Source organism: Enterobacter cloacae complex sp. HYC074_NIDB (assembly GCF_056673345.1).
Window position 1 is genome coordinate 1,601,301 of record NZ_CP114214.1, and the last position, 57,671, is coordinate 1,658,971.

The 57,671-nt window shown below is 56.2% G+C and carries 54 protein-coding genes (1 of these 54 only partly in view); 33 read left to right on the plus strand and 21 right to left on the minus strand.

Annotated elements, in window-relative coordinates; genetic code table 11:
- Positions 1 to 43 precede the first annotated feature (43 nt).
- The 9 genes from O1724_RS07860 (at position 44) to O1724_RS07900 (ending at position 9,055) form a co-directional block, all read left to right on the plus strand.
- Positions 44 to 520 (plus strand): YbjN domain-containing protein, encoded by a 477-nt coding sequence (locus O1724_RS07860; RefSeq protein ID WP_003858385.1) that lies wholly within the window; start codon positions 44 to 46, stop codon positions 518 to 520.
- A gap of 350 nt (positions 521 to 870) precedes the next feature.
- Positions 871 to 1,983 (plus strand): spermidine/putrescine ABC transporter substrate-binding protein PotF, encoded by a 1,113-nt coding sequence (gene potF / locus O1724_RS07865; RefSeq protein WP_479983953.1) that lies wholly within the window; start codon positions 871 to 873, stop codon positions 1,981 to 1,983.
- Positions 1,984 to 2,126: 143 nt separating this feature from the next.
- On the plus strand, positions 2,127 to 3,260 hold the full coding sequence (gene potG / locus O1724_RS07870) for a putrescine ABC transporter ATP-binding subunit PotG (protein ID WP_045332571.1): 1,134 nt from the start codon (positions 2,127 to 2,129) through the stop codon (positions 3,258 to 3,260).
- Between the two features lie 9 nt (positions 3,261 to 3,269).
- Complete coding sequence (gene potH / locus O1724_RS07875) at positions 3,270 to 4,223, plus strand: putrescine ABC transporter permease PotH (RefSeq protein WP_003858381.1); 954 nt, start codon at positions 3,270 to 3,272, stop codon at positions 4,221 to 4,223.
- Positions 4,220 to 5,065 (plus strand): putrescine ABC transporter permease PotI, encoded by an 846-nt coding sequence (potI, locus tag O1724_RS07880; RefSeq protein WP_003858378.1) that lies wholly within the window; start codon positions 4,220 to 4,222, stop codon positions 5,063 to 5,065. The genes potH and potI overlap by 4 nt, the downstream gene beginning before the upstream one ends.
- Positions 5,066 to 5,107: 42 nt before the next feature.
- Positions 5,108 to 5,605, plus strand: a complete 498-nt coding sequence (locus O1724_RS07885) for a YbjO family protein (RefSeq protein ID WP_086598616.1) — start codon at positions 5,108 to 5,110, stop codon at positions 5,603 to 5,605.
- Between the two features lie 40 nt (positions 5,606 to 5,645).
- Complete coding sequence (gene rlmC / locus O1724_RS07890; protein WP_003858373.1) at positions 5,646 to 6,773, plus strand: 23S rRNA (uracil(747)-C(5))-methyltransferase RlmC; 1,128 nt, start codon at positions 5,646 to 5,648, stop codon at positions 6,771 to 6,773.
- A gap of 121 nt (positions 6,774 to 6,894) precedes the next feature.
- Entirely contained in the window at positions 6,895 to 7,602 is a 708-nt protein-coding gene (locus O1724_RS07895) for a response regulator transcription factor (RefSeq protein WP_022650690.1), read from the plus strand.
- Positions 7,586 to 9,055, plus strand: coding sequence for a sensor histidine kinase (locus tag O1724_RS07900; protein ID WP_022650691.1), 1,470 nt, complete (start codon positions 7,586 to 7,588; stop codon positions 9,053 to 9,055). The genes O1724_RS07895 and O1724_RS07900 overlap by 17 nt, the downstream gene beginning before the upstream one ends.
- A 75-nt stretch (positions 9,056 to 9,130) precedes the next feature.
- Here O1724_RS07900 and artJ read toward each other — a convergent pair whose 3' ends face one another.
- From artJ to O1724_RS07930, 6 genes are all read right to left on the minus strand, one after another.
- Complete coding sequence (gene artJ / locus O1724_RS07905; protein WP_015571008.1) at positions 9,131 to 9,862, minus strand: arginine ABC transporter substrate-binding protein ArtJ; 732 nt, start codon at positions 9,860 to 9,862, stop codon at positions 9,131 to 9,133.
- Between the two features lie 173 nt (positions 9,863 to 10,035).
- Entirely contained in the window at positions 10,036 to 10,704 is a 669-nt protein-coding gene (gene artM / locus O1724_RS07910; RefSeq protein ID WP_003858369.1) for an arginine ABC transporter permease ArtM, read from the minus strand.
- Positions 10,704 to 11,420, minus strand: a complete 717-nt coding sequence (artQ, locus tag O1724_RS07915; protein WP_003858367.1) for an arginine ABC transporter permease ArtQ — start codon at positions 11,418 to 11,420, stop codon at positions 10,704 to 10,706. Before artQ ends, artM begins: the two co-directional genes overlap by 1 nt.
- 6 nt (positions 11,421 to 11,426) lie before the next feature.
- Positions 11,427 to 12,158, minus strand: a complete 732-nt coding sequence (gene artI / locus O1724_RS07920; protein ID WP_006174322.1) for an arginine ABC transporter substrate-binding protein ArtI — start codon at positions 12,156 to 12,158, stop codon at positions 11,427 to 11,429.
- An 18-nt stretch (positions 12,159 to 12,176) separates the two neighbouring features.
- Positions 12,177 to 12,905 carry an arginine ABC transporter ATP-binding protein ArtP gene (gene artP, locus O1724_RS07925; RefSeq protein ID WP_126297337.1) on the minus strand — a complete coding sequence of 243 codons (729 nt, stop codon included), beginning with the start codon at positions 12,903 to 12,905 and terminating at the stop codon, positions 12,177 to 12,179.
- Between the two features lie 226 nt (positions 12,906 to 13,131).
- Positions 13,132 to 13,650, minus strand: coding sequence for a lipoprotein (locus tag O1724_RS07930; protein ID WP_479983954.1), 519 nt, complete (start codon positions 13,648 to 13,650; stop codon positions 13,132 to 13,134).
- A gap of 97 nt (positions 13,651 to 13,747) precedes the next feature.
- Here O1724_RS07930 and O1724_RS07935 point away from each other — a divergent pair, with 97 nt between their 5' ends.
- The 3 genes from O1724_RS07935 (at position 13,748) to O1724_RS07945 (ending at position 15,792) form a co-directional block, all read left to right on the plus strand.
- A complete protein-coding gene (locus O1724_RS07935) occupies positions 13,748 to 14,071 on the plus strand; it encodes a heavy metal-binding domain-containing protein (RefSeq protein WP_126297336.1) in 324 nt (107 codons plus the stop codon).
- Positions 14,068 to 14,898, plus strand: a complete 831-nt coding sequence (locus O1724_RS07940) for an N-acetylmuramoyl-L-alanine amidase (protein ID WP_032608935.1) — start codon at positions 14,068 to 14,070, stop codon at positions 14,896 to 14,898. Before O1724_RS07935 ends, O1724_RS07940 begins: the two co-directional genes overlap by 4 nt.
- 270 nt (positions 14,899 to 15,168) lie before the next feature.
- Positions 15,169 to 15,792, plus strand: a complete 624-nt coding sequence (locus O1724_RS07945) for a helix-turn-helix domain-containing protein (RefSeq protein WP_058648679.1) — start codon at positions 15,169 to 15,171, stop codon at positions 15,790 to 15,792.
- Positions 15,793 to 15,795: 3 nt separating this feature from the next.
- On the opposite strand, the gene O1724_RS07950 is transcribed toward O1724_RS07945, so the two are convergent.
- Together O1724_RS07950 and O1724_RS07955 are read right to left on the minus strand one after the other, a co-directional pair.
- Positions 15,796 to 16,428: a hypothetical protein gene (locus O1724_RS07950; RefSeq protein ID WP_022650696.1), complete on the minus strand. Its 633-nt coding sequence runs from the start codon at positions 16,426 to 16,428 to the stop codon at positions 15,796 to 15,798.
- A complete protein-coding gene (locus O1724_RS07955) occupies positions 16,428 to 17,990 on the minus strand; it encodes an ExeA family protein (protein WP_126297334.1) in 1,563 nt (520 codons plus the stop codon). Before O1724_RS07955 ends, O1724_RS07950 begins: the two co-directional genes overlap by 1 nt.
- A gap of 300 nt (positions 17,991 to 18,290) precedes the next feature.
- On the opposite strand from O1724_RS07955, the gene gspC reads away from it, so the two are divergent.
- The 15 genes from gspC to O1724_RS08030 all read left to right on the plus strand — a co-directional run bounded on the left by gspC (position 18,291) and on the right by O1724_RS08030 (position 34,513).
- Positions 18,291 to 19,022, plus strand: a complete 732-nt coding sequence (gene gspC / locus O1724_RS07960; protein ID WP_045347118.1) for a type II secretion system protein GspC — start codon at positions 18,291 to 18,293, stop codon at positions 19,020 to 19,022.
- Positions 19,023 to 19,035: 13 nt separating this feature from the next.
- Positions 19,036 to 20,958: a type II secretion system secretin GspD gene (gspD, locus tag O1724_RS07965; protein ID WP_126297333.1), complete on the plus strand. Its 1,923-nt coding sequence runs from the start codon at positions 19,036 to 19,038 to the stop codon at positions 20,956 to 20,958.
- A 16-nt stretch (positions 20,959 to 20,974) separates the two neighbouring features.
- The gene (gspE, locus tag O1724_RS07970; RefSeq protein ID WP_022650700.1) at positions 20,975 to 22,453 is read left to right on the plus strand and encodes a type II secretion system ATPase GspE; all 1,479 of its coding nucleotides are present in this window, start codon (positions 20,975 to 20,977) and stop codon (positions 22,451 to 22,453) included.
- Positions 22,453 to 23,661, plus strand: coding sequence for a type II secretion system inner membrane protein GspF (gene gspF / locus O1724_RS07975; RefSeq protein ID WP_126297332.1), 1,209 nt, complete (start codon positions 22,453 to 22,455; stop codon positions 23,659 to 23,661). The genes gspE and gspF overlap by 1 nt, the downstream gene beginning before the upstream one ends.
- Before the next feature lie 3 nt (positions 23,662 to 23,664).
- Positions 23,665 to 24,114, plus strand: coding sequence for a type II secretion system major pseudopilin GspG (gspG, locus tag O1724_RS07980; RefSeq protein ID WP_003858352.1), 450 nt, complete (start codon positions 23,665 to 23,667; stop codon positions 24,112 to 24,114).
- Positions 24,114 to 24,599, plus strand: coding sequence for a type II secretion system minor pseudopilin GspH (gene gspH / locus O1724_RS07985; protein WP_126297331.1), 486 nt, complete (start codon positions 24,114 to 24,116; stop codon positions 24,597 to 24,599). Before gspG ends, gspH begins: the two co-directional genes overlap by 1 nt.
- Positions 24,592 to 24,972 carry a type II secretion system minor pseudopilin GspI gene (gene gspI, locus O1724_RS07990; protein WP_003858348.1) on the plus strand — a complete coding sequence of 127 codons (381 nt, stop codon included), beginning with the start codon at positions 24,592 to 24,594 and terminating at the stop codon, positions 24,970 to 24,972. Before gspH ends, gspI begins: the two co-directional genes overlap by 8 nt.
- The gene (gene gspJ, locus O1724_RS07995; protein ID WP_045895452.1) at positions 24,969 to 25,628 is read left to right on the plus strand and encodes a type II secretion system minor pseudopilin GspJ; all 660 of its coding nucleotides are present in this window, start codon (positions 24,969 to 24,971) and stop codon (positions 25,626 to 25,628) included. Before gspI ends, gspJ begins: the two co-directional genes overlap by 4 nt.
- Complete coding sequence (gspK, locus tag O1724_RS08000) at positions 25,625 to 26,635, plus strand: type II secretion system minor pseudopilin GspK (protein WP_048241088.1); 1,011 nt, start codon at positions 25,625 to 25,627, stop codon at positions 26,633 to 26,635. Before gspJ ends, gspK begins: the two co-directional genes overlap by 4 nt.
- A 15-nt stretch (positions 26,636 to 26,650) precedes the next feature.
- Positions 26,651 to 27,784, plus strand: coding sequence for a type II secretion system protein GspL (gene gspL / locus O1724_RS08005; RefSeq protein ID WP_126297330.1), 1,134 nt, complete (start codon positions 26,651 to 26,653; stop codon positions 27,782 to 27,784).
- Positions 27,781 to 28,266, plus strand: a complete 486-nt coding sequence (gene gspM / locus O1724_RS08010) for a type II secretion system protein GspM (RefSeq protein WP_022650705.1) — start codon at positions 27,781 to 27,783, stop codon at positions 28,264 to 28,266. The genes gspL and gspM overlap by 4 nt, the downstream gene beginning before the upstream one ends.
- Entirely contained in the window at positions 28,263 to 29,060 is a 798-nt protein-coding gene (locus tag O1724_RS08015) for a prepilin peptidase (protein WP_023315730.1), read from the plus strand. The genes gspM and O1724_RS08015 overlap by 4 nt, the downstream gene beginning before the upstream one ends.
- 253 nt (positions 29,061 to 29,313) lie before the next feature.
- Positions 29,314 to 32,016, plus strand: coding sequence for a glycosyl hydrolase family 18 protein (locus tag O1724_RS08020; protein WP_126297329.1), 2,703 nt, complete (start codon positions 29,314 to 29,316; stop codon positions 32,014 to 32,016).
- 101 nt (positions 32,017 to 32,117) lie between these two features.
- Complete coding sequence (iagB, locus tag O1724_RS08025) at positions 32,118 to 32,558, plus strand: type III secretion system invasion protein IagB (RefSeq protein ID WP_022650708.1); 441 nt, start codon at positions 32,118 to 32,120, stop codon at positions 32,556 to 32,558.
- 134 nt (positions 32,559 to 32,692) lie between these two features.
- Positions 32,693 to 34,513, plus strand: a complete 1,821-nt coding sequence (locus O1724_RS08030; RefSeq protein ID WP_022650709.1) for a chitinase — start codon at positions 32,693 to 32,695, stop codon at positions 34,511 to 34,513.
- Positions 34,514 to 34,658: 145 nt separating this feature from the next.
- Here the strand turns inward: O1724_RS08030 and O1724_RS08035 are convergent, their stop codons facing one another.
- The 8 genes from O1724_RS08035 to aqpZ all read right to left on the minus strand — a co-directional run bounded on the left by O1724_RS08035 (position 34,659) and on the right by aqpZ (position 44,761).
- A complete protein-coding gene (locus O1724_RS08035; protein ID WP_032661724.1) occupies positions 34,659 to 35,672 on the minus strand; it encodes an NAD-dependent epimerase/dehydratase family protein in 1,014 nt (337 codons plus the stop codon).
- Between the two features lie 92 nt (positions 35,673 to 35,764).
- On the minus strand, positions 35,765 to 37,201 hold the full coding sequence (locus O1724_RS08040; protein WP_045332338.1) for an SDR family oxidoreductase: 1,437 nt from the start codon (positions 37,199 to 37,201) through the stop codon (positions 35,765 to 35,767).
- Positions 37,202 to 37,211: 10 nt separating this feature from the next.
- Positions 37,212 to 38,213 (minus strand): low-specificity L-threonine aldolase, encoded by a 1,002-nt coding sequence (ltaE, locus tag O1724_RS08045; RefSeq protein ID WP_022650711.1) that lies wholly within the window; start codon positions 38,211 to 38,213, stop codon positions 37,212 to 37,214.
- A gap of 38 nt (positions 38,214 to 38,251) precedes the next feature.
- Positions 38,252 to 39,970, minus strand: coding sequence for a ubiquinone-dependent pyruvate dehydrogenase (gene poxB / locus O1724_RS08050; protein ID WP_126297328.1), 1,719 nt, complete (start codon positions 39,968 to 39,970; stop codon positions 38,252 to 38,254).
- Between the two features lie 239 nt (positions 39,971 to 40,209).
- Complete coding sequence (hcr, locus tag O1724_RS08055; protein WP_126297327.1) at positions 40,210 to 41,178, minus strand: NADH oxidoreductase; 969 nt, start codon at positions 41,176 to 41,178, stop codon at positions 40,210 to 40,212.
- A 10-nt stretch (positions 41,179 to 41,188) separates the two neighbouring features.
- Positions 41,189 to 42,841, minus strand: coding sequence for a hydroxylamine reductase (gene hcp / locus O1724_RS08060; protein WP_126297326.1), 1,653 nt, complete (start codon positions 42,839 to 42,841; stop codon positions 41,189 to 41,191).
- Between the two features lie 144 nt (positions 42,842 to 42,985).
- Positions 42,986 to 43,885 (minus strand): LysO family transporter, encoded by a 900-nt coding sequence (locus O1724_RS08065; RefSeq protein WP_032657914.1) that lies wholly within the window; start codon positions 43,883 to 43,885, stop codon positions 42,986 to 42,988.
- A gap of 180 nt (positions 43,886 to 44,065) precedes the next feature.
- A complete protein-coding gene (aqpZ, locus tag O1724_RS08070) occupies positions 44,066 to 44,761 on the minus strand; it encodes an aquaporin Z (protein ID WP_026080729.1) in 696 nt (231 codons plus the stop codon).
- Positions 44,762 to 45,052: 291 nt separating this feature from the next.
- On the opposite strand from aqpZ, the gene O1724_RS08075 reads away from it, so the two are divergent.
- Positions 45,053 to 46,711, plus strand: a complete 1,659-nt coding sequence (locus O1724_RS08075; RefSeq protein WP_023324396.1) for an ATP-dependent endonuclease — start codon at positions 45,053 to 45,055, stop codon at positions 46,709 to 46,711.
- On the opposite strand, the gene O1724_RS08080 is transcribed toward O1724_RS08075, so the two are convergent.
- Positions 46,708 to 47,664, minus strand: a complete 957-nt coding sequence (locus O1724_RS08080) for a VirK/YbjX family protein (protein WP_045897769.1) — start codon at positions 47,662 to 47,664, stop codon at positions 46,708 to 46,710. The genes O1724_RS08075 and O1724_RS08080 overlap by 4 nt on opposite strands.
- Positions 47,665 to 47,823: 159 nt before the next feature.
- Between O1724_RS08080 and macA the strand changes: the two genes are divergently transcribed.
- Together macA and macB are read left to right on the plus strand one after the other, a co-directional pair.
- Entirely contained in the window at positions 47,824 to 48,939 is a 1,116-nt protein-coding gene (gene macA, locus O1724_RS08085; RefSeq protein WP_017384842.1) for a macrolide transporter subunit MacA, read from the plus strand.
- Positions 48,936 to 50,876 (plus strand): macrolide ABC transporter ATP-binding protein/permease MacB, encoded by a 1,941-nt coding sequence (gene macB, locus O1724_RS08090; RefSeq protein ID WP_022650715.1) that lies wholly within the window; start codon positions 48,936 to 48,938, stop codon positions 50,874 to 50,876. The genes macA and macB overlap by 4 nt, the downstream gene beginning before the upstream one ends.
- 70 nt (positions 50,877 to 50,946) lie before the next feature.
- On the opposite strand, the gene cspD is transcribed toward macB, so the two are convergent.
- Positions 50,947 to 51,168: a cold shock-like protein CspD gene (gene cspD, locus O1724_RS08095; protein WP_006809408.1), complete on the minus strand. Its 222-nt coding sequence runs from the start codon at positions 51,166 to 51,168 to the stop codon at positions 50,947 to 50,949.
- A 267-nt stretch (positions 51,169 to 51,435) separates the two neighbouring features.
- Between cspD and clpS the strand changes: the two genes are divergently transcribed.
- From clpS to O1724_RS08110, 3 genes are all read left to right on the plus strand, one after another.
- Positions 51,436 to 51,756: an ATP-dependent Clp protease adapter ClpS gene (gene clpS / locus O1724_RS08100; protein ID WP_006174393.1), complete on the plus strand. Its 321-nt coding sequence runs from the start codon at positions 51,436 to 51,438 to the stop codon at positions 51,754 to 51,756.
- 27 nt (positions 51,757 to 51,783) lie between these two features.
- Positions 51,784 to 54,063, plus strand: a complete 2,280-nt coding sequence (clpA, locus tag O1724_RS08105; protein ID WP_006809407.1) for an ATP-dependent Clp protease ATP-binding subunit ClpA — start codon at positions 51,784 to 51,786, stop codon at positions 54,061 to 54,063.
- A 475-nt stretch (positions 54,064 to 54,538) separates the two neighbouring features.
- Complete coding sequence (locus O1724_RS08110; RefSeq protein ID WP_176691021.1) at positions 54,539 to 54,991, plus strand: hypothetical protein; 453 nt, start codon at positions 54,539 to 54,541, stop codon at positions 54,989 to 54,991.
- A gap of 71 nt (positions 54,992 to 55,062) precedes the next feature.
- Here the strand turns inward: O1724_RS08110 and infA are convergent, their stop codons facing one another.
- From infA to cydC, 3 genes are all read right to left on the minus strand, one after another.
- The gene (gene infA / locus O1724_RS08115; protein ID WP_002211347.1) at positions 55,063 to 55,281 is read right to left on the minus strand and encodes a translation initiation factor IF-1; all 219 of its coding nucleotides are present in this window, start codon (positions 55,279 to 55,281) and stop codon (positions 55,063 to 55,065) included.
- 284 nt (positions 55,282 to 55,565) lie between these two features.
- Entirely contained in the window at positions 55,566 to 56,270 is a 705-nt protein-coding gene (aat, locus tag O1724_RS08120) for a leucyl/phenylalanyl-tRNA--protein transferase (RefSeq protein ID WP_479983955.1), read from the minus strand.
- Positions 56,271 to 56,315: 45 nt separating this feature from the next.
- A protein-coding gene (gene cydC / locus O1724_RS08125) for a heme ABC transporter ATP-binding protein/permease CydC (protein WP_463726350.1) crosses the window boundary here: on the minus strand, positions 56,316 to 57,671 show its 3' portion. The gene runs 366 nt beyond the window's last position; only the last 1,356 of its 1,722 coding nucleotides appear in the window; its start codon lies off the right edge, out of view — the gene reads right to left on this strand; its stop codon occupies positions 56,316 to 56,318.

Here is a 57,671-nt window from a genome sequence, read left to right on the forward strand (position 1 = left end):
TGCGTAATCTGGACAACGTTTTTATTTAAGAGGCTGCACTGCGATGGATTTACAGGTCGTACCTACACTGGATACGTTACGTCAATGGCTCGATGATGCCGGTATTACTTTCTTCGAATGCGACTCCTGCCAGGCGCTGCATCTGCCTCACATGCAAAATTTCGACGGCATTTTTGATGCCAAAATCGATCTGATTAACGACGTGATCCTGTTCTCGGCGCTGGCTGAAGTAAAGCCGTCCGCGCTGCTGGCGCTGGCATCCGATCTGTCAGCGATCAACGCCAGTTCTTTGACGGTGAAAGCGTTTCTCGACATACAGGATGATAATCTGCCAAAGCTGGTGGTTTGCCAGTCTTTATTCTCCGGCGCGGGGCTCTCCTTCAAGCAGTTCGCCTGGTTTATGCGCCTGAGCGAAGAGCAAATTTCCATGGTCATGATGGAAGCCAACGCACATCACCTGCTGTATAGCGCGGAAGATGACGCCGAGAATAATGATGCATCTCCCAATTTTCTCCACTAAGCCTGTCTGACTTTTGCGCAGTCGCTGCCAGAGCGGCTGCATAACACCGTTTTTTCTGCTGCTTTTAACCTTTCTTTAAAGAGTTTTTCACCTCCTCTGCGGCCGTTTCGGCTTATCACGTAGACATAATCTGCATAAAAAATTGATAAAAGGCGTTTTTTCGTCTGGGCTATAGCCGGAGACACGGGCTACAGTTATTCTTGCGGTGCTTAAAAAAGCGAGCGGAACCTGCCGGAATGAGGGGGGTATTTTATTTCGGGCAGAGCGACAAACTATGCATGATTATTGCATATCTTCAGGCTGCACAGTTTTGGTTCGTTTGTTAACGAACTTTCAGAAGGAATAACAATATGATCGCCTTGAATAAAAAATGGTTATCGGGTCTGGTTGCGGGTGCTCTGATGGCCGTCTCTGCCGGCACGCTCGCTGCGGAACAAAAAACGCTGCACGTCTATAACTGGTCTGACTATATTGCGCCGGACACCGTCGCGAATTTTGAAAAAGAGACCGGCATTAAGGTTGTCTACGACGTATTCGATTCCAACGAAGTGCTGGAAGGCAAACTGATGGCGGGCAGCACCGGTTTCGATCTGGTGGTGCCGTCGGCAAGCTTCCTAGAGCGTCAGCTGACCGCCGGTGTCTTCCAGCCGCTGGACAAGAGCAAAGTACCAAACTGGAAAAACCTCGATCCGGACGTGCTGAAGCTGGTGGCGAAGTACGATCCGGAGAATAAATACGCGATGCCTTACCTGTGGGCGACCACCGGTATTGGCTATAACGTGGATAAAGTCAAAGCGGCGCTGGGCCCGGATGTCAAGCTGGACAGCTGGGACGTGGTGCTGAAGCCGGAAAACCTCGAGAAGCTGAAAAGCTGCGGCGTCTCTTTCCTCGATGCGCCGGAAGAGATTTTCGCCACCGTGCTTAACTATCTTGGCAAAGATCCAAACAGCAGCAAGGCCGACGACTACACCGGTCCGGCGACCGACCTGCTCCTGAAGCTGCGTCCGAATATTCGTTACTTCCACTCCTCTCAGTACATCAATGACCTGGCTAACGGGGATATCTGCGTGGCCATCGGCTGGGCGGGCGACGTCTGGCAGGCGGCGAACCGCGCGAAAGAGGCGAAAAACGGCGTGAATGTTTCCTACTTCATTCCGAAGGAGGGGGCGCTGGCGTTCTTCGACGTCTTCGCGATGCCGGCTGATGCGAAAAATACAGAGGAAGCGTATCAGTTCCTCAACTACCTGATGCGTCCGGACGTGATTGCCCACATCAGCGACCATGTCTACTACGCCAACGGTAACAAGGCCTCCGTGCCGCTGGTGAGCGAAGAAATCCGCAATAATCCGGCGATCTACCCGCCAGCCGATGTGTTTGCCAAGCTCTTCACCCTGAAAGTGCAGGAACCAAAAATTGACCGTGTGCGTACCCGCGCGTGGACCAAGGTGAAAAGCGGTAAGTAACGGCGTTTGATATCGTTGCCCGGTGGCGCTGTCGCTTACCGGGCCGACAAATCCCGTAGGCCGGGCAAGCGTTCGCGCCGCCCGGCGATGCGCACCCTGACGGTGCGTTTGCACCAGTGTTGATCTATGCCGGAGAGCACCCCGTGAATGACGCGATCCCCCGCCCGCAGGCGAAAGTCCGTAAAGCGCTGACCCCGCTTCTTGAAATTCGTAACCTCACCAAATCCTTCGACGGCCAGCATGCCGTGGACGATGTCAGCCTGACGATCTACAAAGGTGAAATTTTTGCTTTGCTCGGCGCATCCGGCTGCGGTAAATCGACCCTGCTGCGCATGCTGGCCGGGTTTGAACAGCCCACCGCCGGGCAGATCGTGCTGGATGGGGTAGACCTCTCCAGCGTGCCGCCGTACCAGCGGCCCATCAACATGATGTTCCAGTCCTATGCCCTGTTCCCGCACATGACCGTTGAGCAGAACATCGCCTTCGGCCTGAAGCAGGACAAACTGCCGAAAGCCGAAATCGCCGCGCGCGTGGCGGAGATGCTGAGCCTGGTGCATATGCAGGAGTTTGCGAAGCGTAAGCCGCATCAGCTTTCCGGCGGCCAGCGTCAGCGCGTGGCGCTGGCAAGAAGTCTGGCGAAGCGTCCAAAATTATTACTGCTCGACGAGCCGATGGGCGCGCTGGATAAAAAGCTGCGCGACCGGATGCAGCTGGAAGTGGTGGATATCCTCGAGCGCGTGGGGGTGACCTGCGTGATGGTGACTCACGACCAGGAAGAGGCGATGACCATGGCCGGGCGCATTGCGATCATGAATCGCGGTAAGTTCGTGCAGATCGGCGAGCCGGAAGAGATTTACGAACACCCGACAACCCGCTACAGCGCGGAGTTCATCGGCTCGGTGAACGTCTTCGAAGGGCTGCTGAAGGAACGCCAGGACGACGGTCTGGTGATTGAATCGCCGGGGCTGGTGCACCCGCTGAAGGTTGATTCTGATAACTCCGTGGTGGACAACGTGCCGGTTTACGTTGCCCTGCGCCCGGAAAAAATCATGCTATGCGATGAGCCACCCGCCGATGGCTATAACTTTGCCGTGGGCGAAGTGGTGCACATTGCCTATCTCGGCGATCTGTCGATTTACCATGTGCGCCTGAAAAGCGGCCAGATGCTCAGCGCCCAGTTACAGAACGAACACCGGTATCGCAAGGGACAGCCAACCTGGGGCGACGAAGTGAGCCTCTGCTGGGATGCGGACAGTTGCGTAGTCCTGACGGTATAAGGAGCGGTCATGAGTACACTTGAACCTCCAGCCCGCGTCAAAAAACCGGGCGGTTTCGCGCTCTGGCTGGCGCGCATACAGATGGCGCATGGCCGCAAGCTGGTCATCGCCATGCCCTATATCTGGCTGATCCTGCTGTTTCTGCTGCCGTTCCTGATCGTCTTTAAGATCAGCCTGGCGGAGATGGCGCGGGCGATCCCACCGTATACCGATCTGTGGGAGTGGGCCGACGGGCAGCTGACGCTGACCGTAAACCTCGGTAATTTCCTGCAACTGACCGACGATCCGCTCTATTTCGAAGCCTATTTGCAGTCGTTACAGGTTGCGGCTATTTCTACGATCTGCTGCTTGTTGATGGGCTACCCGCTGGCGTGGGCAGTGGCGCACAGCAAGCCGTCGACGCGAAATATTTTACTGCTATTGGTCATTTTACCGTCGTGGACGTCGTTCCTGATCCGCGTGTACGCGTGGATGGGGATCCTGAAGAATAACGGCATACTGAATAACTTCCTGCTGTGGCTTGGGGTGATCGACCAGCCGCTGACGATCCTGCATACCAACCTTGCGGTGTATATCGGGATTGTCTATGCCTATCTGCCGTTTATGGTGCTGCCGATCTATACGGCGCTGACGCGTATTGATTACTCGCTGGTGGAAGCCTCGCTGGATCTCGGCGCACGCCCATTGAAGACTTTCTTCAGCGTCATTGTCCCTCTCACCAAAGGCGGAATCATCGCCGGATCGATGCTGGTGTTTATCCCGGCTGTTGGGGAGTTTGTGATCCCGGAACTGCTCGGCGGCCCGGACAGCATCATGATTGGCCGCGTGCTGTGGCAGGAGTTCTTCAATAACCGCGACTGGCCGGTGGCCTCGGCGGTGGCGATCGTCATGTTACTGCTGCTGATCGTGCCGATCATGTGGTTCCACAAACATCAGCAGAAACAGATGGGAGACCACGGATGAACAACTTACCGGTAGTACGCTCCCCGTGGCGAATTGCGATCCTGATTATCGGCTTTACCTTCCTGTATGCGCCGATGCTGATGCTGGTGATCTACTCGTTCAACAGCTCTAAGCTGGTCACCGTCTGGGCGGGCTGGTCGACGCGCTGGTACAGCGAACTGTTCCACGATGATGCGATGATGAGCGCGGTGGGGCTGAGCCTGACCATTGCGGCGCTGGCGGCGACGATGGCCTGCGTGCTGGGCACGATTGCCGCGCTGGTGATGGTGCGCTTTGGCCGTTTCCGCGGGGCAAATGGTTTCGCGTTTATGATCACCGCCCCGCTAGTCATGCCGGACGTGATCACCGGCCTGTCGCTGCTGCTGTTGTTTGTCGCGCTGGCGCACGCTATTGGCTGGCCAGCGGATCGCGGGATGCTCACCATCTGGCTGGCGCACGTCACCTTCTGTACGGCGTATGTGGCGGTGGTCATTTCCTCGCGGCTGCGCGAGCTGGATCGCTCCATTGAAGAGGCGGCGATGGATCTCGGCGCAACGCCGCTGAAGGTCTTTTTCATCATCACGCTGCCGATGATTATGCCAGCGGTGATCTCCGGCTGGCTGCTGGCGTTCACGCTCTCGCTCGACGATCTGGTTATCGCCAGCTTTGTGTCGGGACCGGGCGCGACGACGCTGCCGATGCTGGTCTTCTCCAGCGTGCGGATGGGGGTGAATCCGGAGATTAACGCCCTGGCGTCCATCATCCTTGGCGTGGTCGGAATTGTCGGATTTATCGCCTGGTATTTGATGGCGCGCGCGGAAAAACAGCGTGTGCGCGATATCCAGCGTGCAAGACGCGGCTGAAGGAATTACTATTTCCAGTGATGTGCCGCGTATGACGCGGCACTGTTTTTCAGGGAAGTAAAAACATTGGGATTCTTACAAAAAACACGTCATTCGCACGCTCGTCCGAACGTCCCTGCACTGGTGCAGGTGGCGGCGCTCGCCATTATTATGATCCGCTGCCTGGATGTGCTGATGATAATGAACACGCTGGGTCCGCGCGGAATGGGGGAATTTATTCACCGCAGCGCGCAGACGTGGAATCTGACGCTGGTGTTTCTCAGCAGCCTGATGCTGGTGTTTATTGAGATCTACTGTGCGTTCTCGCTGGTGAAAGGCCGCAACTGGGCGCGCTGGGTGTATCTGCTGACGCAGATCACCGCCGCCAGCTACCTGTGGGCCGCCTCGCTGGGCTATGGCTATCCGGAGCTGTTCAGCATACCCGGTGAGTCACGACGTGAGATTTTCCATTCACTGGTGATGCAAAAACTGCCGGATATGCTGGTGCTCTGCCTGCTTTATCTCCCGGCTTCCAGTCGGCGGTTCTTCCGCCTGCAATAATGTGTATAATCGCAGCCCTCGTGTTTCTTAAGGTTTTCATATGCAGTGCGCACTCTACGACGCCGGACGCTGCCGCTCCTGTCAGTGGATAGAACAGCCGGTCTCTCAACAACTCACCGCCAAAATGGCCAACCTGCAACAGCTGCTGGCAGCACACGCGGTGGGCGAGTGGTGCGCACCCGTCAGCGGCCCGGAGCAGGGCTTTCGCAATAAAGCCAAAATGGTGGTCAGCGGCAGCGTTGAAAAGCCGCTGCTGGGGATGCTGCACCGCGACGGTACGCCGGAAGATTTAACCGACTGCCCGCTGTATCCCGCCTCGTTTGAGCCGGTGTTTAGCGCTCTGAAACCGTTTATCGCCCGGGCGGGGTTAACGCCCTATAACGTTGCCCGCAGGCGCGGCGAGCTGAAATACCTTCTGCTGACCGAAAGCCAGATCGACGGCGGGATGATGCTGCGCTTTGTGCTGCGTTCGGAAACCAAACTAGAGCAGCTGCGCGCGGCACTTCCGGGATTGCAGCAACAGCTTCCGCAGCTCAAGGTTATCACCGCAAATATTCAGCCGGTGCATATGGCGATCATGGAAGGGGAGAAAGAGATCTTCTTCACCGAACAGCATGCGCTGGAGGAGCGTTTTAACGGCGTGCCGCTGTGGATCCGTCCGCAAAGCTTCTTTCAGACTAACCCCACCGTCGCCAGCGCGCTGTACATCACCGCGCGCGACTGGGTGCGTGCGTTACAGGTTCATCACATGTGGGATCTGTTCTGCGGCGTCGGCGGCTTTGGCCTGCACTGTGCCACGCCAGACATGCAGCTCACCGGCATTGAGATCTCCGCCGAAGCGATTGCCTGCGCGAAGCAGTCCGCCGCGGAGCTGGGGCTGACGAATCTGCACTTCCAGGCGCTGGACTCCACGCAGTTCGCGACCGGGCAGGGCAACGTGCCGGAGCTGGTGCTGGTGAACCCGCCGCGCCGGGGCATCGGCCAGGCGCTCTGCGACTACCTGAGCCAGATGGCGCCGGAGTACATCGTCTACTCCAGCTGTAACGCGCAGACCATGGCGAAGGATATCGCCAGCCTGCCGGGCTACCGCATCGCGCGCGTTCAGCTTTTCGATATGTTCCCCCATACCGCCCATTATGAAGTGTTGACGTTGTTAACCAAAGCGTAGGCCGGGTAAGGCGAAGCCGCCCCCCGGCATAAACCCCACACAATGTTCAACAAAATGTGAACTCTTCCCCCGCTCGAAATCAGGTAAGCTTACGACATAACAAATGATTGAAGGCTTACCCATGAAGCAGATCCTGCTGGTAGAAGATGACCACGATATCGCGGCACTCCTGCGTCTTAACCTGGAAGATGAAGGCTACGCCATTACCCACGAGCCCGACGGGGGCAACGCCTTACAGCGTCTTGAAACACAGCCGTGGGACGCGGTGATCCTCGATCTGATGCTGCCGAATGTCGATGGTCTGGAGATTTGCCGCCGTATCCGCCAGATGACCCGTTACCTGCCCATTATCATCATTAGCGCCCGCAGCAGTGAAACTGACCGTATTACCGGCCTGGAAACCGGGGCGGATGATTATCTGGCAAAACCTTTCTCGGTGCAGGAGCTGATTGCCCGCATTAAGGCGCTGTTCCGCCGACAGCAGGCGATGGGCCAGGCGCAGACGGACGGCATTATTCAGGCGCACGGTCTGACTATCGATCCGCTGGCGCGCACCGTGCGTCTTAACGGTCAACACGTCGATCTCACTCCGCGTGAATTTGAACTGCTCTATTTTTTTGCTCGCCATCCTGGAGAGGTCTTTTCACGGCTGGCATTGCTGGAGCAGGTGTGGGGGTATCAGCACGAAGGCTACGAACACACCGTCAACACCCATATTAACCGCCTGCGCATCAAAATAGAAAAAGATGCCGCCGAGCCGGAGATCGTTCGCACCGTCTGGGGCAAAGGCTACAAATTTGCGGAGCAGAATCATGATGCGTCGCTTTAGCCTGAGCCAGCGCCTGACGCTGCTGTTTACGGTGTTACTGCTGCTCTGCGCCACCGTCGCCTGTGCGGTGCAGCTCTACAGTAGCATGCAGTACGGCAACGCGATGGTGCAGCGGCTCTCCGGCGGGCTGGCGCAGCAGATTGTGCAGCGGGAAGCGATTCTGGATTCGCAGGGCAGGGTGGATCGCAGCGCCTTAAAACCGCTGTTCGACCGGCTGATGACCTTTAATCCGAGCGTCGAGCTGTATGTTGTCTCGCCTGATGGCGATATCCTGGCCGATGCCGCCCCGCCGGGGCACATTCAGCGGCAAAAAATTGACCTCGCGCCGATACAGAATTTCCTGAGCGGGACGGTGATGCCGGTGTTTGGCGACGATCCCCGAAGCCAGAATAAGAAAGTCTTCAGCGCCACCCCGCTGCGGCAGGACGGCGAGCTGAAGGGGTATCTGTACATTATTTTGCAGGGGGAAGAGTCCAACGCGCTGGCGGAGATGGCCTGGCACAAAGCGCTCTGGAGTACGGCGCTGTGGTCGATGCTGCTGGTGGCGCTGTTTGGTCTGCTGGCGGGGGTGCTGCTCTGGTACTGGGTGACGCGCCCGGTTAAAGAGCTCACGCTGGACGTGGCCGGGCTGGAGCAGGACAGCATCAGCGCGATTAAGCAGCTGGCGGCCCAGCCGCTTGAGCCTGCCGGCCAGGATGAAGTGGCGATCCTGCGCAATACCTTTATCGAGCTGGCGCGCAAAATCACCTCTCAGTGGGATCGGCTGGCCGACAGCGACCGCCAGCGCCGGGAGTTTATCGCCAACATTTCGCACGACTTACGCACCCCGCTGACGTCGCTGCTGGGTTATCTGGAAACGCTGTCGCTCAAATCCGCCACGCTGTCGCCGCAGGAGCATCAGCAGTACCTCGCTACCGCGCTGCGTCAGGGGCAAAAGGTACGCCATCTGTCGCAGCAGCTGTTCGAGCTGGCGCGTCTTGAGCACGGCGGCATCAAGCCCCAGCGCGAGCGTTTTGCCATGGCTGAACTGATTTCCGACGTGGCGCAGAAGTTTGAGCTTACCGCCCGCACGCGCGAGGTGAACCTGCGTATTGATGTGCCGGGGCGATTGCCGCTGGTGAATGCCGACGTGTCGATGATCGAGCGCGTGGTCACTAACCTTCTGGATAACGCCATCCGTCATACGCCGAGCGGCGGAGAAATTCGTCTGGCGGTCTGGCAGGAGAATGAACGACTTCAGGTCGAAGTGGCAGACAATGGTACGGGCGTAGATGCCTCGCTGCGCGACGATTTGTTCCAGCGGCCTTCAGCGTTAAATCCTCAGGCGTCGCGGGAGAACCGTGGGGGATTAGGGCTGTTAATCGTGAAGAGAATGCTGGAGCTGCACGGCGGTGGGATCAGGCTGATGGAGTCCGTGAGCGGGGCGCGGTTCAGGTTCTTTGTACCGCTATGAGAAATTGCCGGGTGGCGCTGCGCTTATCCGGCCTACAGACCCCCCCCGCAGGCCAGACCACCCGGCAAAAAGAGTTTACTGAGGGAACCACTGCTCGCTGATTTTCTGGTACGTACCGTCAGCTTTGATCGCTTTCAGCGCGCCGTTCAGTTTCTCAAGCAGAGCCTTGTTATCCGGACGCACGGCAATACCGAGGCCAGTGCCGAAATACTGCGGATCGGTCACTTTCTCCGTCGCTGTACCCAGCTGCGGGTTGGTTTTCAGCCACTCATTCACGACTGCGGTGTCGCCAAATACGCCATCGATACGGCCATTTTTCAGGTCGATAATGGCATTCTGGTAGCTGTCGTAGGCCACGGTTTTCACTTCAGGATGCTTGTCCTGGAGGTATTTCTGGTGCGTGGTGCCGTTCTCCATGCCGATGCGCTTGCCTTTCAGCTCGTCGAAAGATTTATAAGCTCCTTTCTTCGCAATCACCACCGCAGAGTTCGCGTAGTACGGGTCGGTGAACGCGACCTGCTTGCTGCGCTCTGGCGTAATGTCCATGCCGGAGATCACCGCATCGTATTTTTTAAATTTCAGGGACGGGATCAGGCTGTCAAACGCGTGGTTAGTAAAGGTGCAGTCGGCCTGCATCTGTTTGCACAGCGCTTTCGCCAGGTCAATGTCGAAACCGACGATCTGGTTGCTGGCATCCAGCGATTCAAACGGCGGATAGGTGGCAGAAACGCCAAAATTGATTTTATCGGCGGCGGATGCGCCAGCGGCGAAGGTTGCGAGTAATGCGGCCAGAACTAACTTTTTCATTGTAATGCTCCCGTCTGTCTTATTGATGCGCCGTGTCTGCGGCCTGGATGTACAATGCCAGTTAATGAATTTATATACAATAAAAATGATTAAGTATTATTTTAATCACAAAAAAAAGCGGATAACCCATCAGGTTACCCGCTCCATGAATACCGTTTTATGCATTTGCGTGGTTAATTCCTGCGCTCAAACGCTAACGCCTTACGCTCGATAAGACGCATCATCAGCGTCAGCAGACCGTTGACCACCAGATAGACCAGACCCGCCGCACCGAACACCATTACGTCGTAGGTGCGTCCGTACAGCAGCTGTCCGTGGCCCATCACTTCCATCAGGGTGATGGTGTAGGCCAGTGAGGTGCTTTTGAACACCAGAACGACTTCGTTGGAATAGGAAGAGAGCGCGCGCTTAAAGGCATAGGGCAGCAGGATCGCCAGCGTATCCTTCTTGCTCATGCCCAGCGCTCCGCAGGACTGCCACTGGCCTTCCGGGATCGCGCGAATGGCACCGTAGAACAGCTGCGTGGTGTAGGCGGCGCTGTTCAGCGAGAGGGCAATCAGGGCGCAGAGCCACGGTTCAGAGAGCAGGTGCCAGATCACCGGGTATTCCTGTAACGACGGGAACTGCCCCGGGCCGTAGTAAATCAGGAAGATTTGCACCAGCAGCGGCGTACCGGTAAAGAGCGTAATGTAGCCACGTACAATCCACACCAGCACTGGCGTTTTCAGCGTCAGGACGATGGTGAAGATCAGCGCCAGGATCAGCGCCACGATGATAGACGCGACGGTCAGCGTCAGGCTGGTGTGCAGCCCTTTCATCAGTTCGGGTAAATAATCCAGCATCAGCCTGGTCTCCGTTCAAAACGCGTTGCGCGCAGGTCAATACGCTTCAGAACGTACTGGCTCAGCAACGTGATCACCAGGTAGATTGCCGCCGCGACGATGTACCAGGTAAACGGCTCCTGCGTACGGGTGGCGATACTTTTGGTTTGCAGCATCAAATCGTTCACGCTGATCAGGCTTACCAGCGCGGTATCTTTCAGCAGTACCAGCCACTGATTACCCAGCCCTGGCAGGGCATGACGCCACATCTGCGGCATCACCAGGCGGAAGAAGATCGCCGCTTTCGACAGGCCCAGCGCCTGACCGGATTCCCACTGACCCTGTGGCACCGCTTTCAGCGCGCCGCGCAGCGTTTGTGACGCATAGGCTGAATAGAGCAGGGAGAGCGCAATCACGCCGCACAGGAACGGGCTGACGTCGAAGTTCTCGATCTGCATCTGCACCGGGATTTGCGCAAAGCCGAGATTAATCGTGAAGCCGTCCGACAGCGTTAACAGCAGCTGTGAGGAGCCGAAATAGATAAACAGGACCACCAGAATTTCCGGGAGTCCACGCAGCACAGTCACCAGCGCTGAACCGAGCCATGCGACAGGGCGCCACTTAACGGACTCCCACACCGCAAAGAACATCGCCAGTACGAGGCCGATAATCAGTGCACAAACGGCAAGGCCGACGGTCATCCCGGCGGCGCTTGCTAAAGGAAAAATTTCATTCATCAGGAATTACTTCTGGAACCATTTTTTGTAGATGGTTTCGTAGGTGCCGTCTTTCTTCACTTTTTCCAGCGCAGCGTTGAATTTCTGCTGCAACTCGGTGTTGCCCTGACGTACGGCAATACCCAGACCTGTACCGAAGTAGTCTTTATCGGTCACCTTGTCACCCACGGCAGCCAGCTTGTCGTTCGCTTTCAGCCATTCAGTCACGACAGCCGTATCCCCGAACACCGCATCGATACGACCGTTTTGCAGGTCCAGTTTCGCATTCTGGTAGCTGTCATACGGCACGGTGGTGATTTCCGGGTGCTTATCCATGATGAATTTCTGGTGCGTGGTGCCGTTCTGCACGCCGACTTTCTTGCCTTTCAGCAGGTCAACGGAGGCGTATTTACCTTTCTGACCGATGAACAGCGCCGAGTTGTCGTAGTAAGGGGTGGTGAACAGAACCTGCTTCTCACGCTCCGGTGTGATGTCCATACCGGCCATTACGGCGTCGATACGGCGGAACTTCAGGCTTGGGATCAGGCTGTCGAACGCCTGGTTGCTGAAGGTACAGGTCGCGTCGATCTCTTTACACAGGGCATTTGCCAGGTCCACGTCGAAGCCAACAATCTTGTTGTTCGCATCAATGGATTCAAACGGAGGGTAGGACGCTTCAGTGGCGAAACGGATGGTCTGGGCTGCGGTAGCGGAAAGGCTGACGCTAGCAAGCAGCGCGGCAATCAATACTTTTTTCATTATAATTTCCCTAACACATCAGTGTGATAAGTAGTTTTTGAAGGCATCGGTTTGCGGGTTAGTGAAGCAGCTCGCGTCACCCTGCTCAACGATATACCCGTTTTCCATATAGACCACGCGGCTGGAGGTTTTGCGCGCCACTTCCACCTCGTGGGTCACGATGACCTGGGTAATGTTGGTTTCCGCCAGCTCACGAATGATACTCACGATCTGGGCGGTAATTTCCGGGTCCAGCGCCGCGGTCGGCTCATCGAACAGCAGCACCGCTGGCTCCATCATCAGCGCACGGGCGATCGCCACACGCTGTTGCTGACCACCAGAGAGATGCAGAGGATAACGGTCGCTGTACGGTTTCAGACGCAGACGTTCCAGCAGCTTTTCAGCACGCGCCATCGCCTGGTCTTTGCTTAAGCCAAGCACGCGGCACGGGGCTTCAATCAGGTTTTGCACCACCGTCAGATGCGGCCAGAGATTGTATTGCTGGAAAACCATGCCCACGTTTTGACGCAGTTCACGAATCGCTTTATCAGAAGGGGTTTTCGCGAAGTCAAAATGGTTACCGGCGATGGCCAGCGTTCCCGAACGGGGCATTTCAAGCAGATTTAAAACACGCAGAAGGGAGCTTTTTCCCGCGCCGCTTGGGCCAAGCAAAACCAGCGTTTCGCCCTCCGGGCAACTCAGCGTAATGTCGAACAGCGCCTGGTGTGCGCCGTAGAAGCAGTTAATGCCGTTTAGTTTAATACTCATCGGGGCAGTCTTTACTCATCCAGGCAAACTATAGCAATTGAGGCCGCAGATAGTACCGTTGACAGAATAGTTATGCAATATTTATGCGTTAAAAGTTAAATATAACCCGTGTTTACTCTTAAACATAGCACAAAATAGCGACGGGAAAGGGGGGCGAGTATAAATGTCGGCATTCCGCCTGAAATGCCGAACATTTTACGGGGTTAACGTTTATTTAACGGATGCGTTAGCGGTTCTCAATCGACTGGCGAAGGGTGCCTGCCGGGGCATGAACGCTGCCGCCAATGTAGCGTACATCATCTACTGCCCAGCACTGGCCTTCACGGATCATCAGCACCTCGTCCTGCCAGGTTTGCGTCCCCTGGGTTAGCTTCACGCGCAGGGGAATATTGCGTGCGTCAGTATTTGGAATGGTGGATGCGCTGGCGACGTCGGCGCTGTCCGGCAGCGTGGCGCGGCTTGAGAACGGATCGGATGACAGCAGGGCGTTATGCTGCGGATCGCGCGAAGCGTCGGTGAGCAGTTTCGCCAGATTAGTGCTCAGGTACGGGCGCAGGGCGGTCAGGTCATTACCGCGATGCTGAATACGGTAATCATAAAATTGTTGCGCCACGGCGTCCGGGCCACCCTCAATACAAGGGCCGCTGCGGGTTCCGATATCCTTAAAGGCTGGCGTGACCGGCGTTGTGCAGGCGCTGAGCACCAGCGCGCATGGCACTAAAAGCGTTAAAGCAGAGTAGCGCATGTTGATTTCCTTATTTATTAACTATCCTTTCAATCATAGCGTAACGAACCGATAATGCAGTTGCTAACGCATTGAACGCTAAAGAAGGAGAGAAAGTATGCAGTTTTCAACTACGCCAACCCTGGAAGGTCAACCGATTACCGAGTACTGCGGCGTGGTCACCGGTGAGGCGATTCTGGGCGCGAACATATTCCGGGACTTCTTTGCCGGCATTCGGGATATCGTCGGGGGTCGCTCCGGCGCGTACGAGAAAGAGCTGCGTAAAGCGCGTGACATTGCGTTTAAGGAGCTGGGCGAGCAGGCCAAAGCGTTGGGCGCGGATGCGGTGGTAGGCATTGATATCGACTACCAAACGGTCGGGAAAGATGCCAGCATGCTGATGGTGAGCGTAAGCGGTACGGCGGTGAAAACCCGTCGATGAAGCGTTCGCTCTCAACCCTCCTGCTGGCGATATTGCTGGCAGGATGCGCCTCGGAAGAGGGTATCGTTGATAAAGGTGCGTACGAGCTGGATACGCGCCATCAGGCGCAGGCGGCCTACCCGCGTATAAAGGTGCTGGTTATTCACTACACCGCCGACGATTTCGACACCTCGCTTGCGACCCTGACCGATAAAAACGTCAGCTCTCACTATCTCATTCCCGCAAAGCCCCCAGCACCACAGGGCAAACCGCGTATCTGGCAGCTGGTCCCGGAGAGCGAGCTGGCCTGGCATGCGGGCATCAGCTTCTGGCGTGGCACCAACCGCATAAATGATACCTCCGTCGGCATTGAGCTGGAAAACCGCGGCTGGCGGCAAACCGATGGCGTGAAAACCTTTACCCCCTTCGAACCGGGGCAAATTGCGGCGCTGATCCCGCTTGCCAGAGATATCATCGCCCGCTACGACATAAAACCGCAGAACGTGGTGGCACACTCGGATATCGCCCCGCAGCGCAAAGACGATCCTGGCCCGATGTTTCCGTGGCGCGAGCTGGCGCAGCAGGGTATCGGGGCTTGGCCCGATCCGGCGCGGGTGAATTTTTATATCAACGGCCGACCGCATTATCAGCAGGTTGATACCGCAGCGCTGCTCGATCTGCTGGCGCGCTACGGTTACGAGGTGCCAGAAAACAGCACGCCCGCACAGCAAAAACGCATCATCATGGTTTTCCAGATGCATTTCCGCCCGCAGTTATGGAATGGCGTAGCGGATGTGGAAACCATGGCGATTGTCGAAGCACTTTTAGAGAAATACGGGCAGGGGTAAACCTTCGGATTACCCCCGAGTGAGTATATTTTCTAAAGTTTCTATCAGATTAATCCTAAGTACAAACTCATTTCATTTTTAGTTAATTGACTTAAAATTATCCCGATTTAAGATGGACACATAGCGCGCTAAGTAATGTAGCGAATTAATCAAAAACTTTACTCTTTTATTTTTATTCTTGAGATTTTCATCAGGTAAAAAATTTATGGTTCGGCGTAAATGCCGCGGTCATCTTATTTTAAAAAATCACATCTTAAATCGGGTATAACAATGTTAAGCATCTATGGAAAAAAATTACGTCCACAATATGAAATGGAAAGAATTATTTCTGCAACCGCAGGCGTTGAAGAAAAAACGTTAAAGAAATGGCAGAAAATTTCCACTACTGATTCCGGTTACATTCATGTCATCGTCAGCGGCGAAGTCGAATTTCGACGTGAATCTGACGAACTGTGCATGTTTACTGTCACCGGACAATGCCTTTTCGGCCTATCGTCAATGTATTACAACGCCACCCATATGTACGGCCTTGTCCGGACGAATACGGTCGTTCGCTCGATCAAGAAAGAGGTCTTCGCCCAGCTGATGGCCGAAAAAAATCTGTGGCCTGACCTGACCAAAGTCCTTTCCTGGTACATATGCGTGATGAGCAAACGTGATGATGTTCTGGTTGCCCGCAGTGCGTATTCTGTTGTTCGTGAATTTTTATATGAGATTAACGATCTGACTGTTCATCAGCAACGTGATATTAACGTTTATGATTACATTCAGGAATACACTAACCTCGCACGTAGTACTATTATCAAAATCCTCTCCGATCTGAAAAAAGGTCAATATATTGTGGTGGAAAAAGGTCGATTGCTTAACCTCACCGCACTGCCTGAAAAATATTAATACCTACTCCCGCCGTTCTCCTTTCTCACTCAAAGGAGAACGGCTATTTCCACTGTTTTTTACACTCGCTTGTGAATTATCCTGCGTTTCGTCAACCGGCGGCGCGGGAATTTTTCCTTGAGAATAATCCTGCTCCTGCTCTTTTAATGCCTGCTTAAATAATTCCGTTAATGATGACTCTTCACTGCTCGTGCTGGCGGGGGCGATATCGTGCTCATGCGCCTCGGTTCCGGGTAAGGTATCCCGCGAGGTATCGTGCGGCACCGCGCCCTCGGGCGCCTGCTGCCAGTCGGCATCATCACTGCTGATCGGCAGATCCTGCATCGGTGGAACATCAACATGCACTGGCGCAACTTTAGGCTGCGGATGCGGGAACGGTTTACTCACGTACACGTAATGCATTTCCGAAAGCTGCGTTTCCGGTTTGGCAACGCTGGCGTTGACCGGTTCAGGTGCCGGGTGGCGCAGGTTCCAGTAGACGTGCATATACAGGCCGACAACCAGCATGGCGCAAAGCCCGACCAGCCATAACGCTGTTTTGCCGAATACGTTTTTCAGGCTGGGGAGGCGGTACGAAAACCAGACCGCTTCCCCGGTTGTATAGCTGCGCTGAGCCGCAAGGCAGATGGTCGACATTAGGCTTTCTTCTCCTGCATTTTTGCGTCCGGGGTGGTGCGGGTTGCCTGAATCAGTACGCCCGGCGTGCTGTTGGTCACGCGCATCAGCTGCATCAGCGTTTCTTCACCGGGGATACCATCCACGTGCAGATGCATTTTTTGCTGGAACTCGCGGGTGCGTTTCATCATTTCTGCGGTCCAGATCCGGTCATGCGTTTCGGGCTGGCTCAATGCGATGCTTAACTGCTGATCGAGCCAGGCCATGTCTTTGCTGTCGCTGGCCGTGCCGATCGCGTCTTTTCCTTCCGGTGTCAGGCGGTGCAACTGGGTGAAGTTGCCGGTCGCATGCCGGTTAAACCAGCTGCGGCTTACCTGCCAGGTCCGGTTATTCATTAACAAGTCAATTGATGTATCTCCGACCCTGGCGACCACTGCATAGTTAAGGTGACCGCTGGTTTTCAGCTCACTGACCCACGGATACCCTTCCTGCGCCAGCGTCTGCGGGGACGCGTTCCCCTGTTTACACATCAGGTTCACTTTAGCGGCGTTCTGGCACAGCGCATCGTCGGCCGAGGCGTCATACCCCCACATGAGATAAAGCTGATGCATCGCATCCGGCTGATTAACTATTTCGTTGTCGATAACCGGCACTACGGCTGCCTCAGGTTTTGGCGTCTGCTGTTTCCAGCTGACGGGTACCGGCAGCTGGATCGGCAGGCGCGCGCCGATCGACGAGGTAAAATACCAGCCGCAGGCGGCAAACAGCACGGACGCAAACAGCCCCACGGTTGCCAGGCGCTTACCGTGTTTTTTGGCGGGCAGGATCTCTCCCGCCGCCAGACGTAAATGGCGTGGGCTGACCTGCGCCGCGCGTTCCGTCCAGGCGGCGAGCATTGACAGGTGTGCCAGCGCGTTCAGTTTGCTGATGTTGCCTTTGGTCAGCGTGTGCATTTTGCGCACGCGGGCAGGCGGCAACGGCGAATGTTCACAGTCGTGTTCTTCGCACTGCGCCTGCACATAGCTCAGGTATTCGCGGCAGGAGAGGGGGCGCAGGACATGATGGGTGTGCGTATATTCGCGCAGTTCAGGTTGCTTTAGCAGGCGTTCCTGATCCGCAGCACCCGTCAGCACCACGGCGAGCCGGAAGTTCTGCTCCTGGGCGCGCGTGAGCAGCGTTCCCAGGACTTCACGGCAGCTCTCCTTCATGGCTTCGGAATGGGCGATCGTCAGCACTCTGGATTTTGCTTTCCCCTCCTGCCACTGGCGCAGGACGGCATCCACCGCCTGCATGCGATCTTTAATCGCTTTCGTTCCCGGGTTGAGTTTGTACAGCAGGCTACTGGCACTCAGTTTGGGAAACGCGTTGATGGCAATAACGGTATTGCTGCTGGCTTTCAGCGCGTCGATGAAGTGGCTCAGAAGCGGAGCGTCGTCGCAAAAAAGCCCGATAATACCCGCCAGCTGGGTTTTCTCTTTCAGCAGGTTGAACACGTCCTGATGATAAGGCACCAGAAAATCACCGGATAAACGGGTGATTGTCCTGAATGGCGGATTTTTAAAATTAAAGTGGCTCTGATACATAACGACTGACCGTCTCTGATTAGGAATAGCAACAGCAGCAGAAAGTAAGGTAATGCCCCTGAGCGGTCAATTTGCAGACAGGGTAAAAATATCCAGCTGGCCGCGCCTAACATCTGGATTTTATACGGTCAATATTTTTCTGTATGAAAGTTGGTGGCGAAGTCAGTGGTCGTATTTGCAACAGCTTATTACTATTTTCCTCCATATTGGCGCAGTATGACGCTGCTTATTTTTGCTTTGCTATAGGCCGGATAAAAAATGAGGTTCTCATTTCTGTCACGGTGGATAACGCCTTGTATTATGTTTGTGCTGCTCATTTTTAGCGGCCAGCAAGGGTATCTCACCTTAAAAGATTATAAAAAAGTTACGAATAAGTTGGCTAAAGCTGATCTACAGCCGCTGAAAAAAACGCGCGAGGATAAACCCTTCACGCTTTTTACGGCTGCCGTCCGTCAGGAGAACTTAGCGGATGCGGCAAAAGCCCCGCTGGCAGCGGAGATAGAGGGCATTGTGCGCAGTGATGACGCCTGGCTCTCCTTTGCTGTTATCAAAACCCCAGGCGGTCAGCGAAGCTACCGTGAGGGTGAACCTCTCGCCGGATTTAACGACGCATTTATTCAGGAAATAAACAAAGATAATGTGGTGGTTAATTATGAAGGTGCTACGCAGGTACTGGCGTTAAATAAACCGGACTATTTTAAGGGGGGCGTGGATAGCGGCCCGGTTACACAATCGACGAAAGATGCTGGCGCAGAAAGTTTGCATCTTGATGATTATCTGGTGTTAAAACCCATCATTGAAAAAGGCCGACTGGAAGGCTACAGGATAAATCCAAGGAATGCCTCCGCCTTTTACAGTCAGTCAGGTCTGGAAAAAAGCGATGTGGCGGTTCAGGTTAACTCTGTCGATATGACCGATGAAGCAAAAGCGAAAAGCATTATTGCCAACTGGTCGAAAATGAAAGAAGCGGATGTCGTCGTGCGGCGTCACGCTCACCTTGAAAATATTCGGGTTAATGTTCTAAACAATTAACAAGTGTGCAGACATGAAAAAATTTCCCTGGGCGTGCGTGGCGCTGACCGCATTGTCGTTATATTCCAGTTCGCTGCTTGCAGCTAACTTTAGCGCGAGTTTTAAAAATACTGATATTCGCGAGTTTATCGATACGGTAGGCCGCAATCTCAACAAAACCATTCTGGTCGACCCGTCCGTCCAGGGCACCGTCTCGGTCCGAACCTACAACGTGCTGACGGAAGATGAGTACTACCAATTCTTTCTGAGCGTGCTGGTTCTCTACGGCCTGTCGGTGATCCCGATGGACAACGGCATGGTCAAAGTGGTGCGCTCAAGCGTGGCGCGTACCGCCGGTGCGCCGCTGGCAGACAGCAAGAACCCGGGCAAAGGTGATGAGATCATCACCCGCGTGGTGCGCATGGAAAACGTACCCGTTCGCGAGCTGGCCCCGCTGCTGCGTCAGCTCAACGATGCCACTGGCATCGGGAACGTGGTGCACTTTGAGCCGTCCAACGTCCTGCTGTTAACCGGTAAAGCCTCGGTGGTGAACCGCCTGGTGGATCTGGTGCAGCGCGTCGATAAAGACGGTATTCAGCGCCGCGAAATCATCCCGCTGCGCTTTGCCTCTGCCAAAGAACTTTCGGATATGTTGAACAACCTCAACAACGAAGAGCAGAAAGGGCAGAACGCGCCGCAGCTGGCGACCAAGGTGGTGGCGGATGACGAAACCAACAGCCTGGTGATCAGCGGTTCGGAAGATGCGCGCGCGCGTACCCGTTCCCTTATCCATCAGCTGGATCGCGAGCAGAATAACGAGGGGAACACCCGCGTCTTCTACCTCAAATATGCCAGCGCCACCAAAGTGGTGCCGGTGCTGACCGGGATTGGCGAGCAGCTGAAAGACAAGCCGGGCGCGGCCAAAGCGAAAACCGCGAGCGCCTCAACCGATCTGAATATCACCGCCGACGAGTCAACCAACTCCCTGGTGATCACCGCGCAGCCTAATGTGATGAACTCCCTGGAGAAGGTGATCGACAAGCTGGATATTCGCCGTCCGCAGGTGCTGGTGGAAGCGATCATTGCCGAAGTGCAGGACGGCAACGGCCTGGATCTTGGGGTGCAGTGGACCAGCAAGCACGGCGGCGTGCAGTTTGGCGCTACCGGCCTGCCAATCAGCCAGATTAAAAATGGCACCATGAAAGTGGCGAGCTTCACGGGCCTTGCGACCGGCTTCTTTAACGGTGATTTCGGTGCGCTGATGACCGCGCTCTCCACCAACGGCAAAAACGACATCCTCTCCACGCCAAGCGTGGTCACGCTGGATAACAAAGAAGCGTCATTCAACGTCGGTCAGGATGTGCCGGTGCTTTCCGGTTCGCAAACCACCAGCGGCGACAACGTGTTTAACTCCGTTGAGCGTAAAACCGTCGGTACCAAGCTGAAGATTGTGCCGCAAATCAACGATGGCGACATGATCCACCTGAAGATTGAGCAGGAAGTGTCCAGCGTTGACAACAGCGCGACGGAAGATTCGAGCCTCGGCCCAACCTTCAACACGCGCACGATCAATAACGAAGTGATGGTTCACAGTGGCCAGACGGTGGTGCTCGGCGGCCTGATGGAAAATGTGACCAAACAGTCCGTCTCCAAAGTGCCGCTGCTCGGCGATATCCCGCTGGTCGGGCAGCTGTTCCGCTACACCTCGCAGGATACCTCTAAACGCAACCTGATGGTGTTTATTCATACCACCGTCCTGCGTGACGACGACAACTACAGCGCAGCCTCGAAAGAGAAATATGACCAGATCCGGGTGCGCCAGATGCAGCGCGTGGAAGAGAAAAAGCTCGGTATTGTTGAGCCGAGCGACAATGCCGTCCTGCCCGCGTTTCCTTCAGCAAGCCCTCACGTCGCACCGGTGAAAACCTCCGCGGCACGCAATCCGTTTAAAGAGTAAGGCGGAGGGATAAAACGTGGACGAACTGAGTAAATCCCTGTGTAGCAGCAACTACGCAAAAGATAACGGCGTTCTGCTTTACAACAATGACGTCTATATCCGTGAGGACACCCCGGCGTTAGCACTGCTGGAGGTGCGCCGGGTGCTTGGACGCGCGTTCGTCCCGATCACCCTGGCGCCGGAAGCGTTTGATGAGATGCTGGCCAAAATCTGGCAGCAGAGCAGCGGCGTGTCGCAGCAGCTGGTGGACGACATGGACGCGGATATCGATCTGATGGCGTTAACCGAGGAGATCCCGGATAACGAAGATCTGCTCGATAACGACGAAAACTCGCCGGTGATCCGCCTGATCAACGCCATTCTCGGCGAGGCGGTGAAGGACGGCGCGTCGGATATTCATATCGAAACCTTCGAGCGCACCCTGAGCATTCGCTTTCGCGTTGACGGCGTGCTGCGCCCGGTGCTGCAACCGGCGCGTAAGCTCGCCCCGCTGCTGGTATCGCGAATCAAGGTGATGTCGAAACTCGACATCGCCGAGAAACGTCTCCCCCAGGATGGCCGTATCTCCCTGCGCATCGGTCGCAAGGCGATCGACGTGCGTGTGTCGACCATTCCGTCCCAGTACGGCGAGCGCGTGGTGATGCGTCTGCTCGATAAAAGCAATCTCAAGCCCGACATCAACAAGCTGGGGCTGATTGATGAAGAACTGGAGAAGCTGAAAGGGCTGATCGAACGCCCGCACGGGATCATCCTCGTTACCGGCCCGACGGGTTCCGGTAAAAGCACCACGCTGTACGCCATTCTTTCAGCGCTGAACGGCCACGAACGCAACATTCTGACCGTGGAAGATCCGATTGAGTACGAGCTGGAAGGGGTGGGGCAGACGCAGGTTAACCCGCGCGTGGACATGACCTTTGCCCGCGGGCTGCGCGCCATTCTGCGTCAGGACCCGGACGTGGTAATGATCGGGGAAATTCGTGACGGTGAGACCGCCCAGATTGCGGTGCAGGCGTCGCTGACCGGTCACCTGGTGATGTCGACGCTGCACACCAACAGTGCCGCAGGGGCGATAACCCGTCTGCGGGATATGGGGCTGGAGTCCTTCTTAATCGGTTCATCGTTACTCGGTGTCATTGCCCAGCGTCTGGTGCGTCGGCTGTGTACGCACTGCCGGACCACCAGTCCGCTGGACGCCAATGAAAAAGCGCTGTTCAGCTTTATGGACGCGCCGCCAGAAGCGATTTACCGCGCGGTGGGGTGCGAACACTGCCGTCAGAGCGGCTATCAGGGCCGCGCCGGTATTCATGAATTTCTGGTGGTGGACAGCGCCATGCGCCGCGCCATCCATGAAGATAAGGACGAAATGTCCCTCGAAACGCAGCTCTTTAAGCAGGCCTACAGCCTGCGTGAAAACGGGCTGCTGAAGGTGATCGGCGGCGTGACGTCTCTGGAAGAAGTCATGCGCGTCACCGCCGAGCGTGGGGGGGATGCATAATGGCTTTCTACGCCTGGACAGCGACGGATGCCGCGGGGAAAACCCAGCGCGGGACGTTACAGGCCGAGGGGCAGAAGCAGGTTCGCCAGTGGCTTCGCGAGCAAAAGCTGATGCCCGTCAGCATTACCGAAACCCGCGAAACGGCGGCTGGCGGGAAAGCGAAAACCGGGGTGAAGCTCTCCACTCCGGTGCTGTCGATGTTTACCCGTCAGCTTTCGACGCTGGTCAACGCCGCGCTGCCGCTGGAGAGCGCGCTGAAAGCGATCTCGAAGCAGACGGAAGACAAAAAGCTGGCGGCGATGGTGGTGGAGATCCGCGAGAAGGTGGTGGAAGGCCACACCCTGTTCGATGCCTTCAGCCAGTTCCCGCGCACCTTCGACAAGCTTTACTGCACGCTGGTGATGGCCGGGGAGAAAACCGGTCACCTGGGCGACGTGCTGGAGAAGCTGGCGGAGTACAACGAGCAGCTCCAGAAAATGAAAAGTAAGCTGACGCAGGCGATGGTCTACCCGATAACCCTCACCGTGGTCGCCATCGCGGTCATCAGCATACTGCTAGTGGCGGTGGTGCCGCAGGTGATCGAGCAGTTCACTCACATGAAGCAGCAGCTGCCGATCACCACCCGGACGCTAATTGCGGTAAGTGATTTCCTGCAAGCCTGGGGCATTTATATTGTAGGCATTCTGGGGGGCGGCTTTATCGGCTTCAAAACCTGGCTGAGGAATGCCAAAAACCGTTTTCGCTGGCACAGCTGGCTGGTGAACGGCTCGCCGATTAAAAAGCTGGTCTGCGCCATCAACAGCGCCCGCTATATCCGTACCCTGAGTATTTTGCAGGCCAGTAGCGTGCCGCTGCTGGAGGGGATGTATATCGCGATGGACGGTATCGAAAACCGCTATGCCCGGCAGGTGCTGGAGCAGGCCGCCGACACCGTGCGCCAGGGGGCGTCGCTATATGCGGCGCTGGAACAGGCGAAATTATTCCCGCCCACCATGCTGTATATGATTGCCTCCGGTGAAGAGAGCGGGGAATTAGGTAATTTAATGGATCGCGCGGCGGAAAATCAGGAATCGGCCTTACAACATCGAATTACATTAACGCTGTCGGTCTTTGAACCGGCGCTGGTGGTATCCATGGCGACGATTGTTTTATTCATCGTGCTTTCAATATTACAACCGCTTCTGCAACTTAATAATATGGTAGGTTAAATCATGGCTTTAAAACGTAAAAACCTGGCTCGCCAGGCGGGCTTTACATTGCTCGAATTAATGGTGGTCATTGTTATTCTCGGCGTACTGGCGAGTATGGTAGTGCCAAATTTAATGGGCAATAAGGAAAAAGCCGATACGCAAAAAGCAACCAGCGATATTGTCGCGCTCGAAGGCTCGCTGGATATGTACAAGCTGGATAACCACCGCTACCCGACCACAGAGCAGGGTTTGCAGGCGCTGGTGACCAAACCTGAAATCGCGCCAATCCCGAACGGCTACCGCACGGACGGCTATATCCGTCGCCTGCCCCAGGACCCCTGGGGCAATGATTATCTTCTGGTGAGCCCGGGTGAACACGGCGCGGTGGACGTCTTCTCAGCCGGTCCGGACGGCGAAGCCAATACCGCCGATGACATTACCAACTGGTCTCTGGATAAGAAAGAGAAATAATGAAAAATCAACGCGGCTTTACGTTGCTGGAAATTATTCTGGCGCTGGTGATATTTGCCAGTTGCGCCATGATGGTGGTGTCCACCATTCCTTCGCGCAGCGGCGCGGATATATTTGGCCAGCAATTAAAAGCGCTCGTTGATTATGGTTCAGACCGTGCGGTGATGGACGGAAATATTGTCGGGCTGGTGATCGCCACCGATAAATATCAGCTGGTGACGATCGCCGATGAAAATGGCGAGCGTCGCTGGGTGCCATTATCTGCCGGACGCATTTCCACCAAAGGTGAATTTCCGGAAGAGATGCATGTGTCGCTCTCGCCGCAGCGCCTGGCCGCGACGGTGACGTCCGAGCCGCAGGTGATCTTTTTACCGGACGGTGAAATCAGCCGCTTTACGCTGACGCTGCAAAGTTATGACAAACAGCACCATTTCCGCGTGGTGTCGCAAGGTGCGGCGCCGGTATCGGTAGAAAACGATGGCTAACGGCAACAAAAAGCAAAAGGGGATGACGCTGCTGGAGGTGATGGTCGCTCTGGTGATTTTCTCCACCGCCGCGCTGGCGCTGATGAACTCGGTCTCCCTGAACGTGCGTTTTACCCATGGCCTGGCCGATACCTTGCAGGCCAGTTGGGTGGCGGAAAACCAGCTGGCGGAAGCACAGCTCACGAAAACCGACTTCCCGGATGCTGAACAGCAGGGGACGGAAATCATGGGCGGGCGCAGCTGGAACTGGCGTAAGCAGCGGGTGAAAACGGCCGACAACGTCTGGGCGAATACAATACGCGTGTATGCGGAAGGCGATGAGAGCCAGCCGGTTATTTCCCTGCATATCATTCCGCCGGGAGAGAGCAAGTGAAGAAAATGCGACGCCAGCGCGGATTTACCCTGCTGGAGATCATGATTGCGCTGACTATCTTCGCGGTGATCAGCACCCTGGCCTGGCAAATTCTGGACGGCGCGATGCGTACCAGCTCGGCGACGGATGCCAGCGCCGCAAAGCTCAACCAGCTTCAGCGCGCCTGGAGTCTGATGGAGCGTGATTTTTTCCAGCTTCAGGCGCGCGCCCCGCGTAATGAGCCGGAGCTGTTTCGTCAGGCGGGCGATGCCCTTGAACTGACCACCCTGAATGGCGTGAGCGGAACGGTCCAACTGGAGCGCGTGCGCTGGCGGCTGGAAGAGGGGCGTTTGTATCGCGACGTCTGGCCGGTCATTGACGGCCCGGCGGACGTTAAGCCTGACGAAGTGCCGATTGTCAGCGGCGTTAAATCATTGCAGTGGCGGTTTTATCGTCAGGGCTGGCTGAAAAGCTGGAGCGACGCCGCCCATCTGCCGGACGGCGTGGAGGTTACGTTGACGATGGAAAACGGGGATACCTGGCGCTGGGTGTTTACCACGCCGGGTGATATGCCGGAGGTGGCCGCTGCCGCGGCGCCAGAGAAAGCCGCCGACGCACCTGGGACGCCCCCGGATGCAGCCCCTGCGCCTGCCCCTTCGCCGGAGACCAGACCATGAAGCGGATCCGTCAACAACAGGGCGTCGCCCTGCTGGTGGTGCTGATTTTGCTGGTGATGATGTCGGCGCTGGCCGCCAAAATCAGCCAGCAGTTCTGCCGTAATTTGCAGAAAACGCATTATCAGGTAAGCCAGCAGCAGCTGCGCTGGGCGATGCAGGCCCAGGAAAAAGTGGTTAAGGACCGGTTACAGACCGACGCCAGCGGCGAGAGCAAGCCGCTGGCGCTGGACGGCGACTGGCATCAGCCGCTGGAGACGCAGGGTGAAGATTACACGGTCGTGAGCCAGGTGGAAGATGCGCAGGACTGCTTTAACGTCAATAACCTGTTGACCGCCGACATCGCACCCCAGGGGCAAAGCGCTCCCGCGGTGGCGGAAACACCGCGTAAAGCGCGGATTGTAGAACAACTTCTGACGGAAAGTGGGCTCAGTCGGGGCACGGCGGAGGCGGTCTATTTCCAGCTGGTGGATTATCTCGATGGTGACAGCACCACGGCGAAGGAGGGGGCCGAAAGCGATGCGTGGGCTGGCGTCGTGCCCGCGCGGCAACCGGCAAATCAGATGATGCGCAGCATCGCGGAAATCAAACTGCTGCCGGCGTTCCCTGTTACGGCATATCCAAAGGTGAGCAAGCTGTTATGCGCGCTGCCGGACGCCGCCAGCAAGGTGGACGTGAACACCCTGCAACCGGAACAGGCCGCCGTGCTGGCGGCCATGTTCCCGGGAAAACTCACGCGGGATGACGCCGTTCGCCTGCTGGATTCGCGTCCGGAATCGGGCTGGGAAAATATGGAAGCGTTCAGCAAAGCGCTGGAGCAGGCCTTCCCGCAGTTAAAAGACGATCTCCCGCAGGTGGTGGATCAATTTTCTATAAACAGCCGGTACTTCCGCGTGAATTACACCGGCAATACCGATGAATTAACGCTTCGCGTGGTCAGCCAGCTTCAGGTGAATAACGAAGCCGGTGAGATCGTGACGTGGCAGCGTCGTTACCGAATGATTGAATAAGAAAAGTAGAACGTTATGAAACAGGTACTTTTTGTTCGTCCCGACAGCCGCGAGGGCGGGAAAATAATGTGGTGTGAGTCCGGCAGCGAGCGCGTCGAGGTGGTCGACAGCCTGGAGATGCTGGCCGAACACCCCCTGGCTACGCGCGTTTGTCTCCTGTTACCCGCCAGCGACATGATTTTCCGCCATTTTAGGCTACCGAAAAAGGTGGCTTCTCAGGGAATGGCCTTCTCGTGGATGGCAGAAGAGACGCTGATTGGCGACGTGGACAACCTCCACTGGACGGTACTCCACAAAAAAGGCGCCGACGTCGACGCCGTGGCCATTGACGCCGACCGCCTGCGCGCAACATTAATCCGCTGTCAGGAGGCCGGATTAAACGTGATTCAGGCCCTGCCTGATGCCTGGCTCCTGCCCGTGACGGCAGGGGGCAGCACGCTGGTCGCGCAGGATGATGGCTACTGGCTGCGTTTATCGCTCCATGTGGCGGGTGAAATGGAGGCAACCCTGCTGCCGCTGTTAATGCAGAAAGCCGGGGGCGGGGAAGTGTGGTGTTACGGCGATGCGCCTGCGAAGGTGCACATTGACGTGCAGCATGCCTGGCAGCATCCGCTGGCGCTGATCCAGCCGCAGTGGCAAACCTGTCGCGTTAACCTGCTTCACGGTGAATTCAGCCTTAAGGCCGGTCATGGGCGGGCAGCGAAAAGGATGAAAGCCGCGATGGTGGCGGCGGGCGTGCTGTCTGTTGGTCTGCTGCTGGGGCCACGCATTGCGATGGCCTGGATGCTGGTGCAGCAGGAAAATCGGGTGCAGCAGGAGATCGTCCAGGTTTATCAGCACCATTTCCCCAGCATGCGGCAGCAGACCAATATCAAATATCACTTTGGCCAAAGCCTGAAAAAACAGAGCAAGGGGTTCTTTCTTCAGCTTGAGGAGCTGGAGAAAGCCCGGCAGTCAGTCCCTGCGATGGAGATCGATCTGCTGGAATACGATGCGCAGCAAAACACCCTGACGCTGAGCGTCAGCGCGCAAAACCAGCCCGCGTTGCAGGCGTTTGTTAACCAGACCAGTGAGAATTTTGATTTTACCTTACAGCCTGTTTCAACAACCGAACCGTATACCGCCATGATCGCAGGGAAACATAAATGAAAGAGCGAATCGCACAGCTGAAAGCGCGCTATCAGAATTACAGCGCCCGGGAAAAAATCATTTTAAAAATATGTGCCGTTGCTATTGTGGGGGCAGCGGTGTATTACACAGGAGTGATCCCCTTGGATAATATGATTAAAAATAGTAAATCGACACTTAAAAGACAAAAAGAGACGCTTAACTGGATGCGCAGTGAAATTGATAAAAATCATCTTCAGATCCAGTTAGTCAAAACGGATAATCCGCGTACGGTGGTCGAGAATAGCGCCCATGAAATTAACCTTTCGCTGACGGATGTGCGCCAGGAGGGGCAAACTTTATCGTTCGTGGTGAATCGGGTTAATGTGTATGAATTAAAAAGCTGGCTGCGTGAAATTAATCAGACCACCGGTGTGAGATTGCAAAAAATTAACCTCACGCCGGTTGACCACCTCAGCGATGTGAAAGCGCAGGTGCAACTCACCTGGGCAAAAAACGCATGAATACCTTCGCGCTGATGCGGGATGCCTTTCCGGTAGGGTTCCCGATAATGAGTGCGATCCTGGGCGGCATTGTGGGCAGTTTTCTTGGCGTTGTCGCCGAACGCGTACCGGGGATGGTGATGGATGAGGAGGGGAGCGGTAATCTGCTCATTCCGGCCTCGCACTGTTCGGTGTGCCAGCACGCCCTCGCCGCGTGGGAAAACATCCCGCTGCTCAGCTGGCTTTTATTACGGGGGCGCTGCCACCAGTGCGGCAGCGCGATCCCGCTGCGACTCTTTCTGGTCGAACTGATCTCCGCCTTGTTTTTTGGCATCACGGCCTGGTGCATGCCGGACGTTCAGGCGCTGTTCTCTTTGTGGTTACTGGCGGCTTTTTTACTGCCGCTGGCCATGATCGACTGGCAGCACCAGCTGCTTCCGGACTGCCTGACCCAGCCGCTGCTGTGGGCAGGTCTCTTGCTTCATGTGTTTGACCACACGTTGCCGCTACGCGATGCGCTGTTCGGCGCGGTGGCGGGCTATCTGTCGCTCTGGCTGCTCTACTGGGCTTTTCGTCTGATCACGGGACGAGAAGGTCTGGGTTACGGGGATTTTAAGCTACTGGCGGCGCTGGGCGCCTGGTGCGGCTGGCAGGCGTTGCCCTCTATTGAACTGGCGGCAGCGTTAAGCGGTATTGTCGGTTATTTCGCCGTAAATAATTTAAATAAAAATAACCTCACTATTTCTTTTGGTCCTTATCTCGCCTTTGCTGGAATAGGGGTTTTTATTAGTCAGCAAATTGCTTTCACATTTTAAATATACAGGTCAAGATTTTTTATAAATCTTTTTGATGGAGGAAGGAAAGGACGATCCTTTACGCTCAGTGTATCGTAAGAGATATAAGCTACACGGGATTTGGCTTGTATCTTTTAATGGAGGAATACAACGCAGCAACAATTTTTTGTTCACGGCACTCACGTTGGTTAAATACGCATTACGCGAAACGCATCCATGATCTCACGGAAGACATGGGTTACTACGTTATAAATAAATTTATCAGGAAATAAAAATGAAATTTATGAAGCCAAAATATCTGGCGCTCTTTATTGCGGCGGCAACCAGCTCCGCATTTGCAGCAGCGCCAGGTGCACCGACGATCGGCTATGGCAATGACAAATTTGCCCTGGTGGAAGTGGATCAGGCTGCACAGGATTATAACAATCTTGTCAAAGTGCATAACGATGGCGTGGATGTAAAAGTTGAGTGGAACGTCTGGAGTGGTGATGCGCCAACTTCTGTGAAAGTTCTGCTGGACGGACAGATCGTATGGACCGGCGCAGCCGGTGCGACGGGCTCTGCAACGTTTAAAGTGAAAAAAGGCGGGCGTTATCAGGAACAGGTTGAAGTCTGTAATGCCAGCGGCTGTGCGAAAAGCGCCAGTAAGCTGATTATTGTGGCTGACACCGACGGTAGCCACCTGCTGCCGCTGAATACGTCTCTCCAGGAGAACAACAAAGCGTTCGCGAAGCATACCGATAAAGTGGTTGCGGCCTACTTCCCGGAATGGGGCGTTTACGACCGTAACTTCCCGGTTGATAAGATCCCTGCGGCAAACCTCAACCACATTCTGTACGGCTTCATTCCAATCTGTGGCGGTGACGGCATCAACGACGGCCTGAAAACCATTGAAGGTGGTAACAGCTTCCGCGTGCTTCAGAACGACTGTAAGGGCCGTCCTGACTTTACCGTGGCGATCCACGACCCATGGGCTGCGCTGCAAAAACCACAGGCTGGCGTCTCCAACTGGGATGATCCGTACAAAGGTAACTTTGGCCAGCTGATGGCGCTGAAAAAAGCGCATCCAGGCCTGAAAGTGCTGCCATCTATCGGCGGCTGGACGCTTTCCGATCCGTTCTTCCACATGGGCGACCCGGCTATCCGAGCACGCTTTGTCTCTTCTGTGAAAGATTTCCTCCAGACGTGGAAATTCTTTGACGGCGTGGATATCGACTGGGAATTCCCGGGCGGTGGCGGTGTAACCGAAAACCTGGGTAACCCGCAGCAGGATAAAGCGACCTATACCGCACTGATGCACGACCTGCGCACCATGCTGAACGAGCTGTCTGCACAGACGGGCCGTACCTATGAACTGACCAGCGCCATCGGTGCAGGTCGCGATAAGATCGAAGACGTGGATTACACCACGGCTCAGCAGTATCTCGACCACATCTTCCTGATGAGCTACGACTTCTACGGCGGCTGGAGCAACACCGTTCTCGGCCACCAGGCTGCGCTGCGTGCGCCAGCATGGCGTCCGGACACTGATTACACCACTGAAAATGGCGTTAACGCGCTGCTTGCGCAGGGTGTACAGCCAGGCAAGATCGTGGTGGGTGCGGGCATGTATGGCCGCGGCTGGACCGGCGTGCATGGCTACACCGGTGACAATCCATTCACCGGTACGGCAACCGGCATGGTGAAAGGCACCTGGGAACCGGGCGTGGTTGACTATCGTCAGATCGTGAACGAATACAAAGGCAAACCGGGCTGGGAATACGGCTACGACACGACCGCTGAAGCCCCTTACGTCTTCAACAAATCCACCGGCGACCTGATCTCGTATGAAGATGCGCGTTCAACCACGGCGAAAGGCAAGTATGTTCTGGCCAATAAACTGGGCGGTCTGTTCGCGTGGTCTATCGACTCTGATACCGGCGACATTCTGAATGCGATGAACGAAAGCCTGCTGGGCGGCGACTCGACTCCGGTTGATCCGGTGGTCACCAACCACGCGCCAATCGCGTCCTCTGCCGATCAGAACGTGTCTGGCCCGGCAACCGTCACGCTCGATGGCTCTGCTTCCAGCGATCCTGATGGCGATGCGATTACCTACAAATGGACTCAGGTCTCTGGTCCGTCAGTCACCATCAACAACAGCACCAAAGCGAAAGCGACCTTCAATGTTGCGGCAGCGACCACCGACCAGACCATGACGTTCCGCCTGACGGTGACCGATGCAAAAGGCCTGAGCAACGCGATTGATGTCCAGGTGGTGAACAAGGCGCCGAAAGCTAACCAGGCACCGGTTTTAAACCCAATGGAAGCGATCACGCTTGAATCTGGTGAAACCTATGCGCTGCATGCCCAGGCTGCGGACCCAGACGGTGATGCGCTGACCTACGCCTGGAGCGTACCAGCAGATATGCACGCCACCGGAACTGACTCCGCGAACGTGAATATCACGGCGCCGGAAGTGAGCTCGACGTCTACCTACACCTTGAGCGTGGTAGTGAGCGACGGTAAGACCAGCGTGCAGTCTAACGTCCAGGTTACCGTGAATCCGAAAGCGGCGCCTGCACCGGTACCTGCTGACGAAGACACTAACCCGGCGGATGACGTTACCCCTCCGGCTGATGATGTGACTCCTCCGTCTGACAAAGGAAGCTGCGATGCACCTGTGGATGCTAACGCCAGCAAATACGCGGCGTGGGAATCCAGCAAAATCTACAACGGTGGCGATACCGTAAGCTTCGACCATCTGGTGTGGAAAGCGAAGTACTGGACTCAGGGCAATCAGCCTGGCTTCGGTGTGGATGCATGGGAGCTGGTGAGCAACGTGAAGATGAACTGGCGTTCTGACCTGGTCTACAACGGCGGCGACACTACCACCTATGAAGGTAACGTTTACCGTGCGAAATGGTGGACCCGTGGTGATAACCCAGCCAACAGCGACGTATGGGTAAAAGAAGGCGCATCAACAGATTGCAAATAATCTAACCCATTAATCACTCCCCCTTTAGAGGGGGAGTGATTCAAAATTCATTTTACAGGATGTTGGTAAGGAGAAATAACTGAAACTGTCAGCAGGTAAAAATGAAAAAGTTAATTTTGTTGTTATTGATAATAAGCCAAAGCGCACTGGCAAATTGTTGGGATAAAGCGGCGCATTATTATCATGTCGATCCTTATTTACTGTACGCGATAGCGAATGTGGAATCCGGTATGAATCCGTATGCGGTTGGGCAAAACCGCGATGGCACGCGGGATGTCGGGCTGATGCAAATCAACAGTTCGCATTTTACCGCGCTGGAAAGCAGAGGCATCGACGAATATCGATTAATCACGGAGCCGTGTACTTCGATCATGGTCGGGGCTTCTATCCTTTCCGGGATGATCAGGGTGTATGGCTACAACTGGGAAGCCGTTGGCGCGTATAACGCCGGACTGAAAAAAGAAAATTATCCGCAGAGGATGAAATATGCCCATAAGGTCTGGGCCAAATATCAGCAACTGAAATTAGCGGCACGTTATTAACGTTTTTTATTTTTGAAGAATTCCTGAAGGTGTTCTTCGAAAAGTGAAAACAGCTGAATGTGGTTTATGTATTAACGGAGTAATACCTAAGCCGGGATATTAACATTTAATTTGAAACGAACAGGAAAACTGAAATGAACAAAAGGACGTTACTGAGTGTACTCATTGCGGGAGCCTGCGTGGCGCCATTCATGGCCCAGGCTGCGAATCTGAAGGAGACCAGCAGTGAGCCGTACACCATCAAAGCCAGCGATCTGGCGAAGAAAGAGAAGGAACTGACGGACTTCCCGCTGATGGCTTCGGTTAAAGAGACCATCCAGACGCTGGATAACGCGCAGGTCGAACTGATTGAGCCAGGCCGGGCGGCGAACCCGGACAACGTTAAACGCGTTGAAGGGATTGTGAAAGCCAGCGACTGGGAATATCTCTTCCCGCTGCGCGCCCAGGCCTATACCTACAGCAACTTCCTGAAAGCCGTGGGTAAATTCCCGGCGCTGTGTAAAACCTATAATGACGGTCGTGACAGCGACGCCATCTGTCGCAAAGAGCTGGCCACCATGTTTGCCCACTTTGCCCAGGAAACTGGCGGCCACGAAAGCTGGCGTCCGGAAGCCGAATGGCGTCAGGCGCTGGTCCACGTACGTGAAATGGGCTGGAGCGAAGGGCAGAAGGGCGGTTATAACGGCGAATGTAACCCGGACGTCTGGCAAGGACAGACCTGGCCTTGCGGTAAAGATAAAGACGGCGATTTCCTGAGCTATTTCGGACGCGGTGCGAAACAGTTGTCTTACAACTACAACTACGGTCCATTCTCTGAAGCGATGTACGGCGACGTGCGTACGCTGCTCGACAAACCTGAGCTGGTGGCGGACACCTGGCTGAACCTGGCGAGTGCGATCTTCTTCTTCGCCTATCCGCAGCCGCCAAAACCAAGCATGTTGCAGGTGATCGACGGTACATGGCAGCCGAACGACCACGATAAAGCCAACGGTCTGGTTCCGGGCTTTGGTGTGACCACCCAGATCATCAACGGCGGCGTTGAGTGCGGCGGCCCGACTGAAATTGCGCAGTCTCAGAACCGTATCAAATACTACAAAGAGTTTGCAAACTACCTGAAAGTGCCTGTTCCGGCGAACGAAGTGTTGGGTTGCGCCAACATGAAGCAGTTCGACGAAGGTGGCGCAGGCGCCCTGAAGATTTACTGGGAACAGGACTGGGGATGGAGCGCGGATACCCCGGACGGCAAAACCTACTCTTGCCAGCTGGTGGGCTACCAGACTCCGTTCAGCGCCTTTAAAGAAGGTGACTACAGCAAGTGCGTGCAGAAGTTCTTTAACGTGAAAATCGTTAACGATGATGGTTCTTCCGTTACCCCGGACGAAACCCCGGTCACGCCAACACCGACGCCATCTGGCGATGAAACGCCAGCGCCAACACCAACGCCGGATGAAACCCCGGTCGAACCTGTTGTGGTGAACCACGCGCCGGTTGCGCAGATTGCCGGTCCGATCGGTGCAGTGGAAGCAGGTGCGCAGGTTTCTCTGAGTGCGGAAGGCTCTACCGATCCTGATGGCAACAAACTGACGTATACCTGGCGTTCCCAGGATGGTCAGACTGTTACCGGTCAGGACAAAGCGGTTGTGACCTTCACAGCGCCAGAGTCTGCGACGGCGCAGCAGTATGAAGTGAGCCTGACCGTCAGCGATGGCGAGCTGAGCAGCACCACGTCTTACCTGCTGAACGTGAAAGCGAAAGCGGCAACGCCATCCGGAGAAGATACGTCTTACCCGGCATGGAGCGCGAACAGCAAGTACAACGCCGGTGATATCGTGAACAACCACGGTAAACTGTTCCAGTGCAAACCGTTCCCGTACAGCGGCTGGTGTAACAACTCTCCAACGTACTATGAACCAGGCGCAGGTCTGGCATGGGCTGAAGCCTGGACGGCTCTGTAAAAGCAAACGGCAACCCCCAGGGTTGCCGTTTTAGTGTCTGCACCCTCTCCCTGTGGGAGAGGGACGGGGTGAGGGCATCAGTCCGCACTCTCTGTTTTTTGCAGGGTGGCGCTGCGCTTACCCGGCCTACATGAGGCTGGAACGCTTACCGGTGCAACTTCCCGTGATCCCGTAACCACGCCGCCGTACGCACTATCCCTTCATCCAGCGAGACAATCGGTTTATATCCCAGCTCGTTCTCCGCCCGAGAAATATCCAGCGTAAAATCAAAGTTGAGCTTCGACACACCGTAATGCGTCAGCGCAGGCTCTTTCGCCGATTTGCTGCCAAAACGCTCCATGCTGCGGGCAATCATGTCCAGCATTGGGTAGGGAACGGAACGGATCCGGCAGTCGATTTTTAATTCGTCAATTAGCCTTTGCACAATGCTGCGCAGGGTACAGGGTTCGCCGTTGGTGATGTTATACGCGCGCCCCGACACCAGCTTATCGCATTCCGGCTGGCTCGCCAGCCACATGGCGTGAACGGCATTTTCGTAATAGGTCATGTCCACCAGCGCATCGCCGCCGCGCGGTAACAGCACGCTGCCGTAGTGATGCATCATCTGGGCCAGTCGCGGGATGAAGACTTTGTCGTGCGGCCCAAACAGGCTCTGCGGACGCAGCACGGTAAAGCGGGTGTGCGGGTTTGACTGGGCCAGCAGGTCGATCACCTCTTCGCCCGCCGCTTTACTGCGGGCAAACTCACAGGCAAAGCGCGCCGGGCGGAAATTTTCCTGAATATCACGATGGTGGTGATAGTCGAAATAGAGCGACGGAGAGGAAATATGAATAAAGTTACGCACGCCCCAGGCGACGGCCCATTCACCCAGACGGCGCGTGGCGCGCACGTTGGCGAGATCAAAGGCTTCCTGGGTACCCCACGGGGAGGTAAAACTGGAGCAGTGCCACAGCGTATCGATACCGGCGAGCATCACCTTGGCCTGAGAGGAGACCAGCTCCGTCAGATCGGCATGGACAAATTCAGCGCCCATTTTTTGCAGGAGCTTACCCATCGCCTCATTGCGACCAGTGGCCCTCACGCTGATGCCTTTGTTGCGCAGAAACTCGACCGCATTTCGGCCTAAGCCGCTGGTCGCCCCGGTAACCAGTACCTTCATAACAATCCACTGTGTTGAAAAGAATTTCGTGCGCATTCTTTCGTGAATTACGATGTGTTGCAATGGGAAAGGTGAAAGATTAAGAGTTTTATTTAGTTATTTTCCCGCTTTTCTTCTGCCAGTAGCGCAATCCGTTTCGCCATTCCGCGGAAGATAAACAGGTGTGCCGGGATCATCAGCAACCAGTAAAACAGACCCGGCATTCCGTGCGGATGCCACCATGCCCGAACGTCCAGTTCACGATGGTCGCCCTTGTCCTTCAGGGTGAAGCAGAGCCGCCCCAGCCCCGGCGCCTTCATGCCAAACAGCAGCGCCAGCTGTTTTTCCGGCTCAACGATAATCACCTTCCAGCTGTCGACGGTATCGCCCACCTTCAGCCAGGGATGGGCAGGGCGGCCTTTTGCCAGCCGGTGACCGACCAGCAGATCCAGCGCGCCGCGCGTTTGCCACAGAATATTGCCGAAGAAATAGCGCTCTTTGCCGCCAATCTGGTTCACAACTTCCCACAGCGCTGCCAGGCTGGCCGTGGTTTTGACCGTACAGCCCGCCTGTTTCGGATAATAGCCGTACTCGGGCCGCCAGCGGGCAAACGCCTGCGCGTCGTAGCCCCAGTCGCTGGAGTTCACCAGCTTCTCTTCTTCTTTCAGCGTATTACGTACCGCGTCGTCAAAGCGGATCAATTCTTGAGGGATTAAGGCGCGCAGCGCGCGATCGTCCGCCAGCAGATCGTGCTTCAGCCCCTGGATCAGCGCTTTGGCGGTCGTCGGCGGCACGGAGGTGATCACATTCAAAAACCACACTGATATCCAGCGGGTCGGGAAGGGGATGGGGATCAGCCAGCGGCGGCGGCCGCTCACCCGCATAAAATGTTCGAACTGCGCCTGATAGCTCAGCACTTCCGGGCCTGCCGCCTCCAGCACGCGATGCTGCTCCGCCGGGTGATCCAGCAATGCCACCAGATAGTGGAGTAAATTCTCCAGCGCAATGGGCGTGGTGCGCGAGCGTACCCAGCGCGGCGGCGTCAGCACAGGCAGGTTGTAGACCATATCGCGCATCACTTCGAACGCGGCGGAACCCGCGCCGACGATGATCCCTGCCCGGAGTTCGGTGACGGGGATACGGGCGCTTCGCAGCGTTTCTGCCGTCAGCTGTCGGGCGCGCAGATGATCTGACTGCTCGTTCTCAGGCGCCTGGAGTGAGCTTAAAAAAATCACCTGCTTCACCGGCGTTTGCCGCAGCGCATCACGAACGTTCATCGCCACCTGACGCTCGTGGGCGATAAAATCGCCGCCTTCGCCCATGCTGTGGACAAGGTAGTAAAGCGTATCGACCCCTTCCAGCAGCGCAGGAAGCGCTTTCGGCCAGTTAAGGTCAACGTTGTGACACGTCACGCCAGGCAAATGTAGCTTTTGCAGGCGTTCCGTGTTGCGTGCCGCTGCCAGCACCTGGTGCCCCTGCTGGCTTAACGCAGTGGTCAGATGCTGACCGATATACCCGCTGGCGCCGAGCACCAGAATACGTTGCGGCACGGTATGCTCCTTAACGCTGTAAAAACGCCTGCCAGTGTTTCACCACCTCGGTCAACTGCTCGCGGTTAACGTCAAGATGCATCACCAGTCGCACGACCGGGGAGGCGTTGATCAGCACGCCTCGGGCTTTCATAAAGTCGCCCAGCGCGGCAGCATGCTCATCGCCGACGCGGACAAACAGCATGTTGGTGTCGTGTCGCATGACATCAGCGCCGATTTCACGCAGCTGCGCTGCCATCCACGCCGCATTGTCGTGATCGTCTTTCAGGCGTGACACGTTATTTTTCAGGGCGTACAGTCCGGCAGCCGCCAGAATACCCGCCTGACGCATCCCGCCGCCGGTCATTTTGCGCCACCGGTTGGCGCGTCTGATGTAGTCTGCGCTGCCAACCAGCAGGGAACCTACCGGCGTGCCCAGCCCTTTAGAGAGGCAAATGGTGAACGAGTCGCAATATTGGGTGATCTCTTTCAGCTCGCAGCCGTACTCCACCACGGCGTTGAAGATACGTGCGCCGTCAACGTGGAGGCCGAGCTTGCGCTCGCGGGTAAAATCCCATGCCGCTTTCAGGTATTCGCGCGGCAGGACTTTACCGTTATGGGTGTTTTCGAGGCTCAGCAGTTTAGTGCGGGCGAAGTGAATATCGTCGGCTTTGATTTTCGCCGCGACTTTGTCCAGCGGCAGCGTACCGTCCGGCGCAGCATCGATCGGCTGTGGCTGGATGCTGCCGAGCACCGCCGCGCCGCCGGCTTCGTACAGGTAGTTATGCGCCCCCTGGCCGACGATATACTCCTCGCCGCGCTCGCAGTGGCTGAGCAGCGCCACCAGGTTAGCCTGCGTGCCGGTGGGCAGGAACAGAGCAGCCTCTTTACCGCTCAGCTCGGCCGCATAGCGCTGGAGTTCGTTGACCGTCGGGTCATCGCCGTAGACGTCGTCCCCGACCGGGGCGGCCATCATCTCTTCGAGCATGGCGCGGCCCGGACGGGTAACGGTATCACTGCGTAAATCAATCATGGCATGTCCTTATATTTAAAAAGGCGATGCCAGATGTTTTACCTGAGCCAGTTGGTTTTTGCCAGTTCGATCACCTCGTCACCGCGCCCGCTGATGATGGCGCGCAGCATGTAGAGGCTAAATCCTTTGGCCTGTTCCAGCTTGATTTGAGGCGGGATCGCCAGCTCTTCTTTGGCGACCACCACATCCACCAGCACCGGGCCGTCGATGGCGAAGGCGCGTTGCAGGGCGTCGTCCACCTCTGAGGCTTTCTCCACCCGAATACCGGTGATACCGCAGGCTTCGGCGATGCGGGCGAAGTTGGTGTCGTGCAGCTCGGTGCCGTCCGTGAGGTAGCCTCCGGCCTTCATCTCCATCGCCACGAAGCCCAGCACGCTGTTGTTAAAGACCACGATTTTCAGCTGAAGCTTCATCTGCGCCACCGACAGGAAATCCCCCATCAGCATACTGAACCCGCCGTCGCCACACATCGCCACCACCTGACGTTCCGGTGCCGTCGCTTTTGCGCCCAGCGCCTGCGGCATGGCGTTGGCCATTGAGCCATGGTTGAACGACCCAAGCAGGCGTCGTTTGCCGTTCATTTTCAGGTAGCGTGCTGCCCAGACGGTGGGCGTTCCCACGTCGCAGGTGAAGATGGCATCGTCGTCGGCGAAGTGGCTGATCTGCTGCGCCAGATACTGCGGGTGGATCGCTTTTTCGCTCGGTTTGGCGAGATCGTCCAGCCCCTTACGCGCATCGCGATAGTCGCTCAGGGCTTTATCCAGGAATTTGCGGTCCGTTTTTTCTTCCAGTAGCGGCAGCAGGGCGGCGAGGGTGGATTTGATATCGCCGATAAGCGCCATATCCACCTTGCTGTGCGCACCGATGCTGCCGGGATTAATGTCGATCTGGATAATTTTGGCATCCGTCGGGTAGAACGCGCGGTACGGGAACTGAGTGCCGAGCAGGATCAGCGTGTCGGCGTTCATCATGGTGTGGAAGCCGCTGGAAAAACCGATCAGCCCGGTCATGCCGACATCGTACGGGTTATCGTATTCAACGTGCTCTTTCCCGCGCAGGGCGTGCACCACTGGCGCCTTGAGCTTGCCGGCAAATTCCACCAGCTCTTTATGCGCACCGGCGCAGCCGCTGCCGCACATCAGGGCGATATTGCTGGAGTATCGCAGCAGTTGCGCCAGCTTTTTCAGCTCTTCTTCGGCAGGGGTAATGGTTGGCTGTGGCGCAGAGTACCAGTGGGTGGTGGCGGTTTCAGGTGCGGCCTTCAGCGCCACGTCCCCCGGCAGCACAACCACCGAAACCCCGCGATTCAGGATCGCCTTACGCATGGCTATCGCCAGCACCTGTGGGATCTGCTCCGGTGATGAGACCAGCTCGCAATAGTGGCTGCATTCACGGAACAGCTCCTGAGGATGCGTCTCCTGAAAATAGCCGCTACCGATTTCAGATGACGGAATGTGAGCCGCAATCGCCAGCACCGGAACATGGTTGCGGTGACAGTCGAACAGACCGTTGATGAGGTGCAGGTTTCCCGGTCCGCAGGAACCCGCACATACGGCGAGTTCACCCGTAAGCTGCGCTTCGGCACCGGCGGCAAAGGCGGCGACCTCTTCATGGCGGGTGGGCATCCACTCAATGGTCTTCATCTTGTTAAGGCTATCGCTGAGTCCGTTCAGAGAGTCGCCGGTGACGCCCCAGATACGCTTTACGCCAGCCTGCTCAAGGGTTTTTGCTATGTATGCAGCCACGGTTTGTTTCATGGTTGTCCGTCTCCTTTTTGTGATATCGCTTACAAGCTTAGAAGAAAGTCGCTGTATTGCCTGCTCAGTCCTCTTTAAGTACAGGTGGTTTTTCTGCGCGACGCGCCTGGCAAAGTCAAACAAATAACGGGCTGCCGTACAGGCAGTAGGCACAACATAGGCCGGGTAAACGTAGTGCCACCCGGCAAAAAGCCCGGTGGCGCTGACGCTTACCGGGCCTACAGGTGAACCACGACAGATTATGCGAGCACAAGATCGCCCTGCGGATGGCACGAACATGCCAGCACATAGCCCTCGGCAATTTCCGCGTCGGTCAGCGTCATGGTGCTGGTGACCGTGTACTCACCGGAAACCACTTTGGTCTTGCAGCAACCGCACACCCCGGCGCGACAGGCCGCCACTACCGGCACGTTGTTGCTTTCCAGCGCTTCAAGCAGCGTGGTGCCCACGCGGCCAAAGAAAGTCTGCGCCGGTTGCAGCTTCGTGAACTTCATCCCGCTGGTCGCCGCTGCCGCTACAGGCGTGAAGAACTGCTCTTTGAAGAAGCGGGTCACGCCGAGCGCTTTCACTTCTTTCTCCACGATCTGCATGTAAGGCGCCGGGCCGCAGGTCATCACGGTACGGTTCGCAATATCCGGCACGCTTTGCAGCAGCTCGCGGCTCAGGCGCCCCGCGACAAAACCGTGCGTCGCGTTGTGCTCAGCCACCAGCGTCACCGGGTAGTTGCGCCATTCTTCGGCAAAAATCACATCTTCCGGGGAACGCACGCTGAAAATCACCTGCACGTCGGCCTGAGGACGGTATTTCGCCAGCCAGCGACGCATCGACATAATCGGCGTCACGCCACAGCCTGCCGCCAGCAGCAGGAATTTATCTTCCGTCTTGTCGTCACAGGTAAACTCGCCCTGCGCGTCAGACAGCCAGATGTAATCTCCGCGCTTCACGTCCCGGGTCAGCCACTCGGATCCTGCGCCGTCATCAATACGACGGACGGTGAGCGTAATGTATTCGCTCACGCCCGGCGTGGAGGAGAGGGTGTAGGCGCGCAGGGTATCCGCCGAATTACGCACGCTAACCAGCGCATACTGACCTGGGCGGTACGGGTAGTAGTCATGGCACAGCAGCGACAGCGTCCACACATCCGGCGTCTCCTGATGGATGTGATGAACCTGCATCCGCCACGGACATTGTGAGGTTGGCATGGTCATGAGTTACTCCTTACGCGCTCAGCAGTTGCTTCATATCATCTTCAACGTTGGTCACGGAACGCAGACCAAATTTCTCGTTCAGGATGGCCAGCAGGTCCGGCGTCAGGAAGCCTGGCGCAGTCGGCCCGGTGACGATGTTGGTCACGCCGAGAGAGAGCAGGGTCAACAGAATAACGATCGCTTTCTGCTCGAACCAGGAGAGCACCAGCGACAGCGGCAGGTCGTTCACGCCGCAGCCCAGTTTCTCTGCCAGCGTGACCGCCAGAATGATGGCTGAATACGCATCGTTACACTGACCCGCATCCACCAGGCGTGGCAGACCTTCGATGTTGCCGAAGTCCAGCTTGTTGAAACGGTACTTACCGCAGGCCAGGGTCAGGATCAGGCAGTCTTCCGGTACGCGGGTGGCGAAATCGGTGAAGTAGTTACGTTCCCCGCGCGCGCCGTCACAGCCGCCGATCAGGAAGATGTGACGCAGTTTTTCACGGCTGACGAGGTCAATCAGGGAATCCGCCGCACCCAGCAGGGTTTCACGGCCAAAACCGACGGTGATGAGGTGCGGGATTTCGCTGTACGGGAAGCCTGCCATCTGCTGCGCCTGAGCGATAACCGGACCGAAATCGTCGCCTTCAAGGTGGCTCACGCCCGGCCAGCCGACGATGCTGCGGGTCCAGATACGGTCGTCATACGCGCCGACGGTCGGGTCGATGATGCAGTTAGAGGTCATAACAATTGGGCCAGGGAAGCGGGCGAACTCCACCTGCTGGTTCTGCCAGCCGCTGCCGTAGTTACCGATCAGATGCTTAAATTTACGCAGCTCCGGGTAGCCGTGCGCGGGCAGCATTTCGCCGTGGGTATAAACGTTAACGCCGGTGCCTTCGGTCTGCTTCAGCAGGTTGTAGAGATCTTTCAGGTCATGACCGGAGATCAGGATGCATTTGCCTTCGGTCGCTTTGACGTTGACCTGCGTTGGCGTTGGGTGGCCGTAGGTGCTGGTTTCACCGGCATCCAGAATACTCATCACTTTGAAGTTCATCTGGCCGATTTCCATCGAGCATTCCAGCAGGGCGTTCATGTCGGAAGGCCAGGTGCCCAGCCATGCCATGATTTTGTGGTACTGGGCGTAAATAGCGTTATCGTACTGGCCGAGTACGTGCGCGTGCTCCATATAGGCCGCAGCACCTTTCAGACCGTACAGGCACAGCAGGCGCAGGCCGAGGATGTTCTCGCCAATTGCCGCTTTGTCCTTATTTGGGGTGAATTCTGCGGCCTGACGCTGTAGCTCGCCCAGGTCGTCGCTCACCAGCTGTAGCTCCGCCATCGGGTTGTCCACGCGGGCGCTGGCGTCGGCATTCAGGCACTGCGCTTTCAGGGCTTCACGCAGGGCAATCGCTTCGCGGGCATAGCCCACAATGCGTGGAGAATCGAAGTTAACGTTGGTCAGCGTGGAGAAAAATGCGCGCGGCGCAAAGCTGTCGAGATAGTGATCGACAATGCCATATTCACGGGCTTTGAAGGCCCAGGCGGACAAGCCTTGCAGCGCCGCAATCAGCAGATCCTGGAGATCGGACGTTTCTGCGGTTTTGCCGCACATACCCTGCGCGTAAGAGCAGCCGTTGCCTGCTGGGGTACGGATGGTTTGTTCACATTGCACACAAAACATAATCACACCTGTTAAAGTTATATTTGAGATACATGTTTAAGGTTATGCCTGTGCCACAGCAGAGAAAAGTGCTTTCTTATACTAAGTGGAGGGTTATTGATTTAGCGCAATTTTGGCGGCAGGTTCACTACCGCCAAAGCAGTATCAGGCTGAGAAGAACGCCATCAGAATGGGTACCAGCAGGCTCAGAATAAAGCCGTGTACGATGGCGGCAGGAACCATCTCCAGCCCTCCCGAGCGCTGTAACACCGGCAGGGTAAAGTCCATTGAGGTGGCCCCGCACAGGCCCAGCGCAGTAGAGCGGCTGCGGCTTACCAGGCCGGGGATTAGCATGATGGCTATCAGCTCGCGCGCCAGATCGTTAAAGAAGGCGGCGCTGCCGATCACCGGACCAAACGATTCGGTCAGCAGAATACCGGAGAGCGAATACCAGCCGAAACCGGACGCCATCGCCAGGCTGGTTTTCAGCGGCAGATCGAGAATAAAGGCGTTAATCACTCCCCCCGCCAGTGAGCTGGCCACAACGATAACGGCAACCATCATGCCCCGGCGGTTAAGGACAATCTGTTTCAGCGTCATGCCATTATTTCGCAGCTGAATACCAATCAGGAAGAGCAGGAAAATAAGCGTATATTCGCTGGCTTCCGTTGCGTGCTGTAAAAATGCCCAACCGGTCAGACCCAGTAAAAAACCGAGTACCACCACGCCGCACAGCTTTAATGATTCCAGCGCCATCGCAATACGGGAGGGAAGCTTTTCCTGATGATGGTGATTTTTCCAGGGAATAGTGCGTTCCAGCCAGAACAGCGCGGCAATATTGCACAGCAGAATAACCACTACCGTAACCGCAGAATAATGCAGAATGGAAAGCAAGTTCGTCGCCAGATTATCCAGGAAGGCCAGGCTGATCCCCATAAAGAACAGAATGACGTAAACAATCCAGCTGAGAAAACGATTAATAAGCTTTAAGGCCGATTCATGACGCAGCGGAATAAGGTAGCCCGCAATCAGGGGCAGAAGAATGATGAGGAGTCCTGAGAACATGAACAGCCGGTCCTTTTGAGTATCAGTTAAGCGCCAGAGACACTACCCAATAAAGGCTGTGAGGTAAAGCTACAAAAAAAGCCGGGTGGCGGCTACGCCTTACCCGGCTTGTCTATTTGGGGTGGTGCGGCCTGATGCCCTCACCCCGGCCCTCTCCCACAGGGAGAGGGGGGAAAACCATTAATCGCGTTTTTCCAGCAGGGTGCGATACAGCACGCCGCCCAGAATACCGCCGATAATTGGCATCACCCAGAATAGCCACAGCTGTTCAAGCGCCCAGCCGCCCTGGAAAATAGCCACCGCGGTGCTGCGCGCCGGGTTAACGGAGGTGTTGGTCACCGGGATGGAGATGAGGTGGATCAGCGTCAGCGCCAGACCAATAGCGATGGGGGCAAAGCCCGCAGGCGCGTATTTGTCCGTTGCGCCGTGGATCACCAACAGGAAACCTGCGGTGAGCACAATTTCAATCACGATAGCAGACAGCATTGAGTAGCCGCCTGGCGAGTGTTCGCCGAAGCCGTTCGACGCAAATCCGCTGGCCGCGGCGTCAAACCCGGCTTTTCCGCTGGCAATTACATACAGCACCGCCGCGGCAATAATACCGCCAATAACCTGGGCAATAATATAGCCAATAATATCTTTCGCCGGGAAACGTCCGCCCGCCCATAAACCTAATGTGACGGCCGGGTTGAAATGACCGCCGGAAATATGCCCCACGGCGAATGCCATGGTTAATACAGTTAAACCGAATGCCAGCGCGACGCCGACAAAACCAATACCTAATTCCGGAAATGCGGCTGCCAGTACTGCGCTACCGCAGCCACCAAACACCAGCCAGAATGTGCCAAAGCATTCTGCCGCTAATTTTCTGAACATAACCACCTCAATAATAAACGTCCGCGCCCATTCCTGCGCGCGGGTTATATCGCCATAAAGGGATGACGACTCAAAGAGCCAGTATTTTGAAACCATCAACATCCCTTCGCCACTCAAATAAATTCACTAAATTTGATTTAAGGCAATGTGATGTCAATCCTTGTTCAGAACGGAGGTAATTAGAGCATAGCCCAATAATTAAGGGGGCGTATATTCTGCTGTCGTGACCCACAGCCTGCCGCTATACTGCTGATAACTTGAAGGAAAAAGTGGCCGAATTGCGGGGGATGTATGCTACTCGAACGTGTGGAGATTGTCGGGTTTCGCGGGATTAACCGCCTGTCGCTGCAACTGGAACAGAACAACGTCCTGATAGGCGAAAACGCCTGGGGTAAATCCAGCCTGCTGGATGCCCTGACGCTGCTGCTTTCGCCCGAAGAGAACTTGTACCACTTCGTTCATGATGACTTCTGGTTTCCGCCGGGGGATGTCAACGGGCGCGAGAAACACCTGCATATCATTCTGACCTTCCGCGAATCCGAGCCCGGTCGCCATCGCGTGCGTCGTTTTCGCCCTATGTCGGCCTGCTGGGTGCCCTGTGAAGATGGGTTCCAGCGTATTTTCTATCGCCTTGAGGGCGAAATGGCGCAAAACGACGGGGTATTAACCCTGCGTGAATTTCTTGATGAGAAGGGGAATCCGATCCCGCTCGATAATATTGACGAGCTTGCCCGACATCTTATCCGCCTCTCCCCCGTATTGCGCTTACGCGACGCGCGTTTTATGCGGCGGATCCGTAACGGCACCGTGCCGAATATGCCCGAGGTGGAAGTAACCGCCCGCGAACTGGATTTCCTCGCCCGTGAACTGGTCTCACGGCCGCAGAACCTCACCGACGGCCAGATCCGTCAGGGACTGTCTGCCATGGTACAACTGCTGGAGCACTACTTCTCCGAGCAGGGAACGGGGCAGGCGCGCCACCGTCTGATGCGTCGCCGCTCGCACGATGAACAACGAAGCTGGCGCTATCTCGATATTATCAACCGCATGATCGACCGCCCCGGCGGGCGTACGCATCGGGTGATCCTGCTGGGTTTATTCTCCACGCTTTTACAGGCGAAAGGGACGGTGCGCCTGGATCGGGACGCGCGCCCGCTGCTGCTGGTGGAAGATCCGGAAACGCGGCTCCACCCGATTATGCTTTCCGTGGCGTGGCATCTTCTTAATCTGCTGCCGTTGCAGCGAGTCACCACCACGAATTCCGGAGAGCTGCTCTCTCTGACGCCGGTAGAGTATGTCTGCCGCCTGGTGCGTGAATCGTCGCGGGTCACCGCCTACCGGCTCGGGCCCGGCGGGTTAAATGCCGAAGATGGCCGACGGATTGCGTTTCATATCCGTTTTAACCGTGCCTCTTCCCTGTTTGCCCGCTGCTGGTTGCTGGTGGAAGGGGAAACGGAAACCTGGGTGATAAACGAGCTGGCTCGCCAGTGCGGGCACCACTTTGATGCCGAAGGGATCAAAGTGATCGAATTTGCTCAGTCTGGCTTAAAACCGCTGATCAAATTTGCGCGCCGGATGGGGATAGAGTGGCACGTGCTGGTGGATGGCGATGAGGCGGGTAAAAAATATGCGGCGACCGTGCGCAGCCTGCTCAATAACGATCGTGAAGAGGAGCGGGAACATCTGACCGCGCTGCCTGCGATGGACATGGAGCACTTTATGTACCGTCAGGGATTTGACGACGTCTTTCACCGCGTGGCGATGATCCCGGTGGATGTACCCATGAACATGCGTCGGGTGATTGCCAAAGCTATCCATCGGTCGTCAAAACCGGATTTGGCCATTGAAGTCGCGACGGAAGCCGGCAGGCGAGGCGTGGAGTCGGTGCCCACGCTGCTGCGTAAAATGTTCTCCCGCGTCCTCTGGCTGGCTCGCGGGAGGGCCGATTAGCGGTCAGTCGCCTGCGAAACCTGTTGGATCAGGCTATCAAGCAGGGTATAGCGGCGGCGGTATTCGGACCGTTTTTTACTCGCAATCTCTTCCATCGGTTTGCGTGGCATGGTCAGTGGCAGGGCAAAGTTGCCGTTATCCTGCTGCTGTCCGCCAAGGGAGCGCCAGAAGCTGTCATAGTCAGCCAGCAATTTTCCCTCTTTTTTCTTGCGATAGCGCCAGCTGCGGTAGATGTGGGTGGCGTTACTCACCGCGAGGATCTGCTCGACCGGGAAGGCGCCTGCCAGCGTCATGACCGCTTCAACCAGCAGACGTTTTGGGAACAGTCCGTGACAGGCTTTGGTCGCCAGCTGAATGTGCTCGTGCGGGACATGCGCTTTCGCCCCCTGCATTCCGCCGATGAAGAGCGTTGTCTTGCCCTGGTATTTGCACAGCGTAAAGGTCAGCTCGGCCAGCACCGTGTTCTGGTGGTCGCAAAAAGTGAGGGTCGCTTCCCCTTCTTTGTCCAGAAACGCATCCGCGCTCAGGCGAACGCTAAACTGCTGTTCCTCTTTGCCCGTTAACGTCACCAGCGTGATGCCCTGGCTGGAGAGGTAGCCGTTGAGCAGCGACGCCGGAAGATGGCGGCTCATCATCTGATAGTGATCGTTCAATGCGTCCAGCGTATTCTGACGACCCATATTGATGGTCAGCCACGGCCGGTGCAGGCGGCACGGCAGGCCGGGCTGCACGCGCAGGATCTGCATCAGACGGGGCTGTTTTGCAAGGTTTCCGAGCAGGCGCGCAGTGGTGAACGGCGTTGCCAGCGAGCGCAACATAAACTTACGTCGATAGGCCGGATTTTGCCACGCCAGCCCCGGCGTGAGGGAACCCGATGTCAGGCTTTTAAACAGTTGCCAGCCCGATTTAGGCTGGGGCAGCGTTGAATAAGGTGTATCGACGATGGAAGACATGTTAGATCCTGCTTCTGGTGGAATATCGCTATTTCAGCAGGCGCTTTATCAACATCGGGTAAACAATTCCCGACGATTACGGGGATCGGGGGTTTCGTTGAGGAGTGGTTTAGATAAAATCAACGGTGATGATAGCCAGAACAACTATTTGGAATATTTATGAACCTGAAGGGAAAACGCAGAAAGCTGTTTCTGCTGCTGGCGGTAGTGGTGTTAGCGGGCGGATTCTGGTTATGGAAGGTACTGAACGCGCCGGTACCACAGTATCAAACGCTGATTGTTCGTCCGGGCGAGCTGCAACAAAACGTGCTGGCGACGGGGAAACTGGATGCCCTGCGTAAGGTTGACGTGGGCGCGCAGGTCAGCGGTCAGCTTAAAACCCTGTCAGTTGAGATTGGCGATAAGGTTAAAAAAGGCCAGCTGCTGGGCGTGATCGATCCTGAGCAGGCGCAAAACCAGATCCGCGAAGTGGAAGCGACGCTGATGGAGCTGCGCGCGCAGCGCGCGCAGGCTCAGGCGGAGCGTAATCTCGCTCAGGTCACCCTGACGCGCCAGCAGGCGCTGGCGAAAACGCAGGCCATCTCGAAACAGGATCTGGACACAGCCGCCACGGAGCTGGCGGTGAAGCAGGCGCAGATTGGCACCATCGATGCGCAAATCAAACGGAATCAGGCCTCGCTGGATACGGCGAAAACCAACCTCGATTACACGCAAATCGTTGCGCCAATGGCCGGGGAAGTGACGCAGATAACCACCCTGCAAGGCCAGACGGTCATCGCCGCGCAGCAGGCGCCAAACATCCTGACCCTGGCGGATATGAGCACCATGCTGGTGAAAGCCCAGGTATCCGAAGCGGACGTCATTCACCTTAAGCCGGGGCAGAAAGCCTGGTTTACGGTGCTGGGCGATCCACAAACCCGCTATGAGGGCGTGCTGAAAGATATCCTGCCGACGCCGGAAAAGGTCAACGACGCCATCTTCTACTACGCGCGTTTCGAGGTGCCAAACCCGCAGGGCGTGCTGCGTCTGGACATGACCGCCCAGGTGCATATCCAGCTGACCGGCGTGAAAAACGTGCTGACGGTTCCGCTCTCCGCGCTGGGCGAATCCGCCGGGGACAATCGCTACAAGGTGAAAGTGCTGCGCAACGGCGAAACCCGCGAGCGGGAAGTAGTGATTGGCGCGCGTAACGACACCGACGTGGTGGTGGTAAAAGGGCTGGAAGAGGGTGAAGAAGTGGTCACCAGCGAAACCCTGCCCGGAGCCGCGCAATGACGGCGCTGCTTGAGCTGAATGACATTCGTCGCAGCTATCCGTCCGGCGACGGGCCGGTGGAGGTGCTGAAGGGCATCTCCCTGCGCGTTGAAGCCGGTGAAATGGTGGCGATTGTCGGGGCGTCGGGCTCGGGTAAATCAACGCTGATGAACATTCTTGGCTGTCTGGATAAGCCCACCAGCGGCACCTATCGCGTGGCCGGGACGGATGTTTCCACCCTGGACGGCGACGCGCTGGCGAAGCTGCGTCGCGAGCATTTTGGCTTTATCTTTCAGCGTTACCATCTGCTTTCACACCTGAGCGCGGCGCAGAATGTGGAAGTGCCGGCGGTGTATGCGGGCGTCGAGCGCAAAAAACGCCTTGAACGCGCGAAGGCGCTGTTAACGCGTCTTGGGCTGGCGGAGCGTGTTGATTATCAGCCTTCGCAGCTTTCCGGCGGTCAGCAGCAGCGCGTGAGTATTGCCCGCGCGCTGATGAACGGCGGACAGGTGATCCTCGCCGATGAGCCAACCGGTGCGCTCGACAGCCATTCCGGTGAAGAGGTGATGGCGATCCTGCATCAACTGCGCGATCAGGGGCATACGGTGATTATCGTCACCCACGATCCGCAGGTGGCGGCGCAGGCGGAACGCATTATCGAGATCCACGACGGCGAGCTGGTCAGCAACCCGCCGCCGCGTCAGTCCAGAGCGGCGGCGGCGAAAGAAGCTTTGCCTGCGTCCACCGGCTGGGGCCAGTTTTCCAGCGGTTTCCGCGAGGCGCTGACCATGGCCTGGCTGGCGATGGCGGCCAACAAAATGCGCACTCTGCTGACCATGCTCGGCATCATTATCGGTATTGCCTCGGTGGTGTCGATTGTGGTGGTGGGCGATGCGGCGAAACAGCTGGTGCTGGCGGATATTCGGGCCATCGGGACTAACACCATCGACGTTTACCCCGGCAAAGATTTTGGCGACGACGAGCCGCAGTATCAGCAGGCGCTGAAATACGACGATCTGGCGGCTATTCAGAAGCAGCCGTGGGTGAACTCCGCCACGCCTGCCGTGTCGCAAAACCTGCGTCTGCGCTACGGCAACATCGACGTGGCGGCCAGTGCTAACGGCGTCAGCGGAGATTACTTCAACGTCTACGGCATGACCTTTAGCGAAGGGGCGACCTTCAACGCGGAGCAGCTGGCGGGCAGGGCGCAGGTGGTGGTGCTGGACGCGAACTCGCGCAGACAGCTTTTCCCCAATAAAACCCGTGTAGTGGGGGAAGTGATCCTGGTGGGTAACATGCCCGCCACGGTGATTGGTGTGGCGGAAGAGAAACAGTCCATGTTTGGCAGCAGCAAGATCCTGCGCGTCTGGCTGCCATACAGCACCATTTCCGGGCGCATTATGGGGCAGTCCTGGCTTAACTCCATTACCGTGCGAGTGAAGGAGGGCTACGACAGCGCGCTGGCGGAACAGCAGCTCGAGCGGCTGTTAACCCTGCGCCACGGGAAAAAGGATTTCTTCACCTGGAACATGGACGGCCTCTTGAAAACGGCGGAAAAGACCACACGTACTCTTCAGCTGTTCCTGACGCTGGTGGCGGTGATTTCGCTGGTCGTCGGCGGGATTGGGGTGATGAACATTATGCTGGTGTCGGTGACCGAACGTACGCGGGAGATAGGCATCCGCATGGCGGTCGGGGCCAGAGCCAGCGACGTGCTCCAGCAGTTTTTGATTGAAGCGGTGCTGGTGTGTCTGGTGGGAGGCGCGATGGGGATTGCGCTTTCGATGATGATCGCCTTCGCGCTCCAGCTCTTCTTACCGGGCTGGGAAATTGGCTTCTCGCCGATGGCGATCCTGACGGCGTTTTTATGTTCCACCTTCACCGGTATTCTTTTCGGCTGGCTGCCGGCGCGAAACGCGGCGCGGCTCGATCCGGTGGATGCGCTGGCGCGGGAATAGCCCGAAAATAAAAATGCCAGCCGATCGGGCTGGCATTTTGCCTGCGGGGTGTACACAATGAATCAGAGAGCTATGCAACCGTTTCTGCTTCAACGGGCACGATAAGACTGGCGTGATTGCCTTTTGGCCCCTGGTGTACATCGAACCGGACGGACTGCCCGGCTTTGAGCGTCCTGTAACCATCCATCTGAATGGTGGAATAGTGAGCGAAGATATCCTCGCCGCCGCCTTCGGGGCAAATGAAGCCAAACCCCTTGGCGTTGTTGAACCACTTAACAGTACCCATTTCCATGCTTCGACATCCTTCGTAAATCTTATAAATTAAGATGGAATGAACCGGTGGTGGAGTGGGGGCTGTTCAAAACCTCGCCAACTCACGCTTGTACAATTTAGAGAAACGGAAGAAGCCGTCAAGCGTTTGGCGCTGGAGTTGGGACAATAATCAACCAAAATTTGAGGCAGTTAACGCTATTGCAACAGTTTGTGACAGACATCGCGGATGACAGTAATAGATGATTGTTATCTAACATCTGAGGTAGATTCAAAGTGGTTATGCATAATGGGTAAGACCAACGATTGGCTGGATTTTGACCAGCTGGCGGAAGATAAAGTGCGCGACGCGCTAAAACCGCCATCTATGTATAAAGTTATGTTAATGAACGATGATTACACGCCGATGGAATTTGTTATTGACGTGCTACAAAAGTTCTTTTCTTATGATGTTGAACGTGCAACGCAACTGATGCTTACCGTTCATTATCGTGGCAAAGCGATCTGCGGCATCTTCACTGCCGAAGTTGCGGAAACCAAAGTAGCGATGGTGAACGACTATGCGAGGGAGAACGAGCATCCGTTGCTGTGTACGCTGGAAAAGGCCTGATAAGGCATAAAATTGGGGGAGGTGCCTATGCTCAATCAAGAACTGGAACTCAGTTTAAACATGGCTTTCGCCAGAGCGCGTGAGCACCGACATGAGTTTATGACCGTCGAGCACCTGCTGCTCGCACTGCTTAGCAACCCATCTGCCCGCGAAGCGCTGGAAGCCTGCTCCGTGGATCTGGTGGCGCTACGTCAGGAACTCGAAGCCTTCATCGAACAAACCACACCGGTGCTGCCAGCCAGTGAAGAAGAGCGCGACACGCAGCCGACGCTCAGCTTCCAGCGCGTGTTGCAGCGCGCGGTTTTCCACGTCCAGTCTTCCGGACGTAGCGAAGTGACTGGCGCCAATGTCCTGGTCGCCATCTTCAGCGAGCAGGAGTCCCAGGCGGCCTACCTGCTGCGCAAACACGAAGTCAGCCGGCTCGACGTGGTCAACTTCATCTCTCACGGAACGCGAAAAGACGAGCCTAACCAGGCATCGGATCCCAGCGGACAGATCAACAGCAATGAAGAGCAAGCAGGCGGGGAGGATCGTATGGAAAACTTCACCACCAACCTTAACCAGCTTGCTCGCGTTGGCGGTATCGACCCGCTGATTGGTCGCGACAAAGAGCTGGAGCGTGCCATCCAGGTGCTGTGCCGTCGACGCAAGAACAACCCGCTGCTGGTGGGGGAATCTGGCGTGGGTAAAACCGCGATTGCCGAAGGGCTGGCCTGGCGCATTGTGCAGGGCGACGTGCCGGAAGTGATTGCCGACTGCACCATCTACTCGCTGGATATTGGCTCGCTGCTGGCGGGCACCAAATACCGCGGTGATTTCGAAAAACGTTTCAAAGCGCTGTTAAAACAGCTGGAGCAGGACACCAACAGCATCCTGTTTATCGATGAGATCCACACCATCATCGGCGCAGGTGCGGCCTCCGGTGGCCAGGTGGATGCCGCTAACCTGATCAAACCGCTGCTCTCCAGCGGCAAGATCCGCGTGATGGGCTCCACGACGTACCAGGAGTTCAGCAACATCTTTGAGAAGGATCGTGCGCTGGCGCGTCGTTTCCAGAAAATCGACGTTACCGAGCCGTCGGTTGACGAAACGGTGCAGATCATCAACGGCCTGAAAACCAAGTACGAAGCACACCACGACGTGCGTTACACCGCGAAAGCGGTCCGTGCGGCGGTGGAGCTGGCGGTGAAATACATCAACGATCGTCATCTGCCGGATAAAGCGATCGACGTGATTGATGAGGCAGGTGCGCGTGCACGCCTGATGCCAGCCAGCAAGCGTAAGAAAACCGTGAACGTGGCGGATATCGAGTCCGTGGTGGCCCGCATCGCGCGTATTCCTGAGAAGAGCGTTTCTCAGAGCGACCGTGATACCCTGCGCACCCTCGGCAATCGCCTGAAAATGCTGGTCTTTGGTCAGGATAAAGCCATTGAGGCCTTAACCGAAGCGATCAAGATGGCCCGTGCTGGCCTGGGGCATGACCACAAGCCGGTTGGTTCCTTCCTGTTCGCCGGTCCGACCGGCGTGGGGAAAACCGAGGTGACGGTTCAGCTCTCCAAAGCGCTGGGCATTGAGCTGCTGCGCTTTGATATGTCCGAGTATATGGAGCGTCACACCGTCAGCCGTTTGATTGGTGCACCTCCGGGCTACGTGGGCTTTGACCAGGGCGGCCTGCTTACGGACGCGGTTATCAAGCATCCGCACGCGGTCCTGCTGCTCGATGAAATCGAGAAAGCGCACCCGGACGTGTTCAACATCCTGTTGCAGGTGATGGACAACGGGACGCTGACCGATAATAACGGGCGCAAGGCCGATTTCCGCAACGTGGTGCTGGTGATGACCACCAACGCGGGCGTGCGGGAAACCGAGCGTAAATCCATCGGCCTGATCCACCAGGATAACAGCACCGATGCGATGGAAGAGATCAAGAAGATCTTCACGCCGGAGTTCCGTAACCGTCTGGACAACATTATCTGGTTCGATCACCTGTCTACCGAGGTGATCCATCAGGTGGTGGACAAGTTCATCGTCGAGTTGCAGGTTCAGCTGGATCAGAAAGGCGTGTCGCTGGAAGTGAGCCAGGAGGCCCGCAACTGGCTGGCTGAGAAAGGCTACGACCGTGCGATGGGTGCCCGTCCGATGGCGCGCGTGATTCAGGACAACCTGAAGAAGCCGCTGGCGAACGAGCTGCTGTTTGGCTCGCTGGTGGACGGCGGCCAGGTCACGGTAGGGCTGGATCAGGCGAAGAACGAACTGACGTACGATTTCCAGAGTGCGGCGAAGCATAAGCCGGAAGCGGCTCACTGATTTCTTACGTAGGTCTAAAAACCGGGCAAAAGCCCGGTTTTTTTATGCGTGCCAGGGTAAAAGCAAAACGACAACAGTGTTGTCGTTTTTAGTGTTTTCTCCCTCTCCCCGTGGGAGAGGGTTGGGGTGAGGGCAACAGACCGCAAAGGAATTTTGCGAGGCGCTTTCCAGATTCTTTCGAAGTCAGTTGCTGGATAAATTCACAGTAATAAAATGGCGGCGCACCTGCAAAATCAGGTGTCGGGATTGGCGTCCTGATTACACACATATGGAAAGATGTTGCTAACGCAACATCATTGGTTTCGTTCACTCTTTTTTTAGCTGCGGTATAATCCGTATCTTCTATTATGGTGGACTGAACCGGGGCTTCTTTTGAAGCGCCGATTTTCCATATGGTCGGTACGCCAAACCGGTTCAGTCTGCCACCCGAAGTTGGCGTTTCTGGTGGTAGTTTTCAGCTTTTAATATGGAAATTATGAATATGGAAAACCATTCTATCTCCCAGCTCTATAGCGAACTCTCCCTCAACCCCGATCTCCCAACCCTTGCCGAGCGCTGCAAACTGCTCACCGAAATCCTCCTCGACTGCAAATCACTTCCGCAAACGCAGCCCGTTTGCCGTTGCCTCGGAGCCTACCTGGAAGAGGTGAAATCCGGCCTCACAGAGTCAATGCGTGATTTTCAGGTGGTTGAATTTGAGGACGACGCGGAGCAACCGCGACAAAAAGAGTGGCTGCTGGAAGATACCGAAACGAAATGCGTCTACTGCCGGGCGTTAAACCATGTGCTGCTGGTATCGCATGTTGACCGCGATATGCTGCCGCACCTGACGGGACTGCTGCATGACATTACCCACGCGATGGCTGAAGATTTAATCGTACCCATGAACCCGTGCATGACTATACATCTGCCGACACAGCCACACTAAGACCATAAATAAAAAAGGCCGGGAATATCCCGACCTTTTAAATATTCATCTGCCATTACAGGCGAAAACAATTAGCGACTACGGAAGACAATGCGGCCTTTGCTCAGGTCGTACGGGGTCAGTTCAACAGTCACTTTGTCGCCCGTCAAAATGCGGATATAGTTTTTGCGCATTTTACCGGAGATGTGCGCAGTTACCACGTGACCGTTTTCCAGTTCTACGCGAAACATGGTATTAGGCAACGTATCAAGTACGGTACCCTGCATTTCAATATTGTCTTCTTTGGCCATCTAATCCTCTGGGGTATCACTACCAAGTTTTGAACCGGCAAGATAATGCCGAAATTCCTCAATTAAGTAAAGAATTGCGCGTTTAAAACGCAGCAAAACAGTCTCAGCGTATTGCCCAAGCGTCACGGTACAACCGAACGGAAAGCGCATTCGTAAAGGGGAGACGACAGGATAAACGTCAGGACGTTATCTGAAGCGAGGGTCCCAAACGGCGGCGGGGCAACAGGCAGAAGCTACTCTGCGGCATAATTATAACACCCTCATAAAAAATATGCGGAAAACATTTAGGCATTGGGCATAAAGAGCGCTCTGGGAACCCAAAAATCGCGTGGAAGGGTCTCTTTTCGGCATTGTTCAAGGTGTTCGATATAGTGTCGGCGGGAGATTTCAACGGCGCCGAGCGAGGCGGTGTGCTCATTCAGCACCTGACAATCCATCAGCCGTCCGCCACGACGGGCAAATTCCTCGCTAAACACCAGCAGCGCGGTTTTTGACGCATTCGTGGCACGGGAGAACATCGACTCACCGCAGAACAGCGTGCCCTGCGCCACGCCGTACATTCCGCCGACGAGGTTATCCTCTTTCCATACTTCAATAGAGTGCGCGTAGCCCAGCTCATGAAGCTGGTGGTAGGCGATAATGATATCGCGGGTTATCCAGGTGCCTTCATGACGATCTTCAGCGCAGCCTTCGATAACCTGGCCGAAGGCGTGATTGAGCGTGACGCGAAAGGGTGATTTTGCATGAAACCGCTTCATGCTGCGGCTCAGGTGAAACTGCCCAGGCCACAGCACGGCTCGCGGGTCGGGAGACCACCATAAGATCGGGTCGCCAGGCGAAAACCAAGGGAAGATGCCGCGCTGGTAAGCCATTAAGAGCCGTGCCGGGCAGAGATCGCCGCCCAGAGCCAGCAAGCCGTTAGGTTCACGCAGCGCCCCCTCCGGTGAAGGGAACGCAATATTATGGCGAGAAAGCTGCACCAGGCGCATGACAACAGAACTCCAGTACGCGAGAGAGGACGCTACAAATATAGTCTACAGGCGCTGTTTAAACTGGTAGTAGCGACCCTGTTTTGCCAGCAGCTCTGCGTGACTACCTTGCTCAATTATGTGTCCGTTGTCCATCACAATTATCTGATCGAAATTCACCAGCCCGCGCAGACGGTGCGTGACCATCAGTACGGTTTTACCTTTCATCACATTCGCCAGTAAATCAAGGATTTGACTCTCAGTCGTGGCATCCAGTCCTTCTGTCGGTTCATCCAGCAACATCAGCGGCGCATCGTGCAGCAGCGCACGCGCAATGGCCAGACGACGCAGTTCGCCACCGGAAAGCTGTCGACCCCCTTCACCCAGCCAGCTGTTCAAGCCATCGTCTTCAAGCAGCTTGTGCAGCCCAACCTGCTCCAGCATTGCCCGCAGCGTATCGTCGGAGGCGTCTGGTGCCGCCAGAAGAAGATTATCGCGCAGCGTAGCGCTGAACAGATGCACCCGCTGGGGCACGACGCTGACCGTTTTACGCAAGGCCGCTTCGCTAAAACCAGACAGCGGAACGTCGTTAAACCGAATCTCGCCCTGCTGTGGGTCCCACGCGCGCGTGAGAAGTTGCAGAAGTGTCGATTTTCCACATCCCGTACGGCCAAGGATCGCAATGCGCTGCCCGGCATCAACAGAAAGGGTGATGTCTTCCAGCGCGTTTTGCGCCGGCTTGTCGTAGGCGAAAGTGACATTGCTGAGCGTCAGCGCGACCTGCTCCGGCACAGCGGTTTGACCCGCGCTGAACTTCACTTCCGGCTCCTGCTCGGCAATATCCGTAATGCGCAGCGCAGAGGCAATCACCTGGCCGAGATGCTGAAAGGCGCCCGTAACCGGGGCTAAGGCTTCAAAGGCTGCCAGGGCACAGAAAACAAACAGCGCAATTAGCGGGCCAGGCTGCGGGTTATCGCCCACGCCACCGGAGGCCATCCAGAGCATGGCGATTACGGCAATCCCACCAATTAACATCATCAGCGCCTGGGAGAAAGCGGTCAGTTCAGACTGGCGACGCTGGGCTTCATGCCAGTTCAGCTCCGTATTTTCCATGCGGGCGCGGTAGCGCTTTCTGGCGCCAAAAAGGGTAAGCTCGGCCTGTCCCTGCAACCAGGCGGTGAGCTGCTGGCGATATTCTCCACGCAGGCGCGTCAGGTTTTCCCCGGTGGTTTTACCTGCACGATAAAACAGGGGCGGCAGAATAATCAGCGTCATCAGCATGATGCCGCCGAGCGTCAGTGCGATGGGAACATCCAGGAAACTCAACCCCAGCGTCACCACGACAATCACCACAAACGCGCCCACCATGGGTGAAATGACGCGCAAATAGAGGTGATCCAGCGTATCCACATCCGCGACCAC

Excerpts from the sequence above, each read along its gene's own strand:
- O1724_RS08030 (WP_022650709.1), top strand. The coding sequence starts at position 32,693 with ATGAACAAAAGGACGTTACTGAGTGTACTCATTGCGGGAGCCTGCGTG.
- hcr (WP_126297327.1), bottom strand. The coding sequence starts at position 41,178 with ATGACCATGCCAACCTCACAATGTCCGTGGCGGATGCAGGTTCATCAC.
- gspF (WP_126297332.1), top strand. The coding sequence starts at position 22,453 with ATGGCTTTCTACGCCTGGACAGCGACGGATGCCGCGGGGAAAACCCAG.
- ltaE (WP_022650711.1), bottom strand. The coding sequence starts at position 38,213 with ATGATTGATTTACGCAGTGATACCGTTACCCGTCCGGGCCGCGCCATG.
- gspC (WP_045347118.1), top strand. The coding sequence starts at position 18,291 with ATGTTTGTGCTGCTCATTTTTAGCGGCCAGCAAGGGTATCTCACCTTA.
- O1724_RS07860 (WP_003858385.1), top strand. The coding sequence starts at position 44 with ATGGATTTACAGGTCGTACCTACACTGGATACGTTACGTCAATGGCTC.
- O1724_RS07930 (WP_479983954.1), bottom strand. The coding sequence starts at position 13,650 with ATGCGCTACTCTGCTTTAACGCTTTTAGTGCCATGCGCGCTGGTGCTC.
- gspG (WP_003858352.1), top strand. The coding sequence starts at position 23,665 with ATGGCTTTAAAACGTAAAAACCTGGCTCGCCAGGCGGGCTTTACATTG.
- potF (WP_479983953.1), top strand. The coding sequence starts at position 871 with ATGATCGCCTTGAATAAAAAATGGTTATCGGGTCTGGTTGCGGGTGCT.
- O1724_RS08035 (WP_032661724.1), bottom strand. The coding sequence starts at position 35,672 with ATGAAGGTACTGGTTACCGGGGCGACCAGCGGCTTAGGCCGAAATGCG.
- gspM (WP_022650705.1), top strand. The coding sequence starts at position 27,781 with ATGAAAGAGCGAATCGCACAGCTGAAAGCGCGCTATCAGAATTACAGC.
- clpS (WP_006174393.1), top strand. The coding sequence starts at position 51,436 with ATGGGTAAGACCAACGATTGGCTGGATTTTGACCAGCTGGCGGAAGAT.
- aat (WP_479983955.1), bottom strand. The coding sequence starts at position 56,270 with ATGCGCCTGGTGCAGCTTTCTCGCCATAATATTGCGTTCCCTTCACCG.
- macA (WP_017384842.1), top strand. The coding sequence starts at position 47,824 with ATGAACCTGAAGGGAAAACGCAGAAAGCTGTTTCTGCTGCTGGCGGTA.
- poxB (WP_126297328.1), bottom strand. The coding sequence starts at position 39,970 with ATGAAACAAACCGTGGCTGCATACATAGCAAAAACCCTTGAGCAGGCT.
- O1724_RS08065 (WP_032657914.1), bottom strand. The coding sequence starts at position 43,885 with ATGTTCTCAGGACTCCTCATCATTCTTCTGCCCCTGATTGCGGGCTAC.
- O1724_RS08110 (WP_176691021.1), top strand. The coding sequence starts at position 54,539 with ATGAATATGGAAAACCATTCTATCTCCCAGCTCTATAGCGAACTCTCC.
- potH (WP_003858381.1), top strand. The coding sequence starts at position 3,270 with ATGAGTACACTTGAACCTCCAGCCCGCGTCAAAAAACCGGGCGGTTTC.
- gspD (WP_126297333.1), top strand. The coding sequence starts at position 19,036 with ATGAAAAAATTTCCCTGGGCGTGCGTGGCGCTGACCGCATTGTCGTTA.
- artI (WP_006174322.1), bottom strand. The coding sequence starts at position 12,158 with ATGAAAAAAGTATTGATTGCCGCGCTGCTTGCTAGCGTCAGCCTTTCC.
- gspH (WP_126297331.1), top strand. The coding sequence starts at position 24,114 with ATGAAAAATCAACGCGGCTTTACGTTGCTGGAAATTATTCTGGCGCTG.
- O1724_RS07940 (WP_032608935.1), top strand. The coding sequence starts at position 14,068 with ATGAAGCGTTCGCTCTCAACCCTCCTGCTGGCGATATTGCTGGCAGGA.
- aqpZ (WP_026080729.1), bottom strand. The coding sequence starts at position 44,761 with ATGTTCAGAAAATTAGCGGCAGAATGCTTTGGCACATTCTGGCTGGTG.
- O1724_RS08020 (WP_126297329.1), top strand. The coding sequence starts at position 29,314 with ATGAAATTTATGAAGCCAAAATATCTGGCGCTCTTTATTGCGGCGGCA.
- rlmC (WP_003858373.1), top strand. The coding sequence starts at position 5,646 with ATGCAGTGCGCACTCTACGACGCCGGACGCTGCCGCTCCTGTCAGTGG.
- O1724_RS07895 (WP_022650690.1), top strand. The coding sequence starts at position 6,895 with ATGAAGCAGATCCTGCTGGTAGAAGATGACCACGATATCGCGGCACTC.
- O1724_RS08075 (WP_023324396.1), top strand. The coding sequence starts at position 45,053 with ATGCTACTCGAACGTGTGGAGATTGTCGGGTTTCGCGGGATTAACCGC.
- infA (WP_002211347.1), bottom strand. The coding sequence starts at position 55,281 with ATGGCCAAAGAAGACAATATTGAAATGCAGGGTACCGTACTTGATACG.
- O1724_RS07950 (WP_022650696.1), bottom strand. The coding sequence starts at position 16,428 with ATGTCGACCATCTGCCTTGCGGCTCAGCGCAGCTATACAACCGGGGAA.
- artM (WP_003858369.1), bottom strand. The coding sequence starts at position 10,704 with ATGCTGGATTATTTACCCGAACTGATGAAAGGGCTGCACACCAGCCTG.
- O1724_RS08080 (WP_045897769.1), bottom strand. The coding sequence starts at position 47,664 with ATGTCTTCCATCGTCGATACACCTTATTCAACGCTGCCCCAGCCTAAA.
- O1724_RS07955 (WP_126297334.1), bottom strand. The coding sequence starts at position 17,990 with ATGTATCAGAGCCACTTTAATTTTAAAAATCCGCCATTCAGGACAATC.
- artP (WP_126297337.1), bottom strand. The coding sequence starts at position 12,905 with ATGAGTATTAAACTAAACGGCATTAACTGCTTCTACGGCGCACACCAG.
- artQ (WP_003858367.1), bottom strand. The coding sequence starts at position 11,420 with ATGAATGAAATTTTTCCTTTAGCAAGCGCCGCCGGGATGACCGTCGGC.
- iagB (WP_022650708.1), top strand. The coding sequence starts at position 32,118 with ATGAAAAAGTTAATTTTGTTGTTATTGATAATAAGCCAAAGCGCACTG.
- O1724_RS07945 (WP_058648679.1), top strand. The coding sequence starts at position 15,169 with ATGTTAAGCATCTATGGAAAAAAATTACGTCCACAATATGAAATGGAA.
- O1724_RS07900 (WP_022650691.1), top strand. The coding sequence starts at position 7,586 with ATGATGCGTCGCTTTAGCCTGAGCCAGCGCCTGACGCTGCTGTTTACG.
- gspK (WP_048241088.1), top strand. The coding sequence starts at position 25,625 with ATGAAGCGGATCCGTCAACAACAGGGCGTCGCCCTGCTGGTGGTGCTG.
- O1724_RS08015 (WP_023315730.1), top strand. The coding sequence starts at position 28,263 with ATGAATACCTTCGCGCTGATGCGGGATGCCTTTCCGGTAGGGTTCCCG.
- hcp (WP_126297326.1), bottom strand. The coding sequence starts at position 42,841 with ATGTTTTGTGTGCAATGTGAACAAACCATCCGTACCCCAGCAGGCAAC.
- gspL (WP_126297330.1), top strand. The coding sequence starts at position 26,651 with ATGAAACAGGTACTTTTTGTTCGTCCCGACAGCCGCGAGGGCGGGAAA.
- potI (WP_003858378.1), top strand. The coding sequence starts at position 4,220 with ATGAACAACTTACCGGTAGTACGCTCCCCGTGGCGAATTGCGATCCTG.
- cspD (WP_006809408.1), bottom strand. The coding sequence starts at position 51,168 with ATGGAAATGGGTACTGTTAAGTGGTTCAACAACGCCAAGGGGTTTGGC.
- artJ (WP_015571008.1), bottom strand. The coding sequence starts at position 9,862 with ATGAAAAAGTTAGTTCTGGCCGCATTACTCGCAACCTTCGCCGCTGGC.
- macB (WP_022650715.1), top strand. The coding sequence starts at position 48,936 with ATGACGGCGCTGCTTGAGCTGAATGACATTCGTCGCAGCTATCCGTCC.
- clpA (WP_006809407.1), top strand. The coding sequence starts at position 51,784 with ATGCTCAATCAAGAACTGGAACTCAGTTTAAACATGGCTTTCGCCAGA.
- O1724_RS07935 (WP_126297336.1), top strand. The coding sequence starts at position 13,748 with ATGCAGTTTTCAACTACGCCAACCCTGGAAGGTCAACCGATTACCGAG.
- gspI (WP_003858348.1), top strand. The coding sequence starts at position 24,592 with ATGGCTAACGGCAACAAAAAGCAAAAGGGGATGACGCTGCTGGAGGTG.